General features: G+C 72.9%; 56 protein-coding genes and 1 tRNA gene (1 of these 57 running past the window's edge). 34 read left to right on the top strand and 23 right to left on the bottom strand.

The features are described 5' to 3' along the window. The 6 genes in view from ACZ3IG_RS29345 to ACZ3IG_RS29320 are tightly spaced (at most 11 nt apart) and all read left to right on the top strand, a layout consistent with a single transcriptional unit that may run on beyond the window. Positions 1 to 802: the 3' portion of an MFS transporter gene (locus ACZ3IG_RS29345; RefSeq protein ID WP_467435822.1), read on the top strand. 566 nt of this gene lie to the left of the window's left edge; the window shows 802 of its 1,368 coding nt (coding positions 567-1,368); its start codon lies off the left edge, out of view; the stop codon is at positions 800 to 802. After that, complete coding sequence (locus ACZ3IG_RS29340) at positions 799 to 2,532, top strand: dihydroxyacetone kinase family protein (protein ID WP_467435821.1); 1,734 nt, start codon at positions 799 to 801, stop codon at positions 2,530 to 2,532. Before ACZ3IG_RS29345 ends, ACZ3IG_RS29340 begins: the two co-directional genes overlap by 4 nt. 11 nt (positions 2,533 to 2,543) lie before the next feature. After that, the gene (locus tag ACZ3IG_RS29335; RefSeq protein ID WP_467435819.1) at positions 2,544 to 3,020 is read left to right on the top strand and encodes a ribose-5-phosphate isomerase; all 477 of its coding nucleotides are present in this window, start codon (positions 2,544 to 2,546) and stop codon (positions 3,018 to 3,020) included. After that, positions 3,020 to 3,793, top strand: coding sequence for a triose-phosphate isomerase (locus ACZ3IG_RS29330; RefSeq protein WP_467435818.1), 774 nt, complete (start codon positions 3,020 to 3,022; stop codon positions 3,791 to 3,793). The genes ACZ3IG_RS29335 and ACZ3IG_RS29330 overlap by 1 nt, the downstream gene beginning before the upstream one ends. Then, on the top strand, positions 3,793 to 4,599 hold the full coding sequence (locus tag ACZ3IG_RS29325) for a sugar phosphate isomerase/epimerase family protein (RefSeq protein ID WP_467435816.1): 807 nt from the start codon (positions 3,793 to 3,795) through the stop codon (positions 4,597 to 4,599). Before ACZ3IG_RS29330 ends, ACZ3IG_RS29325 begins: the two co-directional genes overlap by 1 nt. Next, on the top strand, positions 4,599 to 5,468 hold the full coding sequence (locus ACZ3IG_RS29320; protein WP_467435815.1) for a phosphogluconate dehydrogenase C-terminal domain-containing protein: 870 nt from the start codon (positions 4,599 to 4,601) through the stop codon (positions 5,466 to 5,468). Before ACZ3IG_RS29325 ends, ACZ3IG_RS29320 begins: the two co-directional genes overlap by 1 nt. 90 nt (positions 5,469 to 5,558) lie before the next feature. On the opposite strand, the gene ACZ3IG_RS29315 is transcribed toward ACZ3IG_RS29320, so the two are convergent. From ACZ3IG_RS29315 to ACZ3IG_RS29275, 9 genes are all read right to left on the bottom strand, one after another. After that, positions 5,559 to 6,629 (bottom strand): acyltransferase family protein, encoded by a 1,071-nt coding sequence (locus ACZ3IG_RS29315; protein ID WP_467435947.1) that lies wholly within the window; start codon positions 6,627 to 6,629, stop codon positions 5,559 to 5,561. 164 nt (positions 6,630 to 6,793) lie between these two features. Continuing rightward, positions 6,794 to 7,450, bottom strand: coding sequence for a family 43 glycosylhydrolase (locus ACZ3IG_RS29310; RefSeq protein ID WP_467435946.1), 657 nt, complete (start codon positions 7,448 to 7,450; stop codon positions 6,794 to 6,796). Next, on the bottom strand, positions 7,384 to 8,835 hold the full coding sequence (locus ACZ3IG_RS29305; protein WP_467435814.1) for a sulfatase-like hydrolase/transferase: 1,452 nt from the start codon (positions 8,833 to 8,835) through the stop codon (positions 7,384 to 7,386). The genes ACZ3IG_RS29310 and ACZ3IG_RS29305 overlap by 67 nt, the downstream gene beginning before the upstream one ends. Then, positions 8,832 to 9,812, bottom strand: a complete 981-nt coding sequence (locus ACZ3IG_RS29300) for an aliphatic sulfonate ABC transporter substrate-binding protein (protein ID WP_467435812.1) — start codon at positions 9,810 to 9,812, stop codon at positions 8,832 to 8,834. The genes ACZ3IG_RS29305 and ACZ3IG_RS29300 overlap by 4 nt, the downstream gene beginning before the upstream one ends. Before the next feature lie 50 nt (positions 9,813 to 9,862). Then, entirely contained in the window at positions 9,863 to 10,666 is an 804-nt protein-coding gene (locus ACZ3IG_RS29295; RefSeq protein ID WP_467435811.1) for an ABC transporter ATP-binding protein, read from the bottom strand. Then, entirely contained in the window at positions 10,663 to 11,469 is an 807-nt protein-coding gene (locus ACZ3IG_RS29290) for an ABC transporter permease (RefSeq protein WP_467435810.1), read from the bottom strand. Before ACZ3IG_RS29290 ends, ACZ3IG_RS29295 begins: the two co-directional genes overlap by 4 nt. A gap of 46 nt (positions 11,470 to 11,515) precedes the next feature. Beyond that, positions 11,516 to 12,736 carry an ROK family protein gene (locus tag ACZ3IG_RS29285; protein WP_467435808.1) on the bottom strand — a complete coding sequence of 407 codons (1,221 nt, stop codon included), beginning with the start codon at positions 12,734 to 12,736 and terminating at the stop codon, positions 11,516 to 11,518. 158 nt (positions 12,737 to 12,894) lie between these two features. After that, entirely contained in the window at positions 12,895 to 13,734 is an 840-nt protein-coding gene (locus ACZ3IG_RS29280; RefSeq protein WP_467435945.1) for a formylglycine-generating enzyme family protein, read from the bottom strand. A gap of 255 nt (positions 13,735 to 13,989) precedes the next feature. Next, positions 13,990 to 14,430 carry a hypothetical protein gene (locus ACZ3IG_RS29275; RefSeq protein WP_467435807.1) on the bottom strand — a complete coding sequence of 147 codons (441 nt, stop codon included), beginning with the start codon at positions 14,428 to 14,430 and terminating at the stop codon, positions 13,990 to 13,992. Between the two features lie 104 nt (positions 14,431 to 14,534). Here ACZ3IG_RS29275 and nsrR point away from each other — a divergent pair, with 104 nt between their 5' ends. Together nsrR and ACZ3IG_RS29265 are read left to right on the top strand one after the other, a co-directional pair. After that, positions 14,535 to 14,981, top strand: a complete 447-nt coding sequence (gene nsrR / locus ACZ3IG_RS29270) for a nitric oxide-sensing transcriptional repressor NsrR (RefSeq protein ID WP_467435806.1) — start codon at positions 14,535 to 14,537, stop codon at positions 14,979 to 14,981. Between the two features lie 76 nt (positions 14,982 to 15,057). After that, positions 15,058 to 16,275 (top strand): globin domain-containing protein, encoded by a 1,218-nt coding sequence (locus ACZ3IG_RS29265; protein ID WP_467435805.1) that lies wholly within the window; start codon positions 15,058 to 15,060, stop codon positions 16,273 to 16,275. Between the two features lie 121 nt (positions 16,276 to 16,396). Here the strand turns inward: ACZ3IG_RS29265 and ACZ3IG_RS29260 are convergent, their stop codons facing one another. Continuing rightward, a complete protein-coding gene (locus ACZ3IG_RS29260; protein WP_467435804.1) occupies positions 16,397 to 17,248 on the bottom strand; it encodes an ABC transporter ATP-binding protein in 852 nt (283 codons plus the stop codon). 173 nt (positions 17,249 to 17,421) lie between these two features. Between ACZ3IG_RS29260 and ACZ3IG_RS29255 the strand changes: the two genes are divergently transcribed. The 3 genes from ACZ3IG_RS29255 (at position 17,422) to ACZ3IG_RS29245 (ending at position 20,673) form a co-directional block, all read left to right on the top strand. Then, positions 17,422 to 18,459 (top strand): hypothetical protein, encoded by a 1,038-nt coding sequence (locus ACZ3IG_RS29255; protein ID WP_467435803.1) that lies wholly within the window; start codon positions 17,422 to 17,424, stop codon positions 18,457 to 18,459. A gap of 217 nt (positions 18,460 to 18,676) precedes the next feature. Continuing rightward, entirely contained in the window at positions 18,677 to 19,750 is a 1,074-nt protein-coding gene (ku, locus tag ACZ3IG_RS29250) for a non-homologous end joining protein Ku (protein WP_467435801.1), read from the top strand. Between the two features lie 206 nt (positions 19,751 to 19,956). Then, positions 19,957 to 20,673 carry an adenosylcobinamide amidohydrolase gene (locus tag ACZ3IG_RS29245; protein WP_467435800.1) on the top strand — a complete coding sequence of 239 codons (717 nt, stop codon included), beginning with the start codon at positions 19,957 to 19,959 and terminating at the stop codon, positions 20,671 to 20,673. 18 nt (positions 20,674 to 20,691) lie between these two features. Here ACZ3IG_RS29245 and ACZ3IG_RS29240 read toward each other — a convergent pair whose 3' ends face one another. Together ACZ3IG_RS29240 and ACZ3IG_RS29235 are read right to left on the bottom strand one after the other, a co-directional pair. Next, positions 20,692 to 21,753, bottom strand: coding sequence for a DUF6745 domain-containing protein (locus tag ACZ3IG_RS29240; protein WP_467435798.1), 1,062 nt, complete (start codon positions 21,751 to 21,753; stop codon positions 20,692 to 20,694). A gap of 156 nt (positions 21,754 to 21,909) precedes the next feature. Continuing rightward, positions 21,910 to 22,236 (bottom strand): hypothetical protein, encoded by a 327-nt coding sequence (locus tag ACZ3IG_RS29235; protein WP_467435796.1) that lies wholly within the window; start codon positions 22,234 to 22,236, stop codon positions 21,910 to 21,912. 172 nt (positions 22,237 to 22,408) lie between these two features. On the opposite strand from ACZ3IG_RS29235, the gene ACZ3IG_RS29230 reads away from it, so the two are divergent. The 6 genes from ACZ3IG_RS29230 (at position 22,409) to ACZ3IG_RS29205 (ending at position 28,878) form a co-directional block, all read left to right on the top strand. Further along, the gene (locus ACZ3IG_RS29230; protein WP_467435794.1) at positions 22,409 to 23,365 is read left to right on the top strand and encodes an STM4015 family protein; all 957 of its coding nucleotides are present in this window, start codon (positions 22,409 to 22,411) and stop codon (positions 23,363 to 23,365) included. A 6-nt stretch (positions 23,366 to 23,371) separates the two neighbouring features. Beyond that, the gene (locus ACZ3IG_RS29225; RefSeq protein WP_467435792.1) at positions 23,372 to 24,325 is read left to right on the top strand and encodes an STM4015 family protein; all 954 of its coding nucleotides are present in this window, start codon (positions 23,372 to 23,374) and stop codon (positions 24,323 to 24,325) included. Further along, the gene (locus ACZ3IG_RS29220; RefSeq protein WP_467435791.1) at positions 24,306 to 25,475 is read left to right on the top strand and encodes an STM4014 family protein; all 1,170 of its coding nucleotides are present in this window, start codon (positions 24,306 to 24,308) and stop codon (positions 25,473 to 25,475) included. The genes ACZ3IG_RS29225 and ACZ3IG_RS29220 overlap by 20 nt, the downstream gene beginning before the upstream one ends. Before the next feature lie 118 nt (positions 25,476 to 25,593). Beyond that, positions 25,594 to 26,466 carry an STM4013/SEN3800 family hydrolase gene (locus ACZ3IG_RS29215; RefSeq protein WP_467435944.1) on the top strand — a complete coding sequence of 291 codons (873 nt, stop codon included), beginning with the start codon at positions 25,594 to 25,596 and terminating at the stop codon, positions 26,464 to 26,466. Next, a complete protein-coding gene (locus ACZ3IG_RS29210) occupies positions 26,463 to 27,908 on the top strand; it encodes an STM4012 family radical SAM protein (protein WP_467435790.1) in 1,446 nt (481 codons plus the stop codon). The genes ACZ3IG_RS29215 and ACZ3IG_RS29210 overlap by 4 nt, the downstream gene beginning before the upstream one ends. 10 nt (positions 27,909 to 27,918) lie before the next feature. Next, entirely contained in the window at positions 27,919 to 28,878 is a 960-nt protein-coding gene (locus tag ACZ3IG_RS29205) for an STM4011 family radical SAM protein (protein ID WP_467435789.1), read from the top strand. Here the strand turns inward: ACZ3IG_RS29205 and ACZ3IG_RS29200 are convergent. Continuing rightward, positions 28,808 to 29,371, bottom strand: a complete 564-nt coding sequence (locus ACZ3IG_RS29200) for a hypothetical protein (protein WP_467435788.1) — start codon at positions 29,369 to 29,371, stop codon at positions 28,808 to 28,810. The genes ACZ3IG_RS29205 and ACZ3IG_RS29200 overlap by 71 nt on opposite strands. A gap of 287 nt (positions 29,372 to 29,658) precedes the next feature. On the opposite strand from ACZ3IG_RS29200, the gene ACZ3IG_RS29195 reads away from it, so the two are divergent. The 3 genes from ACZ3IG_RS29195 (at position 29,659) to ACZ3IG_RS29185 (ending at position 32,917) form a co-directional block, all read left to right on the top strand. Next, positions 29,659 to 30,156 (top strand): hypothetical protein, encoded by a 498-nt coding sequence (locus tag ACZ3IG_RS29195; RefSeq protein ID WP_467435787.1) that lies wholly within the window; start codon positions 29,659 to 29,661, stop codon positions 30,154 to 30,156. Between the two features lie 433 nt (positions 30,157 to 30,589). Next, a complete protein-coding gene (gene pgm / locus ACZ3IG_RS29190; protein ID WP_467435785.1) occupies positions 30,590 to 32,230 on the top strand; it encodes a phosphoglucomutase (alpha-D-glucose-1,6-bisphosphate-dependent) in 1,641 nt (546 codons plus the stop codon). Positions 32,231 to 32,644: 414 nt separating this feature from the next. Continuing rightward, positions 32,645 to 32,917: an alpha-L-rhamnosidase C-terminal domain-containing protein gene (locus ACZ3IG_RS29185; protein WP_467435784.1), complete on the top strand. Its 273-nt coding sequence runs from the start codon at positions 32,645 to 32,647 to the stop codon at positions 32,915 to 32,917. Between the two features lie 123 nt (positions 32,918 to 33,040). Here ACZ3IG_RS29185 and ACZ3IG_RS29180 read toward each other — a convergent pair whose 3' ends face one another. After that, the gene (locus ACZ3IG_RS29180) at positions 33,041 to 34,444 is read right to left on the bottom strand and encodes an FAD-binding oxidoreductase (protein WP_467435782.1); all 1,404 of its coding nucleotides are present in this window, start codon (positions 34,442 to 34,444) and stop codon (positions 33,041 to 33,043) included. Positions 34,445 to 34,550: 106 nt separating this feature from the next. On the opposite strand from ACZ3IG_RS29180, the gene ACZ3IG_RS29175 reads away from it, so the two are divergent. Further along, a tRNA-Gly gene (locus ACZ3IG_RS29175) sits at positions 34,551 to 34,621 on the top strand. Between the two features lie 10 nt (positions 34,622 to 34,631). On the opposite strand, the gene ACZ3IG_RS29170 is transcribed toward ACZ3IG_RS29175, so the two are convergent. Further along, positions 34,632 to 35,837 carry a cytochrome P450 gene (locus ACZ3IG_RS29170; protein WP_467435781.1) on the bottom strand — a complete coding sequence of 402 codons (1,206 nt, stop codon included), beginning with the start codon at positions 35,835 to 35,837 and terminating at the stop codon, positions 34,632 to 34,634. A gap of 164 nt (positions 35,838 to 36,001) precedes the next feature. Between ACZ3IG_RS29170 and ACZ3IG_RS29165 the strand changes: the two genes are divergently transcribed. Then, the gene (locus ACZ3IG_RS29165; RefSeq protein WP_467435780.1) at positions 36,002 to 37,327 is read left to right on the top strand and encodes an MFS transporter; all 1,326 of its coding nucleotides are present in this window, start codon (positions 36,002 to 36,004) and stop codon (positions 37,325 to 37,327) included. Between the two features lie 7 nt (positions 37,328 to 37,334). On the opposite strand, the gene ACZ3IG_RS29160 is transcribed toward ACZ3IG_RS29165, so the two are convergent. Then, positions 37,335 to 37,931 (bottom strand): TetR/AcrR family transcriptional regulator, encoded by a 597-nt coding sequence (locus ACZ3IG_RS29160; protein WP_467435778.1) that lies wholly within the window; start codon positions 37,929 to 37,931, stop codon positions 37,335 to 37,337. 84 nt (positions 37,932 to 38,015) lie between these two features. Here ACZ3IG_RS29160 and ACZ3IG_RS29155 point away from each other — a divergent pair, with 84 nt between their 5' ends. From ACZ3IG_RS29155 to ACZ3IG_RS29145, 3 genes are read left to right on the top strand one after another with little or no spacing between them, the layout of a single operon-like run. Next, entirely contained in the window at positions 38,016 to 39,572 is a 1,557-nt protein-coding gene (locus ACZ3IG_RS29155; RefSeq protein WP_467435777.1) for a class I adenylate-forming enzyme family protein, read from the top strand. A 30-nt stretch (positions 39,573 to 39,602) separates the two neighbouring features. Continuing rightward, entirely contained in the window at positions 39,603 to 40,778 is a 1,176-nt protein-coding gene (locus tag ACZ3IG_RS29150) for an acyl-CoA dehydrogenase family protein (RefSeq protein ID WP_467435776.1), read from the top strand. Positions 40,779 to 40,794: 16 nt separating this feature from the next. Continuing rightward, complete coding sequence (locus ACZ3IG_RS29145; RefSeq protein ID WP_467435775.1) at positions 40,795 to 42,642, top strand: alkyl/aryl-sulfatase; 1,848 nt, start codon at positions 40,795 to 40,797, stop codon at positions 42,640 to 42,642. 24 nt (positions 42,643 to 42,666) lie between these two features. Here ACZ3IG_RS29145 and ACZ3IG_RS29140 read toward each other — a convergent pair whose 3' ends face one another. Then, positions 42,667 to 43,431 carry a sulfite exporter TauE/SafE family protein gene (locus ACZ3IG_RS29140; RefSeq protein ID WP_467435774.1) on the bottom strand — a complete coding sequence of 255 codons (765 nt, stop codon included), beginning with the start codon at positions 43,429 to 43,431 and terminating at the stop codon, positions 42,667 to 42,669. A gap of 96 nt (positions 43,432 to 43,527) precedes the next feature. Then, a complete protein-coding gene (locus tag ACZ3IG_RS29135) occupies positions 43,528 to 44,064 on the bottom strand; it encodes a cysteine hydrolase family protein (RefSeq protein ID WP_215174353.1) in 537 nt (178 codons plus the stop codon). Between the two features lie 127 nt (positions 44,065 to 44,191). Here ACZ3IG_RS29135 and ACZ3IG_RS29130 point away from each other — a divergent pair, with 127 nt between their 5' ends. Then, positions 44,192 to 44,548 carry a transglycosylase family protein gene (locus ACZ3IG_RS29130; RefSeq protein ID WP_467435772.1) on the top strand — a complete coding sequence of 119 codons (357 nt, stop codon included), beginning with the start codon at positions 44,192 to 44,194 and terminating at the stop codon, positions 44,546 to 44,548. A 90-nt stretch (positions 44,549 to 44,638) separates the two neighbouring features. Continuing rightward, a complete protein-coding gene (locus ACZ3IG_RS29125; protein WP_467435771.1) occupies positions 44,639 to 45,436 on the top strand; it encodes a PepSY domain-containing protein in 798 nt (265 codons plus the stop codon). Between the two features lie 59 nt (positions 45,437 to 45,495). On the opposite strand, the gene ACZ3IG_RS29120 is transcribed toward ACZ3IG_RS29125, so the two are convergent. Then, complete coding sequence (locus ACZ3IG_RS29120; RefSeq protein WP_467435770.1) at positions 45,496 to 46,110, bottom strand: TetR/AcrR family transcriptional regulator; 615 nt, start codon at positions 46,108 to 46,110, stop codon at positions 45,496 to 45,498. A gap of 108 nt (positions 46,111 to 46,218) precedes the next feature. Here ACZ3IG_RS29120 and ACZ3IG_RS29115 point away from each other — a divergent pair, with 108 nt between their 5' ends. After that, on the top strand, positions 46,219 to 46,647 hold the full coding sequence (locus ACZ3IG_RS29115) for a nuclear transport factor 2 family protein (protein ID WP_467435769.1): 429 nt from the start codon (positions 46,219 to 46,221) through the stop codon (positions 46,645 to 46,647). Further along, a complete protein-coding gene (locus ACZ3IG_RS29110; protein WP_467435767.1) occupies positions 46,644 to 47,495 on the top strand; it encodes an NAD(P)H-binding protein in 852 nt (283 codons plus the stop codon). Before ACZ3IG_RS29115 ends, ACZ3IG_RS29110 begins: the two co-directional genes overlap by 4 nt. A 24-nt stretch (positions 47,496 to 47,519) precedes the next feature. Here the strand turns inward: ACZ3IG_RS29110 and ACZ3IG_RS29105 are convergent, their stop codons facing one another. Beyond that, on the bottom strand, positions 47,520 to 48,203 hold the full coding sequence (locus ACZ3IG_RS29105; RefSeq protein WP_467435766.1) for a FadR/GntR family transcriptional regulator: 684 nt from the start codon (positions 48,201 to 48,203) through the stop codon (positions 47,520 to 47,522). Positions 48,204 to 48,312: 109 nt separating this feature from the next. Between ACZ3IG_RS29105 and ACZ3IG_RS29100 the strand changes: the two genes are divergently transcribed. Both ACZ3IG_RS29100 and ACZ3IG_RS29095 read left to right on the top strand, forming a co-directional pair. After that, the gene (locus ACZ3IG_RS29100) at positions 48,313 to 49,242 is read left to right on the top strand and encodes a dihydrodipicolinate synthase family protein (protein WP_467435765.1); all 930 of its coding nucleotides are present in this window, start codon (positions 48,313 to 48,315) and stop codon (positions 49,240 to 49,242) included. Between the two features lie 23 nt (positions 49,243 to 49,265). Beyond that, the gene (locus tag ACZ3IG_RS29095; protein WP_467435764.1) at positions 49,266 to 50,744 is read left to right on the top strand and encodes a sialate:H+ symport family MFS transporter; all 1,479 of its coding nucleotides are present in this window, start codon (positions 49,266 to 49,268) and stop codon (positions 50,742 to 50,744) included. 125 nt (positions 50,745 to 50,869) lie between these two features. On the opposite strand, the gene ACZ3IG_RS29090 is transcribed toward ACZ3IG_RS29095, so the two are convergent. Next, positions 50,870 to 51,052: a hypothetical protein gene (locus tag ACZ3IG_RS29090; protein ID WP_467435763.1), complete on the bottom strand. Its 183-nt coding sequence runs from the start codon at positions 51,050 to 51,052 to the stop codon at positions 50,870 to 50,872. Between the two features lie 140 nt (positions 51,053 to 51,192). Here ACZ3IG_RS29090 and ACZ3IG_RS29085 point away from each other — a divergent pair, with 140 nt between their 5' ends. After that, positions 51,193 to 51,453, top strand: coding sequence for a nuclear transport factor 2 family protein (locus ACZ3IG_RS29085; RefSeq protein ID WP_467435761.1), 261 nt, complete (start codon positions 51,193 to 51,195; stop codon positions 51,451 to 51,453). After that, positions 51,450 to 51,617 carry a nuclear transport factor 2-like protein gene (locus tag ACZ3IG_RS29080; RefSeq protein WP_467435760.1) on the top strand — a complete coding sequence of 56 codons (168 nt, stop codon included), beginning with the start codon at positions 51,450 to 51,452 and terminating at the stop codon, positions 51,615 to 51,617. Before ACZ3IG_RS29085 ends, ACZ3IG_RS29080 begins: the two co-directional genes overlap by 4 nt. 20 nt (positions 51,618 to 51,637) lie before the next feature. Here ACZ3IG_RS29080 and ACZ3IG_RS29075 read toward each other — a convergent pair whose 3' ends face one another. Beyond that, positions 51,638 to 52,516: an SDR family oxidoreductase gene (locus tag ACZ3IG_RS29075; RefSeq protein ID WP_467435759.1), complete on the bottom strand. Its 879-nt coding sequence runs from the start codon at positions 52,514 to 52,516 to the stop codon at positions 51,638 to 51,640. 563 nt (positions 52,517 to 53,079) lie between these two features. Between ACZ3IG_RS29075 and ACZ3IG_RS29070 the strand changes: the two genes are divergently transcribed. Next, positions 53,080 to 53,604 carry an ATP-binding protein gene (locus tag ACZ3IG_RS29070; RefSeq protein ID WP_467435757.1) on the top strand — a complete coding sequence of 175 codons (525 nt, stop codon included), beginning with the start codon at positions 53,080 to 53,082 and terminating at the stop codon, positions 53,602 to 53,604. Positions 53,605 to 53,682: 78 nt separating this feature from the next. Here ACZ3IG_RS29070 and ACZ3IG_RS29065 read toward each other — a convergent pair whose 3' ends face one another. After that, a complete protein-coding gene (locus ACZ3IG_RS29065) occupies positions 53,683 to 54,435 on the bottom strand; it encodes a YqjF family protein (RefSeq protein ID WP_467435756.1) in 753 nt (250 codons plus the stop codon). Positions 54,436 to 54,626 lie beyond the last annotated feature (191 nt).

Below are 54,626 nucleotides of genomic sequence, written 5' to 3'. Positions count from 1 at the left end.
GGTCCCCGCCATCCTGCTGGGCGTCATCGCCTGGTTCTACCTGATCGACAAGCCCGCCGACGCCAAGTGGCTGACGCCGGCCGAGAAGGACTGGCTGACCCGGGAACTCGCCGCGGAGAACGCCCAGAAGACCGGCCACGAGGGCAGCCACGCCAAGGGCGATCTCAAGCGCGCCTTCACCAGCGGCCGCGTCTGGACCCTGGCCGTCGTCTACTTCGGCTTCGTCTACGGCCTGTACGCCCTCGCCTTCTTCCTGCCGACGATCATCAATGGCTTCCAGGAGCAGTACGACACCACGTTCAGCGTGATGGACAAGGCATGGATCACCGCGATCCCCTATCTGCCGGCCGCGATCGTGCTGTTCTTCTGGACCCGGCACGCCACCAAGCACGGCACCCGCACCTGGCACGTGGCCGGCCCCGCGGTCGTCGGCGGTCTCTCCATCCCCGTCGCCCTCTACATGGGCTCACCCACCGCCACGGTCGCCGTGATCACCGTGACCGCGTGCGCCATCTTCGCCGCCCTGCCCGTCTTCTGGTCGGTGCCCTCCCGGTTCCTCACCGGGGCCGCCGCCGCGGCCGGCATCGCCCTGATCAACACGGCCGGCAACATCGCCGGGTTCGCCTCCAGCTACATCACCGGCTGGCTCAAGGACTGGACCGGCGCCTACTACGTACCGCTCTACCTGGTCGGCTTCTTCATGCTGCTGTCCGCCGCCTTGATGATCTGGCTCTCCAGCCGCCACCGCACCGACGAACCGGCCCCCGACCCCGAGCACCAGAGCATGGAGGCCCTTCGATGACCCGCCTGTTCAACGACCCCGCCGCCTTCGCCGACGAGGCCCTGGAGGGCTTCGCCGCCGCCCACCGGCGCTGGGTACGGCCCGTCACCGGCGGCGTCGTCCGCGCCGGGGGCACCCCCGAGGGCCAGGTCGCCGTGGTCATCGGCGGCGGCTCGGGCCACTACCCCGCCTTCTCCGGCCTGGTCGGCCGGGGCCTGGCGCACGGCGCCGCGGTCGGCAACGTCTTCGCCTCGCCCTCCGCCGCCCAGATCCGCTCGGTCGCCCGCGCCGCGCACGGCGGCGCCGGTGTGCTGCTGATGTACGGCAACTACGCCGGAGACGTCCTGCACTTCGGCCAGGCCGCCGAACGGCTGACCGCCGACGGCATCGAGACGTACACCTTCGCCGTCACCGACGACGTGGCCAGCGCCGGCCCCGGCGAGGCGGACAAGCGCCGCGGCATCGCCGGTGACCTGCCCGTCTTCAAGGCGGCGGCGGTCGCGGCCGAGCGGGGCCTGCCGCTGAAGGAGGTGCTCGACGTCGCCGCACACGCCGGTGCCCGCACCCGCTCCTTCGGCATCGCCTTCTCCGGCTGCACCCTCCCCGGCGCCGACCACCCCCTGTTCACCGTTGCCGAGGCCAGGATGGCCGTCGGCCTCGGCATCCACGGCGAGCCCGGCATCGGCGAGGAGAAGCTGCCCACCGCCGACGAGGCGGCCCAGCTCCTGGTCTCCACCCTGCTCAAGGAACTCCCCGAGGACGTCGCCGGGCCCTCCGGACAGCGCGCCGCGGTGATCCTCAACGGCCTCGGCTCCGTCAAGTACGAGGAACTGTTCGTCGTCTACCGCAAGGCCGCCGCCCTCCTGGCGGAAGCCGGCGTCGAGACGATCGACCCCGAGGTCGGTGAACTCGTCACCAGCTTCGACATGGCCGGTGTCTCCCTCACCCTCACCTGGCTGGACGACCTCCTCGAAGACCTGTGGCGGGCCCCCGCCGACACCCCCGCCTACCGCAAGGGCGCCCTCGACGCGCCCGAGGCGCCCGCCGCCCGGGCCGTGACCGCCGCCGAGACCGACGACCAGAGCATCCCCGCCGCCTCCGACGCCTCCCGCGACGCCGCCGCCACCGTCCTGGCCGCCCTGGAGGCGGTGGCCGCCACCGTCGACACCCACGTCGACGAACTCGGCCGGATCGACGCGGTGGCCGGCGACGGCGACCACGGCATCGGCATGCGGCGCGGCTCCACCGCCGCCCGCGAGGCCGCCCGCGCCGCCCACGAGCTGGGCGCCGGCGCCGCCACCGTCCTCACCCACGCCGCCGACGCCTGGGCCGACAAGGCGGGCGGCACCTCCGGCGCCCTGTGGGGCACCATCCTGCGCTCCGTCGCCACCGCTCTCGGCGACCAGGAGGCCCCGACCGCCGCCCGGGTCGCCGAAGGCGTCGCGGAAGCCTCCGCCGCCGTACAGCGGCTCGGCGGCGCCGAGGTCGGGGACAAGACCATGGTCGACGTGCTCGTGCCCTTCGCCGGCACCCTCACCGAGGCCGTGGCCGCGGGCGGCGCGCTCACCGCGTCCTGGGACCGGGCCGCCACCGCCGCCGCCCGGGCCGCCGCCGCCACCGCGGACCTGCTGCCCCGCAAGGGCCGGGCCCGCCCGCACGCCGAGAAGTCCCTCGGCACCCCGGACGCCGGGGCCCACTCCCTCGCCCTCATCACCCGCGCCGTGCACGGCGTGCTGATCGACCACCACTGAGGAAGACGGTCATGACTGACAAGCTCCGTATCGTCGTCGGCTGCGACGACGCCGGTTACCAGTACAAGGAAGCCCTCAAGCGGGACCTGGCCAACAGCGACCTGGTCGCCTCCGTCACCGACGTCGGTGTCGACGCCGACGGGCACACCGCCTACCCCAAGGTCGCCATAGCCGCCGCCGAGCTGGTCGCCCGCGGCGAGGCGGACCGCGCGCTGCTGGTGTGCGGCACCGGCCTGGGCGTCGCCATCGCCGCCAACAAGGTCAAGGGCATCCGCGCCGTCACCGCCCACGACTCCTTCTCCGTGGAGCGCGCGATCCTCTCCAACAACGCCCAGGTGCTGACCTTCGGCCAGCGCGTCGTCGGCCTGGAACTGGCCCGCCGCCTGGCCAAGGAGTGGCTCACCTACCGCTTCGACGAGACCTCGGCCTCCGCGGCGAAGGTCCAGCTGATGTGCGACTACGAAGACGGCGCCGAGGCGGCCGCCTGATGTCCGGCCCCGCACAGCCCCCCGTCCTGCTGGGGGTGAGCCTGAAGATGTACTTCGGCCACCACCAGACCCTCAACTGGGCGCGCAAGGTCGCCGATCTGGCCCAGCGGCACCCCGCGGTCACCTCCGGCGCCGCCCGCCTGTTCGTCCTCCCGGCCTTCCCGGCCATCGTCCCGGCCGCCGGCATCCTCACGCCCTACGGCATCGAGGTGGGCGCCCAGGACCTGGCCACCGAGGACTCGGGCCCGTACACCGGCGAGGTCGGCGGCCCCTTCCTGAAGGAGATCGGCTGCCGCTACGCCGAGGTCGGCCACGCCGAGCGCCGCCGCCTGTACGGCGAGGGCGACACGGTCGTCGCCGCCAAGACGGCCGCCGCCCTGCGCAACGGCCTCACCCCGGTGCTGTGCGTCGGCGAACGCGACCAGGTCTCCCCGGCCGAGGCCGCGCGGCGCACGGTCGCCGAGGCCGAGCGCCTGCTGCACGGCCTCGACGGCGCCGTGGTCCTCGCCTACGAGCCCCAGTGGGCCATCGGCGCCCCCGAGCCCGCCGCCACGGAGCACATCGCCGTCGTCTGCACCGCACTGCGTCAGTGGCTCGACAGCCACCCCCAGCACGCCGGTTCGACGGTCGTCTACGGCGGCAGCGCCGGCCCCGGCCTGCTCACCCGCCTGTCCGGCACCGCCGAGGGCCTCTTCCTCGGCCGCTTCGCGCACGACCCGGCAGGCGTCGAGGCGGTCCTAGACGAGATCCGCACCCCGGTGGGGGTGGCCTGATGGCCCACGGCATCAGCACCTACGCCTACTTCTGGCGGATCTCCGCCCGCGCGCCGCGGCCGATGACCCTCACCGAGCTGCTCACCGACACCGCGCGCCTCGGCGGCCGGGTCTTCCAGATCTGCGACTACGCGCCGATCGAGTCCTACGACGCCGCCCAGCTCGCCGACGTCCGCGCCACCGCCCGTGACCTGGGCCTGGAACTGGAACTCGGCACCCGCGGCGTCGGCCCGGACCAGCTGCGCAGGTACCTCGACATGGCCGCCGAACTGGATGTCACGTTCGTCCGCTCCATGCTCAACACCGTCGACCACCGGCCCACGCCGGACGAGGCCGTCGCCCTCCTGAAGGAGACCGTGCCCGCCTACGCCGACGCCGGGGTGACCCTGGGCCTGGAGACCTACGAGCAGGTCTCCACCGGCGACCTGGTGTCCGTCGTCCGCGGCGTCGGCAGCGACCACCTCGGTGTCGTCCTCGACCCGGGCAACAGCGTCGCCCGGCTGGAACGCCCCGTCGACGTGGTGGCCGCCGCCGCGCCGTACACGGTCAACATCCACGTCAAGGACTTCGCCTTCACCCGCCGCGACGGCTGGGTCGGCTTCACCTACGCCGGCTGCCCGCTCGGCGAGGGCCTCCTCGACTACGACGGCATGATCGCCGCCGTCCGGGAAGCCCGCGGCGAGCGCCCCGTCAACCAGATCGTGGAGCACTGGCTCCCGTGGCAGGACGAGGGCTTCGACGCCACCGCCCGGCTCGAACACCAGTGGACGCAGCACAGCATCGACACCCTTCTGAGGAGCGAGTAATGGCCACCGAGATCCAGACCGATGTGACGACCGTCGCCGTCATCGGGGCCGCCGGCAAGATGGGCCAGCGTGTCTCCGACAACCTGGTCGAGAGCGACTTCCGGGTGCTCTTCAGCGAGGCGTCCCCCAAGGGCCAGGAGCTGATCCGCGGCCTCGGCCGCGAGCTGACCGAGTCCGCCGACGCCGCGGCCCAGGCCGACGTCGTCATCCTCGCCGTGCCGGACGTCGTCCTCGGCAAGGTCTCCGAGGAACTGGTGCCGCTGATGAAGCCCGGCACCGTCGTCCTCACCCTCGACCCGGCCGCCGCCTACGCGGGCCTGCTCTTCGAGCGCGACGGCATCCACTACGCCTGCGCCCACCCCTGCCACCCGTCGGTGTTCCTGGAGCGCACCACCAAGGAGGAGTGGCAGGACACCTTCGGCGGCATCGCCGCCCCGCAGGAGGTCGTCGCCGCGTACGAGGGCGGCGACGAGGCCAAGCAGAAGCTGGCCGACTCCGTCATCCGCGTGATGTACGCGCCCGTGGTCGACGTCCACTGGGTCACCGTCAAGCAGCTCGCGGTGCTGGAGCCGACCCTGGTGGAGACCATCGCCTGCATGATCGGCGCCCTGCTGACCGAGGCCCTGCACGAGACCGTGCACACCGTCGGCGTCCCGGAGAAGGCCGCCCGCGCGATGCTCCTCGGCCACACCCAGGTCGCCCTCGCCAACACCCTCAAGGGCTCCAACCCGTTCTCCGACGCCTGCCTGATCGCCATGGACTACGGCCGTGAGTCCATCGTGCGCGAGGACTGGAAGAAGGTCTTCGACGACGAGGAGCTGGACAAGGTGATCACGCGCATGCTGAAGATCAAGGAGATCAAGCGCTGACCCCTCGCCGGGCGTGGACACGGCCCGGCCCCGCCGCCCACGGGGGACGGCGGGGCCGGGCCGTTGCCGTACCGGACACCGGGACCGGGGTCAGGCCGTGCGCCGCTCGCGGAACGCCCAGTCCATCCCCGGTTCCATCACACACCGGAAGACCCGCCGCACCGGCGCGGTGCACAGCAGGGTGACGACCACCGCGGCCACCACCGTGACGACGATCTCCCCGACGGGCTCACCCGTCCAGGAGACGTGGCTCCAGTGCCAGTGGTTGGCGGCCTGGATGACGAAACCGTGCAGCAGATAGCCGTACAGTGTGCCCGAACCCAGCGCCGTGAACCAGGTCCGGCGGCCCGGCACCCAGGCCAGGAAGCAGGCGACCAGGGTCAGCGAGCAGCCGAAGATCGCCAGCGTCATCAGCGGCCCGTACCAGGCCGGTACGTCCATCTGCTCGGCACTGGCCCGGTGGAAGAACCACCCGTAGTCGAACCGGGGCACCAGCCAGTACGCCAGCGCGACGGCACAGGCGAAGACCGGCACGGCCGCGACGCGCGCCGCCCGGCGGCGGACCATCCGGAAGTGCTCCGGCTTCAGACACAGGCCCAGCACGAAGTACGGCAGGAACTGCAGCGCCCGTTGCAGATCGAGGTCGTCCCCGATGTCCGGCGAGAGGCTCGCGAGCATCGCGACGGCCAGCGCGATCGGCAGCGGCCACCGCACGCCGCGCCAGAACGGCGTGGTCAGCCGCCAGATGAACAGTGCCGCCAGGAACCAGGTCAGGTAGAGCGGGTCCAGCAGACTGACCGCCCGGTCCGGTTCGCCGTCGCTCCACCGGGTGAAGAAGGTGTACGCCGTCTCGAAGACGACGTACGGCACGACGACCCCGGTGAACAGCCGCTTGATCCGCCCGGGGCTCGCGTCGAAGTTCCGGGAGAAGTACCCGGAGATGACGATGAACGCCGGCATGTGGAAGGCGTAGACGACTGTGTACAGGGCGGTGACGGCGCGGCTGCCGTCGCGCAGCGGCTCCCACGCGTGCCCCACCGCCACCAGCACGATCGCCAGGTACTTGGCGTTGTCGAAGAACGCGTCCCGCTGTCCGGCGGGCCCGGCCGGCGTGCTCGCGGCGGGGCGCGGTGCGGCTTCGGCGACCTGCGCGGTCGATATGGCCTCCGTCACACCGCCCCCACCGCGTCACACGAGCAACGCGAACCGGCGGCGACGCGTCTTACCAGGGTTACGGGAGGGGCGAAGGCGATAGACATTCCGCGCGCCTTTCCACTTCCCGCGAACCCAAACCCCCTGGGCGGCGTACTTTTTTCGCCTCGGGTTCAGCCTCCGTAGGTACGGACGTAATCGAAGTGTGCGACGGCGCCGGCGGTGTTCAGGGAGACCAGGCCGATGTGCAGCGCCTGTCCGGCGGGGAGCGTCCAGACCCCGGTCCCCGTCCAGTGCGCACCGTCGGTGCTGGTCGCCGCACGGACCTCGGGTTCGTCCCCGGCGGTGTCGGCGTGACAAGCCAGCCGCCTCCACGGCGTCCCGGCCGCGGGGCCGCCGAAGCCGCCTGTCGGGGGCGGGGCGGTGGCCACCCCGACGGTGTCCTCGTCGGGCACGGAGGAAGAGAGGCCGTAGTGCCCGTCCGTGGAGCGGATGCCGGGCGCCCACAGCCGCGAACCATCGTGCCAGGACGGCTGGTCGGCGGGGGTGAACACCTCTCCGGCGTACTCCCAGTGCGCCATGTCGGCGGACTTCAGGAACGGCAGCATCCGCTCACCGGTCTCGCCCCGGGTCTGGAAGACGGGGTTCTGGGTGCCGTAGGCGTACCAGTGAACCGGTCGACGGCGGGGCGGCGGGGAGCAGGGCCGTGAGGACCGCGGCCGTACGGCCGGTTCTTCGGCTCGTGATGTCCACCGGGGCCTTCCTACTCGAAGGAACTCAGCGTGGGGTCGTAGTCCGGGGCACCGATGTCGTACATCGGCGTCATCCAGTGGTAGAAGTTGTCGCCGCGCTCGCGCAGCAGGTCGTACAGGCGGCGCATCATGCGGCGCCGGACACCGGCCAGCTCGGGGTGCTCGTAGCGGTTGGACAGTTCGTGCGGATCGGCGTGCAAGTCGTACAGCTCGTTGACCGACTCGGGGTTGACGACCAGCTTGTAGCGGTCCTCGCGCAGCATCCGCTGCGGGTAGGGGAAGTGATGGCCGTGGAACTCGGCCAGCAACTCGCCCGGCCAGTCAGGGTGTTCACCGCGCACCAGCGGCAGCAGGCTGCGGCTGTCGGTGGCGGGGGCGGGGTCGGCGCCGGCCAGCTCCAGGATGGTGGCGGTGCAGTCGGTGAGCGACACGAACTCCTCCCGGACCTGCGGCTGCTGACCGGGGACGCGGATGATCCCGGGGATGCGGTAGATGTCCTCGTACATCGCCGGGCCCTTGTCGTGCAGCCGGTGGGCGCCGGTGAACTCGCCGTGGTCGGCGGTGAAGAACACGGAGGTGTCGTCGGTGAGGCCGAGTTCGTCGAGGCGGGTGAGGACGCGGCCGATCTGTTCGTCGATGAGGGTGACGTAACCCCAGTAGACGGCGATGAGTTCGCGGGTGACCTCGATCGGCATGGTGTCGAAGGTCCAGTGCGCGCTGTAGTTGCGCTGCACGGGGGGTTTGCCCTCGAAGGTCTCGGCGATGGACGGCGGCAGTTCCACCAGCTCCGGGTCGTACATGTCGTAGTACGCGTCGGGAAGGAGGTAGGGCAGGTGCGGGCCGAAGAAGTGGGTGGCCAGGTAGAAGGGGCGGCCGTCGGCGGCGTACTTGTCGAGTTGCTCGATGGCGCGGGTGGCGAGGTAGTGCTCGAAGGTGGCTTCGACCGGTTGCCGGAGGCGGGCGGCGAGCAGGTTGCCCGGGTTGCCGTTGGGTGTGGTGCCGCGGACGAGATCGGTGATGCGGTACGGCGGCAGCCCCCGCTCCTCCAGGTAGGCGAGGTAGTCCGGGTGGTCGACGGGGTTGTGCCAGCCCGGCAGGTCGGGTCCGTCGAAGCCGTAGGAGGCGGCGTTGCGATGGGTGCCGCCGTGCCATTTCCCGACCAGGCCCAGCTGGTAGTCGCGTGCGGCGAGCGCGGCCGGGAAGGTGAAGGCGTCCTCGCGCAGGTCCTCCAGGTAACCGACGTTGCGTTCGTAGTTGGCGAGGAGGCGGTGGCGGAACGGGGCCTGGCCGGTGAGGAGGCTGGCGCGGGCCGGGGTGCAGATGGCGGTGGGGGTGTAGAAGCGGTCGAAACGGGTGCCGGTGGCCGCCAGCCGGTCCAGGTTCGGGGTGGCGACGTGCGGATTGCCGTAGCAGCCCAGGGTGTCGACCCGGTGCTGGTCGGTCATCAGGAACAGGAGGTTCACGCGCCCGCCTTCGTGTAGAGGCCGGCGGTGTAGAAGGAGTCGGCGGCCGGGGCCTTCTTCAACTGGCCGGTGCTGACGAAGAAGTCACTCATGCCGTCGAGCCACTCGCCGACAGTGCCGTCCTTCGTCTTGGCGACCAGGTCGGCGGTGGTCATGGTCCGCACGTTGGCGGCGTCCTCCTCGACCTTGTCCTCGGAGACCTTGAGCAGCTTCGCGGCCAGCTTGATCGACTCCTCCTTGTGCGCGGCCCGCCAGTCGTTGGCCTCCTGGAGGACCTTGACGACCTTCTCGTTGGTGGCGTCCTCCACCTTGTCGCCCGCGACGAACGCGGTCGGGAAGCTGCCGCCGGTCCTCTCGGTACTGGCCACCTCCCCCAGGTCCGGCACCTTCTCCTTGATGGTCGGGATGAGCGGGTACCAGATGCCGGCCCCGTCGATCTGCCCGGACGCGAACGCGGTGACGATGGTCGTCGCGTCCATCACCACCTTGTCGATGTCGTCCATGGACATACCTGCCTGCCGCAACGCCAGGTTGAGCACCATCTCGCCGGAGGTCCCCTCGGGCACCCCGACCTTCTTGCCCTTGAGGCCGGTGATCGAGGTGATGCCGGGCTGGGCGATGACCCGGTCGGCGTAGGTGAGCGTGTTGATGGCGACGATCTTCGACTTGCCGGACGCGGGCAGCCACATGGCGCCGGGGCCGATGTAGCCGTAGTCGAGGTTGCCGGTGCCGAGGGCCTGGATCTGGATCGGGCCGTTGACGAAGACCTTGTACGAGGCGGAGACGCCGTGCTTCTTCCAGAGGCCCTGGTCGTCGGCGATGGCCAGCAGGCTCGCCCCGTTGTAGTCGGCGATGTAGCCGAACCGTACGGAGGAGCCGTCGCCGCCGGCACCGTCGGAGGAGCCGCACGAGGACACGGAGAGGGACAGCCCCGTTGCGGAGAGTGCTGATATGAAGCCACGTCGAGACATGCTCATGACAGGAGATTCCTCAAGGGTGCGGGTCTTGTTTCCGGGGTGGGGGAAGGTCAGGCGGCCGGGGCCTGGTGGGAGACCGAGTGCCAGACGTCGTTGCGGACGCGGGCGAACTCCGGTGACAGCCGCAGTTCCTCGGTGCGCGGGTACGGCAGGCCGACGTCGATGATCCGGTGGATACGGCCCGGCCGGGCCGCCATGACGATCACCCGGCGGGCCAGGTAGACGGCTTCGTCGACATCGTGCGTGACGAACATGACGGTGCGCTTGTCCCGGGTCCAGGTCTCCAGCAGCTGGTCCTGGAGCTGCACCCGGGCCAGCGCGTCGAGCGCGCCGAACGGCTCGTCCATCAGCAGCACCTCGGGGTCGACGGCGTAGGCCCGGGCGATCGCGCAGCGCTGCTTCATGCCGCCGGACAGCGTCTTGGGCAGCGCGTCCGCGAAGTCGGAGAGCCCGACCAGTTCGATCGCCCGCTCGGCCCGCCGCCGGCGCTCGTCCGCGGGCAGTGAGGCGAGCTTCAGCCCGAACTCGACGTTGCCGCGCACGGTGAGCCAGGGGAAGAGCGCGTACTGCTGGAAGATCACGCCGCGTTCCGGACCGGGCCCGGTGACGTGCGCGCCGTCGACCAGCACCTCGCCCGCCGACGGTTCCACCAGCCCCGCGGCCAGGTTGAGCAGCGTCGACTTGCCGCAGCCCGAGGGGCCGACGACGGTGACGAACTCCTGGTCGCCGATGTCCAGCGACACCCCGTCCAGGGCGGTGAAGTCGCCGCCCTTCATCGGGAACCTGCTCACCACGTCCCGGAAGGAGATCTTCGCGGCGGTCTTCGCCGAAGAGGTGTCCAGGGAGGCGTTCATCGTCGCTCCTGCCATCCGGTCAGTCGTCGTTCGGCGAGCAGCAGCAGCCGGTCCATGAGGAGTCCGATCCCCCCGATGGTGATCAGCCCCACGAAGATGGTCGGGATGTCGTAGTAGGTCTGGGCGTGCATCATCTCGTAGCCCAGACCCTTGTCGGCGGCGATGAGTTCGGCGGCCACCACGGTCCCCCAGGCGGCGCCGAGCCCGATCCGCATGCCGACCAGCAGGAAGGGCGTGGCGGCCGGGATCACCACCTTGAGGAACACCACCCGGTCCGGGGCGCCGAGCACCCGCGCCGCGTTGATGAGCGTCCGGTCCACGCCGATCACACCCTGGAAGGCGGCCACCACACTGGACAGGAAGGCCGCCAGGAAGATGACGAAGACCTTCGGGGTCTCGCCGATGCCCATCAGCACGATGGCCAGCGGGATGATCGCGAGCGGCGGCACGGTCCGGAAGAACTGGACGTACGGCTCCAGCAGGCCGCGCGCCAGCGGGTACCAGCCCATCACGAACCCGACCGGCACGGCGAGCAGGGTGCCGAGGGCGAATCCCAGGAACACGCGGCGCAGACTGGCCAGCGCGTCCGTCGGCAGGGTGCCGTCCTGGACGAGTTCCACGGCCCGGGAGCCCACCGAGAGCGGGCCCGGTACGTCCACCAGCCGGGCCGCGGCGACGACCGCCCACACGGCGACGCCGGCCAGCAGCGCGACGAGGTTGAGCAGCAGCGGGGGCGGGGTGCGCCGGCCCCGGCGGGTGGCGGGTGCGGCGGGTTTCTTGTCGGGTGCGGTGATCACGGCCATGACGGCCTCTGCGGGTACGGCCTCGGCGGGTACGGAGGGTTCACGGTCACTCCAGGGAGTCCGGCGCGGGATAGTGGGTGAGCAGGGGCGATTCGTGCAGGACGAGGGCGATGGCGCCGAGCGCGCCGCCCGCCTCGCCGAGGGTCGCGGCCCGCAGGTCGGCTCTGGGCCGCGAGATCGGCATGAGGTGGGCGAGCAGGGCGCGTTCGACGGAACGGAAGAGGACGGGACCGGCCTCGGCCAGTTCACCGCCGAGCACCGTCACATCGGGGCCGACCGCGTTGCACACCGCGGCGAGCACGGTGCCGACCCGGGTGCCGGCCGTCTCCAGTACGCGGACGGCCGCCGGGTCGTCGGGCAGCGCGGCCAGGAAGGCGGGCAGGTCCGGTGCCGCGCCGTGGGCTTCGAGCACGGCGCCGATGGACGCGACCGTCTCCAGACACCCGTCCTTGCCGCACGAACACCGGCGCCCGTCCGGCTCGGCCGTGATGTGCCCGAACTCGCCGGACAGCCCGTGCGCCCCGCGGTGCAGGGTCCCGCCGGTCACCAGCCCGCCGCCGACCCCGTGCGACAGCCGCAGGTACAGCACGTCCCGCACCCCGGCCGCCGCTCCCCAGGTCGCCTCGGCCAGCGCGGCCAGGCGGGTGTTGTTGTCGACGAGCACGGGAACGCCGAAGCGTTCGCGCAGGAGCACGGGGAGGTCGGCACGGGTGGGGGCGGACGGCCGCTTCCCCTTTCCGGGGGGCGCCGACGGGGCCGCTGACGGGTCGTCCGCGGAGCCTTCTGACAGGTCGTCCACCGGGCCGACCACCCCGACGCCCACGCCGCTGAGCACGCCGAGCCGCAGTGACCCGCCGGCCAGCCGGGCGACCAGGCGCTCGGCCAGGTCGGCCCGCGCCTCCCAGTCCAGGTCGGCGGAGTGCGCCTCGCTCGCCGAACCGATCACTTCGTGCGCCACGTTGACCGCGGCCACGTGCACCGCGCGCCGGGCGAAGTCGACCCCGATCACCTGACCGGCCTCGGGATGCAGGCTCAGCGTCTCGACCGGGCGGCCCCGGCGCCGCTCGGCGGGCGCGGGTGCCGTGGCCACCACGGCACCTCCGTCCATCAGCGCGACGACGATGTCGTACAGCGTCGTACGGGACAGGCCGCTGAGCTTGCCCAACTCGGCGCGGCTGAGCGGGCCGTGCGTGCGCAACAGCCTGAGGACGAGTTCCTCGTGCCCGCGCCGCAGCCGTGCGAGGGGGCCCTGGTGGTCGGATGCCATGCCGTCAGGATGGGGACGCCCCGCTTTAACGTCAACAGCCCGGAAAAAATCCGTGGGGATACTTCACGCGGTCGCAACGGGCCGCAATGTGCCGCAATGATCGGGGGTGCCCCCAAGGTCGGTCCTTGGCCGTTCCCGGGTCGGTGTGCTGGGCCGGTTCAGGCCTCCCGTACGCAGCGGAAGCCGAGGTTGCCGGTGGTGCTGTCGGGGGTGTTGGCGGTGCGGGCCGCGACACGGTAGCGGTTGCAGTACGAGCGGTGGCACAGGTACGAACCGCCGCGCATGACCCGTGAGGTGCCCCGGGCCGGGCCCTTGGGGTTGGTGCGCGGGCGGCTGCCGTGATCGGTGGCCCAGTGGTCCGCGCACCACTCCCAGACATTGCCGGCCACGTTGTACAGCCCGAAGCCGTTGGGCGGATAGGCGTCCACGGGCGCGGTGCCGCGGAAGCCGTCCTCCGCCGTGTTCTTGGTGGGGAAGCGGCCCTGCCAGATGTTGCAGCGGTGTTCCCCGTCCGGCGTCAGTTCGTCGCCCCACGGGTAGCGGGCCTGTTCCAGCCCGCCCCGGGCGGCGTACTCCCATTCGGCCTCGGTGGGCAGCCGGAGGCCGGACCACCGGGCGAAGGCGACCGCGTCGTTCCAGGAGACGTGCACCACGGGATGGGCGGCCCGGTCGTCGGCCGAACTCCCCGGTCCTTCGGGCGCGCGCCAGTGGGCGCCCTCGACACCGCACCACCAAGGGGTCTGCGGCGGCCGGGCCGCGCCGCGGCGCAGGGCCGCGGGGAGGAACCCGGCGAACACGTAGGACCAGCCGAACCGTTCGGCCTCGGTGACATGGCCGGTCGCGTCGACGAAACGGGCGAAGCGCTCGTTGGTCACCGCGTGCGCGTCGATCCAGAACGGCGACACGGTCACCTCGCGGACGGGCCCCTCCCCGTCCGCCGGGAACCCGTCCTTGTCGTCGGTCCCCATGAGGAAGGAACCACCGTCGAGGCGGACCATGCCCTCGGGCGTGGTGCCGGCGTCGACGGCGGGACCGGGGGACGAGTCTGCGGCGTGCGGGGCGGACACCTCGGTGTGCGGGGTGGAGGTCGCGGTGTGCGGGGTGGAGTCCGCGGTGCGCGGGGTGGAGGTCGCGGTGCCCGGCGCCGGCAGCGCGGTGCGCGGACCTCCCGACGGTGGTGCGCAGCAGTTGCCCGGCTCGGCCTCGGACCCCGTCACATGACCTCCCGCCTCGGACCGGTGCATGTGCCGAGGCTACGCCACGGGGGGAGGCGCTCCAGTGGTCCGGGGCGTGGGCCGCAGCCGCTCCGCCTCGTCCGCGGACTGGATCCGCATGCCCGGTCGGCGACGGTGCGCGGTCAGGTACGTCATCCCCTGCGCGCCCGCCTCGACGCCGCGCGTCGCACCGTGCGGCAGCCAGGTCAGGGCACCCGCGCGCAACGGGCGCGGGCCGTCCGCGCACACCAGGGTGCCGTCGCCGCCCAGCACCAGGAGCAGCACGTCGAGATCCGGCTCGGTGTGCGGGGCGACGCGGGCGGCCGGAGGCAGGCGGACCACATTGGCGTCGAGCTGCCGGCCGCTCTCCGTGAGCTTCCACAACGCGCCGGCCGGTGCGTCGTCCAGGGCCGCGAGCGCGGCGGTGTCGCACAGGAACCGGGGGAGGGGCGCGCCCTCACCGTCCTCCGGGGTCGTCATCCGCAGGTCACCGCCTCTCGTCTCCCGGGTCTCGCCCACCGCACATGACTGAAGGCGACCCCTGAAAGCAGAACCTAACATGCGTATTTGATAGCCTCCGCAACGTGCGGCTGACCAAGTTCACCGACCTTGCCCTGCGCTCCGTGATGCGCCTGGCGGTGGTGAGAGACGGAGACGATCCGCTGACCACGCGCGAGGTGGCGGACGTCATGGGCGTGCCCTACACGCACGCGGCCAAAGCCGTCACCCGGCTCCAGCACCTCGGCGTGGTGGAGGCCCGGCGTGGCCGCGGCGGCGGGTTGGCGCTGACCGGCCTCGGGCGCCGGTCCTCCGTGGGGTGGCTGGTCAGGGAGCTGGAAGGGAAGGGCGAGGTCGTCGAGTGCGAGGGTGACGTGCCGTGCCCGCTGCGGGCCGCCTGCCGGCTGCGCGGGGCGCTGCGTGCCGCGCAGGAAGCCTTCTACGCCACCCTCGACCCGCTGACCGTCGCCGACCTGGTGGCCTCGCCGACCGGTCCGGCCCTGATCGCGCTGACGGACCGCCCCTCCGCTTGAGCCGTTCCCGGCAGCGCTGACCGTCACGCTCCACATAATAAAACACGAAGATCATTTACCAATTAAAGGAGTCGCTGTGCTCTCCGAACAGTCCGTCCCCGTGATCCGGGCCACCCTCCCGGCGGTCGGCGCAGCCATCGACGACATCACCCGGCTCTTCTACCGCAAGCTGTTCGCCGCCCATCCGGAACTGCTGAAGGACCTCTTCAACCGGGGCAACCAGGCCAACGGCGACCAGCAGCGGGCCCTCGCCGGATCCATCGCCGCGTTCGCCGGGATGCTCCTGGAACGCCCCGACGACCGCCCGGACGCGCTGCTCTCCAGGATCGCGCACAAACACGCCTCCCTCGGCATCACCCCCGATCAGTACAAGATCGTCCACCGCCATCTGTTCGAGGCGATCGTGGAGGTGCTCGGCGACGCCGTCAGCCCCGAGGCCGGCGCGGCGTGGGACGAGGTCTACTGGCTGATGGCCAACGCGCTGATCGCCGTCGAGGCGCGGCTCTACCAGGAGGCCGAGGTGCCCGAGGGCGATGTCCGGCGGCCCATGGAGATCGTGGCGCGCCGTGAGGAGACCCCCGACGCCGTCTCCTTCCTGCTGCGCCCCGCCGACGGCGGTCCGCTGCGTCCGTTCCGTCCGGGGCAGTACGTCAGCGTTCAGGCCGAACTCCCGGACGGCGCCCGGCAGATACGCCAGTACAGCCTCTCCTCGGCGCCCGGCCGGCCCGAGTGGCGCATCACCGTCAAGCGGGTCCGGGGCGGCGCGGGGCCGGACGGTGAGGTCTCCTCCTGGCTCCACGCCCACGCCCGTGCGGGCGACGTCCTGTCGGTGTCCGCGCCCTTCGGCGACCTGGCGCTGGAGCAGGGCGACGGCCCGCTGCTGCTGGCCTCCGCGGGCATCGGCGTCACGCCCATGGTGGGCATGCTGGACCACCTCGTCACCACCGGCTCGACCCGCCCGCTGACCGTCCTGCACGCCGACCGCACCCCGGCCGACCACGCCCACCGCGACGAACAGCTCTCCCTCGTCCGCGCCCTCCCGGACGCCCGGCTCCACCTTTTCTACGAGGAGCTCGGCGCCCCGGCGCCACAGTCCGCGACGGCCGGCCGGGCCGACCTCGCCGCCGTCGAACTGCCCCCGGGCCTCACCGCCTACCTGTGCGGACCGGTCCCCTTCATGCGGGCCGTCCGCGGTGACCTGCTGCGCCGCGGGGTGCCCGCCGAGGCGATCCACTACGAGGTCTTCGGCCCCGACCTGTGGCTGGGGCGGCAGGAGGAGCCGGCGGTGGCGTAGCGGCCGGGCGGCGGTGTGCCTGACCGGCGGTCAGCGCGGGCCGGTCGGTGGTCGGTATGGGCCGGTCGGTAGGGGCCGGCCGGTGACGTTGTGGTCGGTGACGTTGTGGTCGGTGGCGCGGTCAGGTCGACTCCGGACGGGCGTTTCCGGACCGGCCGGACCAGGCCGCCCAGCGGCCGTCGCGCCGGGCCACCGTGATGGGCCGGCCGAAGCAGGCGGTGAGCCGGTCGTCGGTCAGCACCTCCGCCACCGGCCCCCGGGCCAGGATCCGGCCCTCTCGCAGCAGAAGGGCGTGGCCGACGACCGGGGACAGCTCCTCCAGGTGATGCGTCACCGTCACGGTGGCCAGCCGCGGGCGCCCCTCCGCCAACTGGTGCAGGGCCTCGATGAGGTCCTCCCGGGAGGGCAGGTCCAGGGCGTTGAACGGCTCGTCCAGGAGCAGCAGGGCGGGGTCGGCCATCAGCGCGCGGGCGATCAGGATCCGGGCCCGCTGGCCGCCGGAACACACCCCGTACGGACGGTCCGCCAGTTCCTTGATGCCCATCTCGGCCAGCAGTTCGTGGGCCCGCTGCCGTACCTCGTCGTCGTACATCCGCCACAGCGGCTGCACGGTGCCGGTGTGGCCGGTCAGGACGACCGCGTGCGCCCCGAGATTCTCCGGCACGCGCTGCGCGGAGGAGACGTGGCCGATACGGGCGCGCAGTTCACGGACGTCCACCCGGCCCAGCCGGGCACCCAGGACCTCGACGCTCCCGGTCGTGGGGTGCATCAGCGCGCCCAGCAGCCGCAGCAGGGTCGTCTTGCCGGCGCCGTTGGCGCCCAGCAGCGCCCAGTGCTCCCCAGGTCGCACGGACCAGTCGATGCCGTCCAGGATCACCTGGGCGGTCGTGAAACGGCGGACACTGACGTCCTGGAGGAGGACGACGGCCCTGCCCCGGCCGTCCACCGTGTGCTCCGCTGTCTCCCCGGTCATGCGCGAACTCCTCTCGGCTGCGGACTGCGCCGTCCGTCGGACCACGGTAGGTGTAAACGGCATGTTGTCGCCGGGGTGTCCGAGTCCTGGACGGTCCTGACACGGCCGGTCACGGGGTACCGATCGTGGCCGACGGCGTGCGCCGTCGCGTGGTCCGGTGGAGCCTGGGGAACGTGCAACGCAGGAACGCGCGCCGCGCCGACGGCGCGGACCATGACTCGGGTGCGGGTGCGGGTGCGGGTGCGGGTGCGGGCCCGCGCTCGGGCTCGGGCTCGGATAAGGAGACGGCGCTCGACGCGCTGTACACCACACCGCCGCCCGACTTCGTGGCCCGCCGCGAGGAACTGGCCGCCGAGGCCAGGAAGGCCGGCCGCGCCGAGGACGCCCGTCTGATCAAGGCCGCCCGCCGCCCCACGCTGGCGGCCTGGGCGGCCAACCTCCTGCTGCGCTCCCGACCCCAGGAGTGCGAGCGGCTGCTGGAACTGGGACGCGCCCTGCGCGAGGCCTACCGCACCCTGGACGCCGCCGAGCTGAAGTCGCTGACCGCGCAGCGACGCGTGGTCTCCGCGCTCACCCGGCAGGCCGCCGACCTGGCCGATGCCGCCGGTCACCGGCTGTCCGTCGCGGTCCGACAGGAGGTCGAGTCGACCCTCGGTGCGGTACTGGCCGACCAGGGGGCCGCCGACCGATGGGCCACCGGCCGCCTGCACACCGCCCTCACCCCACCGTCGGTGTTCCCCGCCGACGGACCCGCCGCGCTGGCCCCGGAACGACCGCCGAGGCCACCGGCGACCGAGCGGAAGCGGCGTACGAACACCAAGGACCAACCGGCCGCACGGCGTCGGAGGGAGGCCGCGAGCGAGGTCGTGGACGAACTGGCCGAACGGCGAAGGGTTCGGCGGGAGCGGCTCGCTCGCGCCCGGGAGACGGCCGAGGCGGCGGCCCGGCTCCTGTCCTCCGCGCGCACCGAGGAGGCGGAGGCGGACACCGGCCTCGGACAGGCCCGTGAGCGGCGGGAGGAGGCCCGGCAGCGGGTGTCCGAGGCGGAACAGCGGCTGACCGAGGCCCGCGCCGAGGCCCGGCGGGCCGACCGGGAGCAACGGCAGGCCGAGGAACGGCACCGCACGGCGGCACACGCGCTGACCACGGCCGAACGAGAGGCACGCGAGGCCGAGCGGGCCTTGCGCCGACTGGACCCGAGCGGCGGTTAGGCCACCGTCGCGGTCGATGGTCGCAGGACAGGCCCCGTACTCCACCTGCCCGTGCCCGGCGCGCGTTCCGGCCGCCGGGGTGCCAGCGTGGTCGGCGACGGCGACGGCGACGGCGGCGGCGGCGACGGCGGCGACGGCGGCGGCGGTCCGCCGGGCGGCCGGGCGGCACGGCGGCGCGCGGGGCAGGACGGACACAGGTTCGGAGGAGCGGACGGCCATGGCACGCGCGATCTGGACCGGCGTGATCAGCTTCGGACTGGTCAGCGTGCCGGTCGGCCTGTTCACCGCGACCGAGGACCACACGGTCCACTTCCACCAGCTGCAACGGGGCACCGCCGACCGCATCCGCAACCGGCGCGTCAACGAACGCACCGGCGAGGAGGTGACCTCCAAGGACATCGTCAAGGCCTACGAACTGGCCGAGGGCGAGTACGTCGTCGTCGAGCCCGACGAACTCGACTCGATCGCACCGGGCCGCTCCCAGAGCGTCGACATCACCGACTTCGTCGACCTGGCCGGCATCGAGCCGGTCTACTTCGACCGCACCTATTACGTCGCTCCCCGGGGCAAGGAGTACGAGAAGGTGTACGAACTGCTCCGCGCGGCGCTCGCGGACACGGGCAAGGCCGGCATCGCCACCGTCGTGATGCGAGGCAAGCAGTACCTCACCGCGCTGCGGGCCGAGGCGGAACTGCTGGTCCTGCAGACGCTGCACTGGGCGGACGAGGTGCGCGACCCCCGCAGCGAACTGCCCGGCCTGCCCGAGCGGCGGGCCGGGCGCGGCAAGGAACTGGACATGGCGGTGCGGCTGATCGACGCCATGAGCGGACCGTGGGAGCCGGAGCGGTACCACGACACCTACCAGGACCGGGTCCGCGAGCTGGTACGGGACAAGGCGGCCGGCCGGGAGATCACGGCGGCGGAGGAACCGCCGCAGGCCACCGACGTCGTCGACCTGATGGCAGTCCTGGAGGGAAGCCTCGACCGGGCCCGCGGCGCCGGCCGGAAGCCGAAGGGCGGCTCCGCCGACTCCTCCGGACCCGAGTCCGCCGCGCCCGCCAAGTCCGCCAAGCGCGCCGCGCCCGCCCAGCGCGGTTCAGGCAAGCCGCGTCAGGAGGCGGGCCGGAGCGGGAGCACGGGCAAGCACGAACTGCGTCGGTTGAGCAAGGCGGAGCTGTACCGGAGGGCCACCGAGCAGAACGTCTCCGGCCGCTCCCGCATGAGCCGCGAAGAGCTGATCGACGCGCTGGCCGGCCCTGGACGCCACCGCCGGTCGAAGAGCGCCGCCTGAGCCCTCTGGGCGAGCCAGGGTGTCCGCGGGCCCGGCCGGCGGGCCGCGTACGATCGTTCGGTCCGTCCGGCCCCTCTGTCGTCCTACTTGCCCTCTCCCGGGGCCCCGCCCCCCTCCCGCCCACCCCTCCCCCTGGCCCCCATGCCCGCCCCTTCCGCGCCTCCCCTGCCCGTATCCACCCCTTGACCTCCCAAGGAGCCACCCCGGTGCCCGCCGTCCTGCCGTCGCCTCGAACCGGCCCCCGCCTGCTGGAGTGGGAGCGCCTGGTCCGCATGGAGGACGGCGAACGCCTGCACGCGCTGCTCTGGCGGGCCGGTCCGGGCTGGCGGATGGTCGCCAGCGCCGTGCTGGGCGGCGGGATCGCCGAGCGGACGTGGGTGCTCAACGCCCAGGTGGCCCACGGCTACCGTCGCACCGACCCCGCGCGGCACCTGACCGGCCTGGCCCGTGAGGCCGGCGTCGTGGGACCGGGCGTCGGCCTGATGACCGCCGCCGAGGTGGCCGACCCGGGGTACGCGCGCGACGGCGGAGTGGAAGCCGTGGCGACCGCGGGCGTCTCGGTGCGCGGCTGGGCGGCGTCCCCGGTGGAGGGGGCCGACGGGGCCGGCCCACCGGGAACGATCAACGTCGTCGTCGCCGTCCCGGTCCCGTTGACCGACGCGGCCCTGGTCAACGCGGTGATGACGGCCACCGAGGCCAAGGTGCAGGCGCTGCTGGACGCCGGGTACGACTGTTCCGGCACTCCGACCGACGCCGTGTGCGTAGCGGCCCGCGCGCCGCACGCCGACGTCCCGGCCCATGCCTTCGCGGGGCCCCGCTCCGAGTGGGGCGCCCGGCTGGCCCGGGCCGTCCACCACGCGGTCCTGGCCGCTCTGCGAGAGCGCCCCGAGCCGTCACCCACTACGGTCTCGCGTCTGCCCTGAGACCTGAGGACCCGAGTCTCACGTCTCCCGCACGGGCGCGTACACCTCCGGCCGCAGTCCGAACGTCCATGCCACCCCCTCCCTGGCCGTCCGGGTCGTCGGCGGAACCCGCAGCCAGTACGTGCGCCGGGTGCCGTCCGGTTCCGGTGTGGAGTTGAGGACCTCCACCATCACCACCGGCTCGTCGTCGTCCAGGTCGATCCGCCACAGGACGCCGGTCTCGTCCCGGTCCAACGGGCGCGCACCGGAGTCGGCCAGGTAACGGTCGTAGCCGTAGTGCTCCAGCATGACCCGGCGCAGTTCCGCGTTCTCCTCGGTGCGGATGCGTTCCGGTGTCAACGTCGGCAGTTCGGCCAGGAAATCGGCCGGTACGGGCATGCCCCGCCAGGCGTACAGGGCGAAGCCGTCGGGGAAGGCCAGCGCGGGCCCGTCCCCGCGGTCGAGGCGCCCGGCCTCGTCACGGTGCAGTGCGACGGGGCGCTCACAGACCACCGCCACCTTCGCGAACGGCCACCACCAGCCGGCGTTGCGGGCGACCAGGGCCAGCCCGTCGAGGGGGGCACGGTCCGTGCGGAACGCGGCGAGCCAGGGCGCGTCGTGCTGGCCCAGCACGGCGTCCAGCAGGATCAGACGGATCTCCGCCGCGGCTTCGGTGTCCTCGCCGGCGAGGTCCTCCAGCACGCCGCGGTGTATCCGGTCGACGAGCGACCGTACCGGGTCCCACAGCCGTGCACCCGTCGCGGACCACTGTTCCGACCAGCCGATGGCGCCCAACTCGGCGTGGACCCGGTCGCGTTCCTGCGCCCAGGGCGCGGTGCGCACCGCCTCGCGGACGCTCGGACCGGCGTCCGTCAGGTCCCGCACCAGCCGCACCGCCTCACGGGGCGAGCGCGCCCACAACACGCGCTCGGGGCCGGTCAGTCCGGCCCGCAGGTAGGCCAGCCGTACGCCCTCCTCGGCCGCCGCGCGGTCGGCGGGCACCGTCGCCAGGGCCCGCAGGCGCCAGCGTTCCACATCGTCATCGTCGGCCCGGACGACCGGCTCGACCGGCTCCTCCCCGCCACCGGTCTCCCTCCTCATGACTGCCGGCGTAGTCGTCCCCGGCGCCACGGTCGTCCGCGTCACGCTTCCCCCCGTCCTCATGCCCTGCCCCTCGATCGCTCCGGTCGTCACGGTCGCTCCGGTCGCCTCGGTCGCCCCGGTCGTCACGGTTCCCTCCTCCGCCGTCCCCACCGGTCAGTCCGCGACGATCCGCACCGACCCGGGCACGTACTCCCGTTGCCGAATCACCCGGTACCACCCCTTGGGCAGGGCGATCGTGGCATGCTCCTCGTGGACCACCCGGCCGCCCTCGGGCAGCCGCAGCAGGAACGGGCCGAACGGGCCGGGCTCCCGCACCAGTTCCCCCGGACCGACCACGGCGTGAGCGTGTCCGGTGACCTCGCCGAGGGCCAGGACGAGCCGGCCCTTCGCGTCCCGCGGCTCCTTCGGCGCCCGCCGCACGTGCGGTGGCACCTCCTCGTCCGCGACGGGCACGATCAGCACATCTCCCTGCCGGTACACAGGTGTCCCCTCTCCAGCCGGCGCACGGCGCACCGGCCATGGGAAAAACCGTACGGGCGACCACTGACAACGGGCCGCGGCCGAGACCGCACCCGGCCGATGTCAGTGCCAGTTGGTAGAACTGCTGGCACATCGCCGTACCGCGTCCGATCTCACGTCAGGATCCGTCCGCATGGTCTTCAGTGACACGCTGAACGAGCTGTACCACCTGCCCGTCGTCGACTTCCCCGGTGTGGGAGAGGAGGCCGGACCGCCGGCCACCGAGGCAGTGGCCTGGCGGGTCTCCGCCGGAGGGCCGTACGAAGAGGTGAAGTGGCCGGACGCCTTCGCGCGGTTCTGCTCCGCGGTGGACGCCGACCGCGTTCGCGCCCTGGTCGTCGGCCCCTGGGACTCCCCGACACGCTGCGGGCCCGACGAGGTCATCGACGCGCTGCTGGCCGCCCGGGACCGGCTGCCCGCCCTGCGCGCGCTCTTCCTCGGTGACATGGACCTCATGACCAGCGAGCTGTCCTGGATCAAGCAGACCGACGTCACCCCGTTGCTGAACGGCTTCCCCGAACTGGAGGAGTTCGGGGTCCGCGGCTCGGACGGCTTGGAGTGGCACGTGGCACGGCACGACCGGCTGCGCCGCCTGGTCGTGGAGTCCGGAGGACTGCCGGCCACCGTGGTCCGGGGCATCGCAGCGAGCGAACTGCCCGCCCTGGAACACCTCGACGTGTGGCTGGGCACCTCCTGGTACGGCGCCGACTCCCAACCGGCGGACGTCGCGCCGATCCTGGAGGGCAGCCGCCTGCCCCGGCTGCGGCACCTGGCGCTGCGCGACAGCGAGATCCAGGACGCCATCGCGGTGGCCGCCGCCTCCGCGCCCGTCGTCGCCCAGTTGGAGGTGCTCGACCTGAGCATGGGCACCCTGGGCGACGAGGGCGCCGCCGCCCTGCTCGCCGGCCGGCCGCTCACCCACCTGAAGAAGCTCGACCTGCACCACCATTACATCGGTGAGGAACTGCAAGAACGCATACGCCGCACCATCGCCGCCGAGGGTGTCGACGTCGACCTGAGCGAGGACCGCACCGAGGACGACAAGAACGAGGACGGCACGGTCGCCCGTTTCGTCGCAGCCGGGGAGTGACCAGGAATGTCGTACTACTACCCCTCCCACCTCACCGTCTTCCACGGCCTGCCCGTCCATGACTTCCCGACCGAGCCGGACAAGGCCGCTCGCAAGCCACCGCCCGCACCCGGCTCGGTGGCCTGGCGGATCGACTGCGCCTTCGGAGAGGACCTCTTCCACACGGTGTGGGGCCGGTTCCGCGACGAGGTGCGCACCGAGGAGGTCACCGCGCTCGTCATCGGCCCCTGGTGGATCGACTACGACGAGGAGGGCATCGGCCCGGTCCTGGACCTGATCACCGCCGACGCCCACCGGTTCCCCGCGTTGCGGGCCGTGTTCCTCGCGGACGTGGAGTCAGAGGAGTCCGAGATCTCCTGGATCAAGCAGAGCGAGGTGACCCGGCTGCTGCGCGCCTTCCCGCGACTGACCGAGCTGGGGCTGCGCGGCGCGGAGGACCTGGTGGTGGAGCCGCTGCTCCACGACGGCCTGCGCACCCTGCGCGTCGAGTCCGGCGGCCTGTCCCGGGAGTGCGTGCGGGGACTGAGCGCCTGCGCGTTCCCGAACCTGGAACGGATGGACCTCTGGCTGGGCACCAGCTGGTACGGCGGTGACTGCCGCCGCGAGGACATCGACGCGCTCCTGGCCGGACTGGCCCACTCTCCCGGACTGCGCCACCTGGGTCTGCAGAACAGTGACATCCAGAACGACGTCGCGGCGGCGGTGGCCGCCGCACCCGTCGTCGCACGCCTGGACTCGCTCGACCTGAGCATGGGTGCCCTGGACGACGAAGGGGGCGAAGCCCTGCTCTCCGGCCAGCCCCTCACTCACCTGGGCGCGCTGAACCTCAACCACCACTTCTTGAGCGAGCCAGTGGTCCGGCGGCTGCGTCAGTCCCTGGAGCCGCACGACGTGTGCCTCACCCTCAAACCCGCCTCCCACCAGGACGGACGGGAACGCTATGTCGCGGTCTCGGAGTGACACCCGCCCCCGCCTCGCGGTCGTGGGCAACCCCGAGAACCGGCGGGTGACGCTGTTCGCCGCGGCGGCGACCGCGGCCGGCCTGCCCGCACCGCGCGTCGTGCCCTGGACGGAGGTACTGCGCACGGGCGGAGCGGTCTTCGCCCCGGACGAGACCGTCCGGATCGACTCGCCCGGCGAGCACCCGGGCGTCGACCGCGAACTGCGCGGCGTCCACGACCCCACCCGGGTCGAGGGCTCGGCCCGCTGGTACACGCGCTTCCTGACGGCCGTGCGCGGCCTGGAGGGCGGGCTGCGCCTCGACGATCAGGACGAACTGGCCGTCCTGTTCGACAAACGCCGCTGCCACGCGGTCCTCGACGCGGCGGGTGTCCCGGTGCCGTTCTCACCGACCTCAGCGGCGCCCACCTCGCCGACTCCAGCGGTCCACGGCTGGGACGACGTACGACGGCTGATGGGTGAACACCGGATGCCGCGGCTGTTCGTGAAGCTCGCGCACGGCTCGTCGGCGTCCGGCGTGCTCGCCGTGGAGGCCTCGCCGAGAGGCCGCGTCCGGGCCACCACCTCGGTCGAACTCTCCCCGGACGGCAAGCTGTTCAACTCCCTCGCCGTGCGGCGTTACGAGCGCGAGTCCGACGTGGCCGCCATCGTCGACACCCTGGCTCCCGACGGGCTGCACCTGGAACGGTGGGTGCCGAAGGCGTCGCAGGGCGGCCGGGCGGCCGATCTGCGGGTCGTCGTGGTCGCCGGGCGAGCCACGCACGCGGTGGTCCGCACCAGTACCTCGCCGATGACCAACCTGCACCTCGGCGGCGCCCGTGGCGATCTCGACGCGGCCCGGGACGCGGTGGAGACGGCGGGCGCGTCCTGGGCCGAGGCGCTCGCGGTGTGCGAACGGGCCGCGGCCTGTTTCCCCCGTACTCTCTGCGTCGGCGTCGACCTGCTGCCGGTCACCGGATGGCGGCGGTTCGTGGTCTGCGAGGTCAACGCCTTCGGTGACCTGCTGCCCGGTCTGACGGGCCTGCCCGGAAGCGGCGCCGAGGGCCTCGACACCTACGCCGCCCAGGTCGCCGCAGTCCTGCGGACGGCCGCCCCAGGCCACCAGTACCCGTACCCGTACAGAACGGAACAGCACCATGTCAGGCCCTGACCGGCGTCGAGTCCACCCCGAGCCGACCGTCGAACCCGGCGGTACGACCGGCCCCGGTACGACCAGACCCGGTACGACCGGAACCGGTACGGCCGAGCCCAGTACGACCGCACCCGACATGAACGAGATCGTCGGCAGTCACGACCTGCTCCTCGTCACCCTCGACACCCTGCGCCACGATGTCGCCGCCGAGCTCGCCGCGGCGGGCCGTATCCCGCACCTCGCCCGGCATCTGCCCGGCGGACGCTGGGAGAAGCGGCATGCCCCAGGGAGCTTCACCTACGCCTCCCACCAGGCGATCTTCGCCGGGTTCCTGCCCACTCCGGCGGCCCCCGGACCCCATCCACGCCTGTTCGCGGCGAGCTTCGCCGGCAGTGAGACCACCGCCGACCGCACCTGGGTCTACGACACCCCTGACCTCGTCTCCGGCCTCGCCGGGGCCGGGTACCACACGGTGTGCGTCGGGGGAGTGGGCTTCTTCAACAAGCGGGGCCCGCTGGGCTCGGTGCTGCCGGGCATGTTCCACGAGTCCCACTGGGAGCCGGAGTTCGGTGTCACCTCACCCACCTCCTTCGAGCACCAGATCACGCGCGCCGAGCAGGTGGTGCGCGAACTCCCGCCCGACAAGAGGCTGTTCCTCTTCGTCAACGTCTCCGCCCTGCACCAGCCCAACTGGTTCCACCTGCCCGGCGCCACCCGTGACGCCGGAGACACCCGCGAGACACACGCCGCCGCCCTGGAGTACGTGGACCGGCACATGGGCCGCCTGTTCGCCGCCGCGAGCAGCAGGCGCCCGTGTTTCGCGATCGTCTGCTCCGACCACGGCACGGCCTACGGCGACGACGGCTACACCGGCCACCGCCTCGGCCACGAGTCGGTGTGGACCGTGCCCTACGCCCACTTCGTCCTGGAACCCGATACGCAAGAGACTCCCGAATCCCCGGGAAACCCCGAACCCCCCGAGCACGCCCCCGCCGGAGCCCTCCGATGACCACCGCCCCCGTCCCCGCCGCCACCGCAACCACCCCTGCCCCTGCCCCTGCCTCAGCCCCTGCCCCTGCCCCTGCCCCAGCCCCTGCCCCAGCCCTCCGGCCCGCCGACCAGGACTCGAGCCCTTACCAGCACTACGTCTACGCCTACCCCCACAAGACCGCCTACCGGCGCCTGGCCGGCCGCCCGGCGCTGCGTTCCCTGTGGGCGGCCGAACCCAAGGACGCCCTCTCCCTCTACCTGCACATCCCGTTCTGCGAGATCCGCTGCGGCTTCTGTAACCTCTTCACCCGTATCGGTGCCCCGGACGGCCTGACGACCGCCTACCTGGACGCCCTGGAACGGCAGGCCACCGCGGTACGGGACGCGCTCGGCGACACCGCCCCGGTCCGGTTCGCCACCGCTGCCTTCGGCGGCGGCACCCCCACCTTCCTCACCGCCGCCGAACTCCAGCGCCTGTGCGACATAGCCGAACACCGCATGGGCGCCGACCTCACCGCCGTACCCCTGTCGGTCGAGGCGTCGCCCGCCACCGCCACCGCCGACCGGCTCGAAGTCCTCGCCCAACGCGGCACCACCCGGCTGAGCCTGGGTGTGCAGAGCTTCGACGACACCGAGGCCCGGGCCGCCGTACGCCCCCAGCGCCGCGCGGACGTCGAGGCGGCCCTCGGCCGCGTCCGCGACGCCCGCATACCGGTCCTCAACATCGACCTCATCTACGGCATCGACGGCCAGACCGAGACGACCTGGCTGCGCTCGCTGGACGCGGCCCTGGCCTGGCGGCCCGAGGAGCTGTACCTCTACCCCCTCTACGTCCGCCCCCTGACCGGCCTCGGCCGGCGTGCCGGCGACCCCGACCCCGCCTGGGACGCCCAGCGCCTGCGCCTGTACCGCGCCGGACGCGACCATCTCCTCGCGCACGGCTACGAGCAGCGGTCCATGCGCATGTTCCGCCGCGCGGACGCCGCACCGCAGGGCGCCGACGACTACGCCTGCCAGACCGACGGCATGATCGGCCTGGGCTGCGGAGCCCGCTCGTACACCGCCGGGCTGCACTACTCCTTCGACTACGCCGTCGGCATGCACGAGATCCGCGCGATCATCGACGACTACGTCTCCCGTCCCGCCGCGGACTTCGCGCACGCCGAGTACGGCCGCCGCATCGACGCGGGTGAAGCCCGCCGCCGGCATCTGCTCCAGTCGCTGCTCCAGGCCGACGGCCTCGACACCGCCGACTACCGAGCCCGCTTCGGCCGTACGCCGCGGGACGACTTCGCCGCCGAACTCGACCGGTTCGCCGACCGCGGCTGGCTGGCCGGCGACAGCACCCCGGGCACGGTCCTGCGGCTGACCCCGGAGGGCCTGGCCCACTCCGACGCGATCGGACCCGAGCTGTTCTCCCCGGCGGTACGGGCCGCCATGGCCGCCTACGAACGGAAGTGACCGACGCGCCATGGACCTGACCGTGCTCTACCGCGGCCCCCTCGCCTCCTGCGACTACGACTGCCCGTACTGCCCCTTCGCCAAGCGGCGCGACAGCCGCGAGCAGCTCCGCGCCGACCGGGCGGCCCTGGAGCGGTTCGCCGGGTGGGCGGCGGACAGCACCGACGACCGGCTGTCGGTGCTGTTCACCCCCTGGGGCGAGGGCCTGACGCGCTCCTGGTACCGGCGTACCCTGACCGAGCTGTCGCACCTGCCGCACATCCGCCGGGTGGCGATCCAGACCAACCTCAGCTGCCGCACCGACTGGCTCGCCGACGCCGACCCCGGCACCCTCGCCCTGTGGTGCACGTACCACCCCGGGCAGACCCCGTACGACCGCTTCCTGGCCAAGTGCCGGGACCTGGCCGCCCGCGAGGTGCGGTTCAGCGTCGGTGTCGTCGGACTCCCCGAGCACCTCGACGCGGCCCGCCGGCTCCGCGCCGACCTGCCCGGCCACGTCTACCTGTGGATCAACGCCGCCGAGGGCCACACCTACGACGACGCCCAGGCGGCGACCTGGACCGCCCTGGACCCGCTCTTCCCCTACAGCCGCCACCCCCACACCAGCGCGGGCCTGCCCTGCCGCACGGGCGAGTCGGTCATCTCGGTCGACGGCGACGGCACGGTGCGCCGCTGCCACTTCGTCCGCGCCGAACTGGGCAACCTGTACGACGGTTCCTACCGGGCGGCCCTGCGCCCGCGCCCCTGCCCGCTCGCCGTCTGCGACTGCCACATCGGCTACGTGCACCTGGAGACGCTGCCCCTGTACGACGTCTTCGCCGGCGGCGTCCTGGAACGGGTGCCCGCCGCGCCCCGCCCCCGGGCCCTGTCGCCCCAGGCCCTCGATGTCACGTCAGGTGTCACGTCAGGTCGATCAGCCGGTCCAGGGACGTGCCGTCCGCCCAGCGACGCAGCAGCGCACCGTCCATGAGGCGGATGCCGGTCCGGTGCCGGGCCCAGCGCGCGTCCCGGGCGCTGAAGGTGCCGCGGTGCACGATCAGCAGGACCGGCGGTCCGGCGTCCGCGCGGCGGGACAGGGAGACGGGCGGGTCCTCGTCGGGCAGCGGCTCGGCGACGGGACGGAACGCCACCTCCAGCCGGTGGCCCCGGGGATGGCGCGCCCGCACCCGGGGCCGCACCCGCTCACCGGAAGGCGGCCGGACCGACCAGCCGTCCCGGCGCAGCATGCGGGTGACGGCGAGCGCGAGGCCCTCCGTGTCCAGGCCGGCGATCTCCTCCGCCGTGTAGCGGCCGCGGCGGCGCCGGGCCGGCGGACGCAGCCGCCCGGCGACGACCGGTACGACGACCGCCACGAGTGCCAGGAACGCGAGCGGCACCACGACGCCCAGGGAGCGGTAGCCCGCAGCGAGCCCCGCGACCCCGGCGCACAGCACCAGGACCAGCCCGGTCAGCGCTGGGAGCACTTCCCGGAACTCCGGCCCGTGCCGCCCCTGTGCCCGCAACAGCCGTACCGTTTCCCGGTGTCGGTCCCGGCGGGACCCGCGTCGACCGGTCGTGCCGCGCCACATTGCCACCGGAGCCGCCCCCCGCCCCTGCCCCCGCCCGCGCTCCCTGCCCGTGCGGGCACACGAGCCAGGCATACCCTTCCGGGGCCGACGGTCCCCGGTGCGGCGCGGTTTCGGTCAGGTTTCGGCCGAAACAGTCGTGGGGGCGGGCGTTTGCGCGCGGAGCGAGGGGCAAACCGGAGTCCATGACTGAACCGAACAACGACACGAACCAGAAGCCGGACGCCCAGCCCGGCGGCCAGTCCGACACCAAGCCCGACACCCAGCCCGGAACCAAGTCCGACGCCACGAAGGCGAAGGCGACCGCAGCGGCCAAGGCCCGGCAGGGCGCCGACAAGGCGACGGCTCCCGCCGCACGGACCGCCAAGGACGCCGCGAGCAAGGCCGGTGATGTCGCGTCAGCGGCCGGCTCCGGCGCGGAACGCGCGGCCAGTGTGGCGACGGGCGCCGCCCAGAGCGCGGCCAAGAGCGTCGAGGCGGGCCGCCAGGCCGTCATCGCGACCACGGGTCAGGTCGCCGGCGCCGCCCGGACGGCCTGGACGGTCATCGCCCACCGCAAGTTCGTCGCCGCCGGTGTGGGCGCGGGCCTGACCGCGCTGACCGCCGCCTCCTACGCGGTCGGCCGCCGCTCGGCCCAGCACACCCACGGCCCCGTCACCCGCCTCACGGGCGGACGGATCTGACCTGACCTGACCTCCGGACCGGTACGGCCACGCACGACGGCGGACGACGGCGGACGACTGCACACGACGGCGGACGAACTGCGACGAAGCGACGCCCGTGCGCCCGTCACACCGCTCGCCGCAGGCACGCAGGCACGCAGGCACGCAGGCACGCAGGTTCGGGGTGATGTCCCTGGGCAGGCGTCCCGCGGCATGATCGTCACCGAGGCGTCGCGATCGGCGGGACGCCCGGCCGGCCGGCGCGCGGGCGACACCAGCAACTGCCGCACCTCCACCTCGACAGAGACCACGGGCTCACCGCGAAGCCGTCCCGGTCCGGAGCCCGGACGCGGCTCGAAGGGCAGGTCCCGGCCGCTTCGGAGGAAGGAGGGAAGATGGGTCCGCGAGCGAATGTCCGATTCGATCGCCCGATTCGATGCGGAGGAGTGGGCGCATGCAGCATGATCGAGCCGGTCAGCCGGCCGGACCCGAGGACCTGATCGACGTAGCCCGGCTGGTGACGGCGTACTACGCGCTGCACCCCGACCCGGCCGAGCCGGGACAGCGCGTGGCGTTCGGTACGTCCGGACACCGAGGATCGTCCCTCAACGCGGCGTTCAACGAGGACCACATCGCCGCGACCAGCCAGGCCATCTGCGAATACCGCGCGGAACAGGGCACCACCGGCCCGCTCTTCCTCGGCGCCGACACTCACGCCCTGTCCGAGCCGGCCCGGGTGACCGCCCTGGAGGTGTTCGCCGCCAACGACGTCACCGTGCTGATCGACGAGGCGGACGGTTACACCCCCACCCCGGCGGTCTCGCACGCGATCCTCACCCACAACCGGGGCCGCACCTCCCACCTGGCCGACGGCGTGGTGGTGACCCCGTCGCACAACCCGCCCGCCGACGGCGGCTTCAAGTACAACCCGCCCAGCGGCGGCCCCGCCGGCTCGGACGCGACCTCCTGGATCCAGGACCGCGCCAACGAGATCATCGCGGCAGGCCTGAAGGACGTACGCCGTCTGCCGTACGCCAAGGCGCTCGCCGCGCCCGGCACGGGCCGCTACGACTTCCTGGGCACCTACGTCGCCGACCTGCCGGCCGTCCTTGACCTGGACGCCGTCCGGTCCGCCGGTGTGCGTGTCGGCGCCGACCCGCTGGGCGGGGCGTCGGTCGCCTACTGGGGCCGGATCGCCGAGCAGCACCGCCTGGACCTGACCGTGGTCAATCCGCTGACGGACCCGACCTGGCGGTTCATGACACTGGACTGGGACGGGAAGATCCGCATGGACTGCTCGTCGCCGCACGCGATGGCCTCGCTGATCGCGGGGCGCGACCGGTTCGACATCGCCACCGGCAACGACGCCGACGCGGACCGGCACGGCATCGTCACCCCGGACGCCGGCCTGATGAACCCCAACCACTACCTCGCCACCGCCATCTCCTATCTCTACGCGCACCGCGCCCAGTGGCCCGCCGCCGCGGGCGTCGGCAAGACGCTGGTCTCCTCCGGCATGATCGACCGGGTCGCCGCCGACCTCGGCCGGCGCCTGGTCGAGGTCCCGGTCGGCTTCAAGTGGTTCGTGGACGGACTGGTCGACGGCTCGCTCGGCTTCGGCGGCGAGGAGTCGGCGGGGGCGTCGTTCCTGCGGCGCGACGGCTCGGTGTGGACCACCGACAAGGACGGGATCATCCTGGCGCTGCTCGCCTCCGAGATCACCGCGGTCACCGGGAAGACGCCGTCCCAGCACTACGCGGCGCTCACCGAGCGGTTCGGCGAGCCCGCCTACGCTCGGATCGACGCCCCGGCGAGCCGTGAGGAGAAGGCCCGGCTGGCGAAGCTGTCCCCGGCGCAGGTCACGGCGGACACCCTGGCCGGGGAGCCGGTGACGTCCGTGCTCACGGAGGCGCCCGGCAACGGCGCGTCCATCGGCGGCATCAAGGTGACCACCGAGAACGCCTGGTTCGCGGCCCGTCCGTCCGGCACCGAGGACGTCTACAAGATCTACGCGGAGTCCTTCCGCGGTCCGGACCACCTGAAGCAGGTCCAGGACGAGGCCAAGGACGTCGTCCTCGCCGCCCTGGGCGGCTGACGCCGCGCCGGCAGCGCCGCCGACCCCGTGACGGTCGGCGGCGCTTTTTCAATCCCGTTCATTGAACGATTCAATCGGCCTCGGCGATCTTCTTTTGTGTGAAGTATTGACCTCTCCTGTGCCTCAGCTCAGCGTCTCCGGCGACGAACTTAAACGTTTCAAACGTTGCGCTGTCCGTCCGAAGGAGGACGGCACGTTGTCCGCACGCCGCGCGTTCCCGAGACCGTCCCGCCGCGGCGTCATCGCCGCGTCCGCCGCCCCCCGCGCTCGCCCCCGCCCCCGCGCTCGCGCCCGCGTGCGGCTCCTCGGCCCAGGCCCCCGACACCCCCGCCGAACCCGCGGAAAAGAGCCCGGCCCTCGCCCCCCTTCGCCCTCTCCGAGGTCCGCCTCCCCGGCAGCCCGTTCCTCGCCAACGTGCGACGCAACCCGGCCGTGGAGGGCGACCTGACCTCGGCCTCCGGCTCCTACCGGACGCCGTACGGCACCGCCCGCACCTCCTGGGAGCGGCAGGACGGGCACTTCCGGCTGAGCGTCGACGTCCCGGCGGGCAGCACGGCCGAGGTACACGTCCCGACGGACGGCACCCGGCCCGTCGCCCCGAAGGGGGCACGGCTGCTGCGGGCCCAGGGCGCGGAGGCGGTGTACGAGGTCGGCTCCGGGCACTGGACGTTCCGCTCCGCCATCTGACGGAGTCGTCCGGGAAGAGGGGTGTGCCCGGGCGCGCGGTGGGCACCCGCATCCCGCGGGAAGGTGCAGGGGTGTGGCGGCGCGGCAAGGGACGGCCGCGCCGCCACCTGCGCGCCGCGCCCCTCAGGTGGCGTAGGCGACGACCTTGCCGGGGTTGAACAGGTGGTGCGGGTCCAGCGCGTCCTTGACGGCCCGGTTCAGGGCCAGCACCTCCGGTCCCAGTTCGGCACTCAGCCCGTCCCGCTTGAGCAGCCCCACACCGTGTTCGCCGGTGACCGTGCCGCCCAGTTCCAGGGCCTGCGCGATGATCTCGTGGAAGGCGGCCTGGGCACGCGCCCGGGCCGCCTCGTCGCCGGGCGGGGTGATCAGCAGGGGGTGCAGATTGCCGTCGCCGGCGTGGGCGATGTTGGCGATCAGCGTGTCGTGCCGCTCACCGATGGCGTGGATGCGGCCCAGCATCTCGGGCACCGCGGCCTTGGGCACGCAGATGTCCTCGGTGAGCACCGGCCCGAGCCGCTCCAGCGCCGGGTAGGCCAGCCGCCGGGCGTCGAACAGGGCGTCCGCCTCGGTCTGGTCGGTGGAGCGGACCGCGTAGGTCGCCCCGCCCTGCTCGAAGCAGCGCCGCATCTCCTCGGCCTCCCGCTCACCGGCGGGGCCCGGGGCGTCGGTACGGCCCAGCAGCACGACCTCGGCCTCCGTGGACAGCCCCATGTGCTTCCAGGCGTCGACCGCCGCCAGGCAGTGCCGGTCGACCAGTTCCAGGGCGGACGGGGTCAGTCCCGCGGCGGCCACGGCGGCGACGGCCCGCCCGGCGTCCACGATCGAGGAGAAGTAACCGGCGACGGTGTGCTCGGGCTCCCGTCGCGGACGCAGCCGCACGGTCACCTCGGTGATCACCCCGAGGGTGCCCTCGGAGCCCACCATCAGGCTCGTCAGGTCGTACCCGGCGACGCCCTTGGCGGTGCGGCGGCCGACCCGGACCAGGTCGCCGCCGGCCGTGACGAACTGCAGCCCGAGCACGTAGTCACGGGTCACCCCGTACTTCACACAGCACAGGCCGCCCGCGTTGGTGGCGACGTTGCCGCCGATGGTCGACCAGGGGGCGCTGGCCGGGTCCGGCGGGTACCACAGGCCCTGCTCGGCGCAGGTCGCGCGCAGGGTCTCGTTGACGACGCCGGGCTCGACCACGGCGAGCCGCTCGACGGGGTCGAGTTCCTTGATGGCGGTCATCGCCTCGGTGGTCAGCACCACACACCCGTCCACCGCGTTGGCGCCGCCCGACAGGCCGGTGCCCGCGCCGCGGGTCACCACCGGCACCCCGTGGTCCCGGCAGATCCGGACCGCCTGCCGCACCTCCTCGGCGGTGTGCGGGCGGACCACCGCCAGCGGCTTGCCGTGCGGCGCCCATTCGGCCTCGTCGTGGGCGTACCGGGCGGTGGCGTCCGGGTCGGTCAGGACGCGGCCGGCCGGCAGCTCGCGCAGCAGTCGGCCGGCCGCCGGGTCCTCGGGGATCGTTTCGTTGTGCATGGGTTCACGCTAGAGAGGCGCCGGTGGCCGCGGAAGTGCGGGACCTCGTGAGCCGGGTTAGTGTCGTTTCCGGACAGGACGCCGCACCACCGGGTGTCCGCTCCGCGCGTTGGTGGTCCAAGGCCAAGACGCCCCGCTCCCCGCGGGGAGATGCAGGTGCGAGCCCTGCCCGACGCTCCGAGGACGGTCATCGGTCCACCGCGACCGTCAGCCCGCGGATCTCGTACCCGCCGATCGCTTCCCGGAGGACGACCCGCGGCGGCGTGGCCATCCGGATGCCGTCGACCGCGGTCAGACGGCTGAGGAAGACGTCCGTCTCCAGCACCGCGATGTGCGCGCCCGGACAGCGGTGCGGTCCGTCGCCGAAGGACAGCCCCGCCCGCCCCGGGCCGAAGTCCCCCGCCCGGTCCAGCCGCACGAGCAGCGGGTCGGCGCCCACCGCGCACGGGTCGGTGTTGGTGTCGTCCAGGAACAGTTCCACGTACTCCCCGGCCTGTACGGTGGCGGCCGGTCCGTGCGGTGTGCGCAGGTCGAGGGCGCGGGTGGCCCGGCGGCGCAGCCGTGCCACCACCGGTTCCAGCCGCAGCAGTTCCTCCAGGATGGCCAGGCGCCCGGCCTCGTCCGCCGCGCGGTAGCGGTCCATCAGCGCGTCGTCGGTGAACAGGTGCCAGGCGGCCAGGCAGATGAATTCCCGGGTGGTGACCATCCCGGCCGCCGCGAAGGTCAGGCACTCGCCGAGGATCTCCGCGTCCGAGCAGCCCTCGTCGATCAGATGGGAGATCAGGTCGTCGTGCCGGCGGCGCCGGTGGGCGCGGATGGCGGGGCGGACGTCGGCGAGGTGGACGCGCAGCCAGTTGACGTTCTGCCGTACCAGCCAGTAGAGGCCGTGCGGGCTGGTCAGGCCGGGCTGCCCGAACTCCGCGGGGAAGAACCGCTCCAGCCTCCGGCGCGTCCCGGGCCGCCCGTACCGCAGCCCGATCACCTCGCTGACCACCCCGATGGACAGCTCGAACGCGAGGTCGCCCAGCGGGGCCTCGCCGTCCGCGCGGACCTTGGCCACCTGCTCCTCGGCGATCCGCGCCATCAGGTCCCGGTAGTGCTCGTCCACCCGGCGCGGGGTGAAGAACCGCGCGGTCTGCCGGCGGTGCTCGCGGTGCTCGGGACCGTCCCGGTAGAGCACGGGCCGGCGCACGCGGGGCGGCAGCTTCTCCACCGTCTCGATACCGAGACCGGCCTGCACGGTGCCCGGACCGCGCAGCAGCGCCCGCGCCACCTCGTAGTCGTGCACCTGCCACGTGCCGTCGGCCGCCCTGCTGACCGGGCACCCCGGCCGCTCCCGTCCCCGGTCGACCTTCCGCGCGGACCGTTTCGCGGTCTCCTCGCCGTCGCCCACCGGCACCTCCCCGTGCCTCGTCGCGTGTCCCCAGCATCCGGCACGGCCGGGCGGGACCACCAGACCCTGTCACGACCGTTGACCCCGGCCACGACCGGAACTACGTTGCCGGACTAGTAGCAAGTTAATGAACAAGAAGTTCGGAAACTCGCCGTGGAGTCGCCGTGGTCGTCCGCCCAGTTCCCTCCCGCACGTCCGCCGGCCCGGGGCCGGCGGACGATCCCCCCTTCGACCGCCGCCGCTCCTGGCTGGTCCTCGGCATGGTCGTCGTCTTCATGATGATCAACTACGCCGACAAGTCCGTCCTGGGCCTGGCCGCCGTGCCGCTCATGGACGAACTCGGCATCGGCAAGAGCACCTACGGGCTGGTCTCCAGCGCGTTCTACGTCCTGTTCAGCGTGACCGGCCTGGTCGTCGGACTGTTGTCGGCCAGGTGGTCGACGCGAACCCTGCTGCTCGTCATGGCGGCCCTGTGGGCGGTGGCCCAACTGCCCGCGCTGCTGGCCTCGGTACCGGCGCTGATCGCGGGCCGGCTGCTGCTCGGCGCCGCCGAGGGGCCCGCCGCCTCCATGTCGATGCACGCCCTGTACGCGTGGTTCCCGCCGGGCCGGCGCGGGATGCCCTCGGCCCTTCAGATCGGCGGCGCGGCCCTCGGCACGGCCGTCTCGGCACCCATCCTGACCTGGCTCATCGTGGACTTCGGCTGGCGCTCGGCGTTCGTCGCCCTGACGGTCACCAGTGCCGCGTGGTGCGCCCTGTGGTACCTGGTGGGCCGGGACGGACCCTACGGCGGCCTGGACGCGCGGGCGCCCGTGGCGGCCGGAAAACCCGGTGCCTCCGTGCCGCCGCCGTCGCTGTCACGCCTGCTGCGCGGCCGTACGGTCGTCGGCGGCGTCCTGAGCGCCTTCGGCTCGCACTGGGCGCTCGCCCTCTCCAGCGCCTGGCTGCCCGTCTATCTCCACACCGAACTGGACATGACCGCGCAACGGGCGTCCGCCATGGTCAGCGCCGTCTCCGCGCTCAGCCTGGTGCTGTTGCTGACCGTTCCCGCGCTGATGGACCGGCGCAGGCGGCGGGGCCGCTCCGGACCGGCCGCCGACGGACTGGCCCAGGGCGGGGCGGTCCTGGTGTCGGCCGCGGCGCTCGCCCTGCTGCCGTTCGCGCCCGCCGGGCCGCTCCGACTGGTCCTGGTGGCGCTGGCGTTCGCCTGCCACTCGGTCGCCCTGCCGCTGCACTACGTCACCACGGCCGCCGTCGTCCCCGCCGTGCGGCGCGGGGCCGTCTTCGGTGTCGTCGCGGCGACCGGCACCCTGCCGGGCATGTTCGTGCCCTATCTCACCGGACGGCTGGTGGACGGCGCCTCCTCCGAGGCCGCCGGGTACTCGGCGGCCTTCCTGGTCTCCGCGCTGGTGCTCGCCGTGTGCGGTACGGTCGCGGCGGTCACCGTCCGGCCCGGCCGCGACGCGCGGGCGCTGGGCGGGGAGGGCTGAGACGCCGTCAGGCCGGCCGGTCGAAGCCGGTGGCCCAGTAACGGCCGCGCAGCGCGAGGTCGAGCAGCATCCGCACGACCTCCTCGGCGGGCATGGGCGCCACCTCGTGCTCGACCCACCACTGGAGCACCGCCACCTGCTCACCGACCCAGGCCCGGGCCAGCAGCCCGGCGTCGATCCGCGGCTCCACCGCGTTGCGTTCGGAGCGCTCCCGGAACTCCTCGGCGGCGACCCGGGCGCACGCCTCGGTGAACATCCGCAGCGGCTTGCCGTCCCCCTCGCCGCGCAGCACGATCCGGTACAGGTCCCGCTCCTCACGGGCGTGCTCCAGCATCCGCAGCACCGGCTCGCCGGTGAAGCCGACGGCGCTCCTGGCCACCGCGGGACGCAGTCGCTCGTCGAGTTCGTCCAGCAGGTCGCGGGTGACCCGGGCGAACAGTTCGTCCTTGTCGCGGAAGTGGCTGTAGAAGGTCGCGCGCGCCACGTCCGCGCGCTGGGTGATGTCCTCGACGCTCAGCGCCGTGAACCCCCGCTCCCGTACCAGTTCCACCAGGGCGCCGCGCAGTGCCCGACGGGTCTTGCGGATGCGTCTGTCCTCGGCCATCCGGTCAGTGTACGAAAGCCTTGACAGTCCATGCGTTACCGAACAGTCTGTCTGGAAACAATCAACCTATTCAGGAGCGGCTCGGTGAACCTCGGTATCTACCTCACGCGCAGCGCCCGCCACTGGCCCGACCGCCCCGCCCTGGTGTGCGGCGACCGGACGTGGAGCTACGCCCGGCTGGAGGAGCGTGCCAACCGGCTCGCCTCCGCGCTGGTCCGCCGCGGCATCGGCCCCGACGACGCCGTCGCGTCCCTCGCCTGGAACCGGGGCGAGCTGGTCGAGGCCGAGTTCGCGCTCTACAAGGCCGGCGTGGTCCGCGTCCCGGTCAACGCCCGGCTCGGCCGCGGCGAGATCGAGCACATCCTGCGGGACGCGCCGGTACGCGCCCTGATCTTCGACGAGGCGCACCGCGAGGACGCCCTGGCGGCCATCGCGGCGGCCGGCGCCGACTGCCTGCCGGTCGCCCTGGACGCCGTGTCCGAAGAGGCCCTCGCCTACGACGAGCTGCTCGCCGAGGGGGACACCGCACCCGTCACCGTGGACATCCACGAGGACGCGCCCGCCGTCCTCAACTTCACCTCCGGATCGACGGGTTCGCTGAAGGCCGCCGTGCAGACGGTCGGCAACCGGCTCGCCAACATGCGCAAGACGCTGATGAACGACGAGTCCCGTCCCGGTCCCGACACCCGCTACCTGGCCTGCGGCCCCATCACCCACGCCACCGGCATGGTCCTGCTGGCCGGCGTCTTCGGCGGCTCCACCACCCATGTGCTGCCCGCCTGGAGCGCCGAGGCGTTCCTGGACACCGTGGAGCGCGAGCGGATCACCGCCACCTTCCTCGTTCCGGCCATGCTCAACGCGGTCCTCGCCCACCCCGGCGCCGCCGACCGCGACCTGTCCAGCCTGCGCAGCGTCCGGATCGGCGGCGCCCCCGTCTCCCCGCAGCGGCTGCGCGACGCCGTGGCCCTCTTCGGCCCGGTGGTCGCCCAGGGCTACGGACTGGCCGAGACGACCAGCGTGGTGGCCGGCCTCTCCAGCGCCGACATCGCCCGCGCCGTCACCGAGGACCCCGAACTCCTCCAGTCCTGCGGCCGGGCCGCCTACGACACCGAGGTCCGGGTCGTGGACGAGCGGGGCCGCACCCTCCCGCCCCGCGAGGTCGGCGAGATCATCGTGCGCGGTCCGGACTGCGTCAGCCGCTACTGGAAGGCCCCCGAACTGTCCGCGCAGACCTTCCGCGACGGCTGGGTGCACACCGGGGACCTCGCCTGGATGCGCGAGGACGGCTACCTGTTCCTCGTCGACCGCAAGAAGGACATGATCATCTCGGGTGGCTTCAACATCTACAGCACCGAGGTGGAGACCGTCCTGTACGAGCACCCCGCCGTGCGGGAGGTGTGCGTCATCGGCGTACCGGACGAGAAGTGGGGCGAGGCGGTCAAGGCGGTGGTGGTGACCCGGCCGGACACCGTCGCCACCGCCGAGGAGATCACCGACTTCTGCGCCGCGCGCCTGGACCGCTTCAAGAAGCCCCGCTCGGTCGACTTCGTCGACGCACTGCCGCACAACCGCAACGGCAAGCTCGACCGCAGGGCGGTGCGCGAACCCTACTGGGCGCACACCGCCCACCGTGTGCACTGATCCCCCTCGGACGACCCGGAGCCTCGCACCATGACCTTCTCCTTCCGCCCCGTCCCCGACGACCCGCACCTCGCCGCCCTCGTCGAACGCCTCCGCGGCTACCTGGACGGCGAACTCGCCGACTACGAACGTGACAACGGCATCACCCACACCTCCCGCCTCACCCGCGCCGACCTGGAACCGGTCTGGAAGCGCAGCCGCGAGCTGGGCTTCTACGGCATCCACCTCCCCGAGGAGTACGGCGGCCAGGGCCTGACCCACACCCGGCTCGCGACGCTCAAGGAAGAGGTCGGGGCGAGCGGCCGGGTCCTCGGCCACAGCGTGCTCGGCGACATGGGCGGCCCGCTGCGGGCCGGCGACATCCTCCGCCACGCCACCCCCCACCAGCGGGACACCTATCTGCTGCCGCTGGTGCGCGGGGAGCGAGCCTGCTGCTTCTCCCTCACCGAGACCGACGCGGGCTCCGACGTGCGCGCCATGCGAACCACCGCCGTACGGGACGGCGACTCCTACCGGCTCACCGGGCACAAGGTGTTCAGCTCCGCCGGTCCCTTCGCGGACTTCGCCATCGTGGTCGCCCGCATGGCGGACACCGAGGACACCTACTCCGCCTTCTTCGTCGACCTGGACAGCCCCGGCTGCCGCGTCACCGACGGCGCCACGCCCATGTCGGGCGAGCACATCGAGAGCGACATCGTCCTTCAGGACTGCCGCGTCCCGGCCGCCAACCTGCTCGGCGAGGAGGGCCGGGGCCTGCGCATCGCGCTCGGCCGGGTCACCGTCAACCGCCTCCTGCACTGCCCGAGCGCCATCGGCGCCGCCCGCCGCGCGCTGCGGCTGAGCCGCGACCGCGCCCTCAGCCGGACCGTCGGCGGGCAGCCCCTGATGGCGCTGCAGGCCATCCAGCACAAGCTGGCCGACATGGCCGCCGACCTGTACGCCGCCCGCTCCATGACCTACGCCGCGCTGGCCGCCCTGGACCGGGGCGAGGACGTGCGCACGGAAGCCTTCCTGTGCAAGCTGTTCGTCGCCGAGGCCGTCTTCCGCATCCTCGACCAGGCCGTGCAGATCCACGGCAAGGAGGGTCTGACGCAGGGTCACGAGATCGAGTACCTGTTCCGCAAGACGCGCATGTTCCGCGTCCTGACCGGCACCTCCGAGATCCAGCGCAACGGCATCGCCCGCGGGCTGGCCACTCTGACCTGACCACCGAGGACCCGCCATGCACGGCACCACCCCGACCTTCCCCGAAGACGCCGACCGGGGCTTCATCGCCCGCCTGACGCCCGGTGTCGTACGCGACGCGGACGGCCGTACCGTCTGGGACGCGGACGCCTACGCCTTCCTGGACGCCGACTGTCCGCCCACCGCCCACCCCGCGCTGTGGCGGCAGAGCCGGCTCACCGCGCGGCAGGGCCTGTACGAGGTGGTGCCCGGCGTGTACCAGGTCCGCGGCCTGGACCTGTCCAACGTCACCTTCGTCGAGGGCGACCGGGGCGTGCTCGTCATCGACCCGCTGATCAGTGCCGAGGTCGCCGCGGCCGCCCTCGCCCTGTACCGCGCGCACCGCGGCGACCGCCCGGTCACCGGCGTCCTCTACACCCATTCGCACGTCGACCACTTCGGCGGCGTCCGCGGTGTCGCAGACCCGGCCGACGCCGCCGCCGGCCGCCTCCCGGTGCTCGCGCCGGCCGACTTCCTGGAGCACGCGGCCGGCGAGAACGTCATCACCGGCCCCGCGATGACCCGCCGCTCCGGCTACATGTACGGCACCGCGCTGCCCGCCGGCCCGGCCGGACAGATCGGCTGCGGCCTCGGCCAGACCACCTCCCGGGGCAGCGTCGGCCTCATCGCGCCCACCGTCGACATCCGCGCGACCGGCCAGAGCGAGACCGTCGACGGCATCCGGATGGTCTTCCAGCTCACACCCGGCACCGAGGCCCCGGCGGAGATGAACATCCACTTCCCCGCCCTGCGCCTGCTCTGCGTGGCCGAGAACGCCTGCCACACCCTGCACAACGTGCTCACCCTGCGCGGCGCCCTGGTCCGCGACCCCAGCGCCTGGGCCCGCTACCTCACCGAGACCCTCCGTCTGTTCGCCGACGGCACCGACACCGTCTTCGCCTCGCACCACTGGCCCACCTGGGGCCAGGACCGCGCCGTACGGTTCCTGGAGGAACAGCGCGACGCCTACGCCTACCTGCACGACCAGTGCGTACGGCTGATCAACGCCGGGTACACCGGCGCGGAGATCGCCGAGGAACTGCGCTTCCCGCCCGCCCTGGAGAACGCCGCCCACATCGGCGGGTACTACGGCTCCCTCAGCCACAACGCCAAGGCCGTCTACCAGCGGTACATGGGCTGGTTCGACGGCAACCCGGCCCACCTGTGGCAGCATCCGCCGCGCGAAGCGGCCCTGCGCTACGTCGAGTTCATGGGCGGCGCGGACGCCGTGGTCGCCAAGGCGCGCAAATCGTACGAGGACGGCGACCTGCGCTGGGTCGCGGAGGTGCTGAACCACGTCCTGTTCGCCGACCCGGACCACGCCGGGGCCCGTGCCCTCCAGGCGGACACCTTCGAGCGGCTCGGTCACGGCAGCGAGTGCGGCCCTTGGCGCAACTTCTACCTGACCGGTGCCGCCGAACTGCGCGACGGCGTCCGGGGCGGGGCGGGCCGGGGCGCCCCGGATCTCGTCACCGCGCTGACCGTCGAGCAGATCTTCCAGTCGATGGCCGTACGGCTGCACGGTCCCCGCGCCGCCGAGGCCGGCCGGCTCCTGCTGCGCTGGGAGATCACCCGGCGGGCGGGGGAGCGGCCGGAGACCTGGACGCTGCTGCTGTCCAACGGCGCGCTCACTCCCATGCCCGGCGACGCGCCCCGCGGCGAGGCCCCGGACGTCACCCTGCGCCTGGAGCGGCCCGTGCTGGACGAGGTGGTCGGCCGTCGTACCACCTTCGCCGACGCGATCGGGGCGGGGCGGATCGCCGTGACGGGCGACGTGGGCGTGCTGGTCACGTTCGGCGGGCTCATGGAGCGGCCCGATCCGCGGTTCGCGATCGTGACCCCGTGACCGCGTCCCGCCCGGTCCGGCGGGTCAGCGCAGCAGCAGATGGGCCAGGGCGACGGTGCCCCAGACCAGGATGACGGCGCGCAGGACGCCGGGGCTCAGCCGGTGCCCCACCCCCGCGCCGAACCGCCCGCCGAACGCCGAGCCCAGCGCGACCAGCCCGACCGCCGTCCAGTCGAACTCCGCGGCGAAGAGGAAGAACAGCGCGGCAACCGTGTTGACGCCGGCCACCAGCACGTTCTTGAAGGCGTTGAGACGCTGCAGCCGCTCGTCGAGGCACAGGCCCATCAGCGACAGGTAGAGGGTGCCCTGCGCGGCGGAGAAGTAGCCGCCGTAGACGCTGGTCAGCGCGAGACCGCCGTACAGCGCGGGCCCGCCGTCGCGGCGGGCGGCACCGCCGTCCCGGACGCGCCCGCGCACCCACTTCCCGGTCAGCGGCTGCAACGCGACCAGCAGCAGCGCCAGCCCCACCAGCACCGGCACGATCGCGTCGAACGCCGACGACGGCAGGGTCAGCAGCAGCGTGGCGCCGACCAGACCGCCCGGCAGGGCGGCGGCCAGCAGCCGTACGACGCGTCCGCGCTGCCCGGTCAGCTCGCGGCGGTAGCCGACGCAGGCGCCGACCGAACCGGGGACCAGCCCCAGCGCGTTGGAGACGGTGGCGGTGACCGGCGGCAGGCCGACGGCGAGCAGGGCGGGGAAGGTGACGAGCGTGCCGGAGCCGACGACGGCGTTCAGGGCGCCCGCCAGCACCCCGGAGACGAGTACGGCGGCCATCTCCAGGGGCGTCATACGGCGGCTGCGGTGTCGTCCGGGACCATGTACATGGCGGGTACATTAACCGGCCGGTGTTTCGGCGCCCGCCGAACTGTCCCGAAAGCGCGGCCCCTACGCCCACAGCTCCCGGCTGTCGCACACCCGCGCCCCCATGTTGCGCTCCATCATGCGCAGGGCGGCGTCAGCGAGGTCCTGGTGGATGTGGGCGACGGCGTCGCGGGGGACGACGACGTCCAGGTGGCGGATGTGCGCGTCGAGGGCGGAGTAGAGGACGCACTGCTCGGTGACCTGGCCGCACAGGACCAGCTCCCCGATGCCCAGTTGCTGGACCAGGTAGGTCAGCGGCGTCTCGAAGAAGATCGAGTGCCGGGCCTTGACCACGAAGAGGGAGGCCTCGTCGGGGCGCAGCGGTTCCACGAGGTCGGCGTGCGGTCCGGCGAGGGCCTTGTCGAGGAGTTCGCCGTGGTGCGACCGCCACTCGCCGAAATTGTCATTGACGTAGATCACGGGCGCGTCCGCGGCCCGGGCCCGCCGGAGCAGACCGGTCACGACGGGCACCACCGACGCGGCCGAGGGGATCAGCTGCTCGGCGTCCTTGTGGTCATAGGTGTTGATCATGTCGATGACGACCAGCGCTGTCTTGCTCATACGCATCAGGGTTCCCCCGAGTCGGCGTTCCAGCGACCCGGCCGGCGTACGCCCGCAGAGCGTCGTCCCGCACTCGGCGGTCACATCATGTAACAGTCCGTCCATGATGTTGTCACGAAACGATGAGATGACATACGGTCCCGTCGCCCTGCGCGGTGTCCGGTGCGTTCTGGTCACGCTGACGACGGCCGCCGCGCTGGCCGCCCCGACGGCCGCCGCGACGGCCGTGACCGGCTCCCTCGACTCCCGCGGCACCGACTGGGACGCCATCGCGGCGTGCGAGTCCAGCGGCAACTGGAAGGCCAACACCGGCAACGGCCACTACGGCGGGCTCCAGTTCAAGCAGTCCAGCTGGGCGGCGGCCGGCGGGCTCAAGTACGCGCCCCGCGCCGACCTCGCCAGCCGGTCCGAGCAGATCGCCGTGGCGGAGCGGCTGGCCGACATCCAGGGGAAGTCCGCCTGGGCCTGCTCCTGGGCCGGGTAGGAGTCCCGGGGGAGGGGTGTCGTCCGCCATTGAGGTGGTTTCCGGTGTCCTTCGGCGTGACGGGACGCCCCCGGTGATACCGAAAATCACATGAGTTCTGTGCGACGTCTTCTCTCCCCCCGTACGGCGGCCGCGTTCTGTGCCCTGGGAACGTCCGCCCTGTTGCTGACCGCCTGCGCCGGCGCGGAAACGACGCGTGCCGACGTGGCCGCCGCGGCCCCGACCAGCCCGTCCGTCGGCACCGGCAGCCCCGGTGTCACGACCTCGCCGTCGGTTTCCCCGACCGGCACCGCCACGTCGTCCCTCACCGAGGACCAGGCCGAACGCAAGGCGCTGGTGCCTCAGGTCGAGGTGGCCTGGGACCAGGCGGCCGACACCGCCGTCAAGGAGGTCTCCGGCGGCAAGCTCACCGAGATCGAACTGGACAGCGCCTCGGGCGAGAGCCCGTCGGCCACCTCCGCCTCGCCCGGTGCGACGGCCACCTCCCCCTCGCCCGGCGCGACCGCCAGCCCCGCCCCCGCTCCTTCGAAGGGCGCCCCGGTCTGGGTCGCCAAGGTGGCCGCGTCCGACGGCACCGTCCGCGAGGTCGGCATCGACGCCGTCACCGGCAAGGTGTTCCGCTCCGAGGCCGACGCCGACCAGAGCGCGGACGACAAGAGCGAGATCGCCGACCGGCTGAGCCAGGCCGACCAGACCGCGGAGCAGGCGGCGAAGGCGGCCACCGACAAGAACGACGGCACGGTCACCGCCGTCAAGCTCGACGAGAACGACGATCAGAAGCTGATCTGGTCCGTCGACGTCGTCACCACCGACAACTGGAACAAGACGACCTACGAGGTCGACGCGAGCAACGGGGAGATCCTGCGCGAGCACGTCGACCGCGACTGAACACCGGTCCGACAGGCCTGTCCGCCCCGCCGTCCGGCGGGACGGACGGGCCTGTCGGTTCACCGCGCCGCCCCGCCCCGGCCGCCCGCCGGGGCGGGGGAGCCGAGGACGCGCGCGACGTACCGCGCCAGTTGCGCGCGCAGCTCCTCGCGGGGGGCCTCCCCGCCGTCCGCGAGGTGTTCCACGAGGTCCGCGCGGACGGCGGCGAGCAGCGCGTGGGCGGCGAAATCGCCGCCGTCGAAGCCGGGCACCCGGTCCAGCGCGCTCTTCAGCAGGCCGTGCCAGTACGCGTAGTGCTCCGCCCGGTAGGGGCTGTCGCCGCCGTCGCCCTCCAGGGCCAGGGCGAGACGGCGGTGGTCGAGCTTGAAGCACAGCAGCGCGTCCAGCAGGGCGGGGACGCGCAGCCGCGGGTCGGTGGCGGGGCCCAGCGGCGGCGGGCCCTCCTCGACGGCCCGCGCGACGGGTTCGAGCCGTGCCGCGTACAGGGCGCGGATCAGTCCCGTCCGGTCGCCGTAGGCGCGGAAGAGAGTGCCCTTGCCGACCCCGGCCGCCGCCGCGACGTCGGCCATGGTGACGTCCTCCGGGCGGGCGCAGCGGGCGAACAGCTCGTCGGCGGCGGCCAGGACGGCGGCACGGTTGCGTTCCGCGTCCTTGCGGGGTTTGCGCTCTGCCACGCGACTCCTCCCTTGAAAAGCGGACCCGGGGTCCGTATATTCAAAGCGGACCTCGGGTCCGCATTCTTATCCTACGGGACGGAGCAGGGCACACCCATGCAGGCAACCATGTCAGCACCCATGTCACCCGCCGACCTCTACCGTCACAGCCTGCGGCTGCTGCTGGACAAGGACATCGCCGGCTGGACCGGCCTGTGGGCCGAGGACGGCGTCCTGGAGTTCCCGTTCGCGCCCGAGGGCTGGCCCCGCCGGCTGGAGGGAAAGGCGGCCGTCGCCGGCTACATGCGCCACTACCCCGACCACATCGACCTGCACGACTTCCCCGATGTGCGCGTCCACCGGACCGCCGAACCGGACACGATCGTGGTCGAGATGCGCGGGGTGGGCCGCCTGGTGCGGACCGGCGCCCCGTTCGAGATGACGTACATCGCCGTCGTGACGGTCCGCGACGGGCGGATCGTCATGTACCGCGACTACTGGAACCCGCTCGCCGTCCAGGAGCAGCCGGGCTTCGACTTCGTCGGGGCCGCCCGGTGAACGCCGCCGGCACCACGCTCGTCATCGGTGCCACCGGCACCACCGGAAGCCGCGTCGCCGCACGGCTCGTCGCCGACGGGCACCGGGTGCGAGCCGGGAGCCGCCGTGCCGCCCCGGTGCCGGGCGCGGACCCGGTCCGCTTCGACTGGTACGACGCCGCCACCCATGACGCGGCGGTCACGGGCACCGACCGGGTCTACCTCGTGCCGCCGGTGGGCGACCCGGACCCGGCCGCGGTCATGCTGCCGTTCCTGGAGCGGGCCCGCGCCGCCGGTGTGCGCCGCGCGGTGCTGCTCAGTTCCTCGGCCGTCGAGGCGGGCGGCCCCGCGGTGGGGCAGGTGCACCGGGCGCTGCCCGGGCTGATCGGGCAGTGGGCGGTGCTGCGGCCCTCCTGGTTCATGCAGAACTTCACCGGGGACCACGCCCACGCCGCCAGTGTCCGCGCCGACGGCACCATCCTGACCGCCACCGGATCGGGCCGCGTCGGTTTCGTCGACGCCGACGACATCGCCGCCGTGGCCGTGCGCGCCCTGACCGACGAGCGCGTCCCCGGCACCGACCTGGTGCTCACCGGCCCGCGGGCGCTCAGCCACGACGAGGTCGCCGCCGTCCTCACCGAGGTCACCGGGCGCCCCGTGACCCACCGCCGGCTGACCTACGAGGAGCAGCGGGACCGCCTCACGCCGCTCACCACACCGGAGTTCGCCGCACTGCTGGCCGGCATGGACCTGGCGATCGCCGAGGGCGCCGAGGACCGCGTCACGGACACCGTCCGCCGCGTCACCGGCCGGCCTCCGCACGACCTGCGGACGGTCGTGGAACGGGAACTGGCCCTGGCGGCGGGGTGACGCGCGGGGCGGGTGGGGTGCCGCTCAGCGGGGCGACAGCCGGCGGCGGATGTCGTCGAAATGGCGGTGCACGGCCCGCTCCGCGGCCTCCGCGTCGCCCGCCCGGACGGCGTCGACGATCCGGGCGTGCATCCGGGCCGGTTCGACGCCGTCGGCGGCCGTGCCCAGGCCCTGGGCGCGCACCTGGTGGAAGGCGCTCCAGAACGCGTCGAGCAGTTCGCTGAGCAGCTCGTTGCCGAGGCAGCGGTGCAGTACGCGGTGGAAGGCGCGGTCGGTGCGGGCCGCGATCTCCCCGGCGTCGCGCACCTCCGTGTGCATCGTCGCCACCAGCGCGTCCAGCTCGGCGAGATCCGCCTCGGGCACCCGGCCCGCGAGCCGGTACATGAGCCCGGCCTCCAGGGCCTCGCGCAGTTGCAGCAGTTCGAGGAGGCTGCCCCGGCCGCGCCGGTGCCCCACCACCGTGCGGAACGCCAGCGCCTCGATCAGCGGGTCCAGCGACATGGGCCCGACGTAGGTGCCGAAGCCGCGCCGGATCTCGACGATGTGCATCGCCTGGAGGGACTTGAGCGCCTCGCGCAGGGAGTTGCGGCTGATGCCGAACCGCTCCATCAGCTCGGGCTCGGTGGGCAGCGGATCGCCCGGGCCGAGGCCCCGCTCCACGATCAGCTCCTTGATCTTCTCCTGGGCGTTGGCGGCGACCGACGGCATCCGCCGCCCCCTCTCCACGCTTGACACCGCTGCTGGACCGTGTCTGACTCTACAGGACGTAGGACGTCCTACGTCCCCTTCGCGGGGATATGTACGACCTGGAGCAGCCATGCCTCTTCCCGCGCCCCTGCGAGGCGTCATACCCCCGGTCCTCACCCCGCTGACCCCGACGGGGGAGGTGGACACCGCCTCGCTGCGCCGGCTCATCGGTCACCTGATCGGGGCCGGGGCGCACGGCGTGTTCCTGCTCGGTTCCAGCGGCGAGGCCGCCTGCCTCACCGACGCCCAGCGGCGCACCGTCCTGGAGACGGGCGTGGACGCCGTGGCGGGACGTGTCCCCGTGCTGGCCGGGGTCATCGAGACGACCACGCCCCGGGTGCTGGAGCGGGCCGCCGACGCCGTCCGGGCGGGCGCCGACGCGCTGGTCGCCACGGCTCCCTTCTACGCCCGCACCCACCCCGCCGAGATCGCCGGCCACTTCCGGCGCGTCCGCGCCGCCGCCGGCCGGCCGCTGTTCGCCTACGACATCCCGGTCGCCGTCCACACCAAGCTGCCCCGCGAGGTGGTGCTCGGCCTGGCCGCCGACGGCACCCTCGCCGGGCTCAAGGACTCCAGCGGCGACGAGGGCTCCCTGCGCCGGCTGCTGCTCGACCCGCGCCGCCGCACGTCCGGCTTCTCCGTGCTCACCGGCTCGGAACTCACCGCGGACGGCGCCCTGCTGGCGGGCGCGGACGGTGTCGTGCCGGGCCTCGGCAACGTGGACGTCCGCGGCTACGTACGCCTGCACGAGGCCGCCACCGCCGGGGACTGGGACCGTGCCCGGGCCGCACAGGACCGGCTGGCCGCCCTGTTCGCGCTCACCGAGGCGGGCGACCCGGCCCGGATGGGCGCCGGCTCGTCCGCGCTCGGCGGCTTCAAGGCCGCGGCGCACCTGCTCGGCCTCATCGACTGCCCCGCCACCGCCGCGCCGCAGGTCCCGCTCGACGAGCCGGCCGTGGACCGCGTCCGCGCCTGCCTCGCCGCCGCCGGTCTCCTGTGACGCCGACCCGCATCGGAGCCGCCATGAAGTCCGCGCCTGCCCCCGCCGCTTCCGCTCCCTGGTACCGGGAGATCACCCGGCAGAAGTGGAAGTCCTTCTTCGCCGCCTGGATCGGATACCTCCTGGACGGCTTCGACTTCATCCTGATCACCCTGGTCCTGACCGAGATCGCCGACGACTTCGGCCTGAGCGCCGTGGAGTCGGCGAGCCTGGTCTCCGGCGCCTTCATCACCCGCTGGCTCGGCGGCGCGGTGCTCGGCGCCCTCGGTGACCGGTTCGGCCGCAAGAGCGCCATGGTGGCCAGCATCCTGCTGTACTCCGTCGGCACCTTCGCGTGCGGCTTCGCCTGGGACTACACCAGTCTGTTCACCGCCCGGCTGCTGATCGGCATGGGCATGGCGGGGGAGTACAGCGCCAGCGCCACCTACGTCCTGGAGAGCTGGCCGGCCCGGCTGCGCAACCGGGCCTCGGGCTTCCTGATCTCCGGTTTCTCGCTGGGCGGTGTCCTGGCCGCCGAGGTCTACGAGCACGTGGTGCCCGCCCACGGCTGGCGCTGGCTGTTCTACATCGGCCTGCTGCCCGTGGCCGTCGCCCTGTGGGTGCGCCGGGCCCTGCCCGAGGCCGACGACTGGGAGGAGCGGGTGGGGGCCGCCGCCGAGCGGCCGAACCCCTTCCGGCCGCTGTTCGCCGGGCGGCGCCGCGCCGTGGTCAACACCGTCCTGGCGGCCGTCGCCACGGGATCGCTCTTCGCGGTGTTCACCCCGGTCGGGGCGGGCATGGTGCCCGTACTGTCGGTCGTCGCCGCGGGCTGTCTGACGGCGTTCGCCGTGCAACTGGGCGGACGGCGGCGGTGGCTGCTGTTCGTCGCACTGTGCGTCACCGTGTTCTGCGCGTTCCTCTACAGCTGGCCGGTGCAGGCCCTGCTGCCGACCTACCTCAAGACCGAACTCGGCTTCACCCCGCAACAGGTCAGCGACGCGCTCTACTTCGCCGGGTTCGGCACCATGGCCGGCTGTATCGCCGCCGGCTTCCTCGGCGACCGGTTCGGCACCCGCAGGACGTACGGCTGGACCCTGCTGGCCGGGACGGCGTTCGTGTTCCCCGTCTTCGCCGTCCGGGACAGCCCGGTCGTCCTGGGACTGCTGCTCTTCCTGATGCTCGCCTGTATGCAGGGCATCTCCGGGCTGCTGCCCAAATACATCGCCGGGCACTTCCCGACCGAGACACGCGCCGCGTCCCTGGGGTTCACCTACAACGTGGGCGCGCTGGGCGGCGCGGTGGCCCCGGTGCTGGGCGCCCGGCTCGCCTCCGGGATGCCCCTGGGCCAGGCGCTCTCGGTGCTCACCTGCGGACTGACCCTGGTGGTGATCCTGCTGATCGGCTTCGACGTCCCCGGCCGGCTCAACCGGCTGATCGACCCCGAAGCCGTACCGGACCACCTCGTCACCGAGGCGGGCCCGCGGCCGGGGGAGGAGGGGACCCGGACCGGCGTGCGACAGTGACGTTCTCGGGACCGGTGTCCCCGGCGGAAGCGCGCCCGCGCCGCTCCGCCACGGACGGGCCCGGCCGCGTGCGTACCACCGGCGTGCCCGGAGCGGCGCGGGCGTCAGCCGTCAGCCGTCAGTCGTCAGTCGTCCGAGCCTTGCCTGCCCGACTTCGTCCCACCCGAGAGCCGCACCAGCTCACCCGCCGCCAGGGTCACCGAGGCCACCGCCCGCGCCCACCGCGGACCGCCCCGCGCGGCCCACACGACACAGGCGCAGCCCGCGACGACGAGCACGAGTATCCCCGACAGAACCAGTACGGCCACGGCCGTCCCCCTTGCCTCGATGTGATCGCCGCCATCATGCCAGGCGACGGCCCACCGGAGGGCGGGCGTCCTGTTGACCGGGGCGCGGGGCCGACCTATCGTCGCGAACCCATGCTCGCCGAGCCGGTGGAGTGGTCACCTTGTCAGATCCGACGCCGCGGTCCGTCCGTACCCCTCGCGAGGTGCTGGCCGACTACCACCAGGCCATACGGGACAAGTCGCCGGACGACCTGGCCGATCTGTACGCCGTCGACGCGGTGCACGAGTTCCCCTTCACCAGCCCCGGCTTCCCGCCGCGTTTCGAGGGCCGGGAAGCGGTGCGCGAGGGCTACCGGGCCGCCTGGGGCGCGTGGAGGACATCACGGACGTCACCGTCCACGAGACCGTCACCCCGGGCGTGATCGTCGCGGAACATGTCGTGGTGGTCTCACCGCCCTCCGGCGGCGCCGCCTTCACCGTCCCGGGCCTGCTGGTCCTGCGCGTCGAGGACGGACTCCTCACCCATGTCCGCGACTACATGGACGGGCTCGGCGTGGCACAGCTCCAGGGGCGGGCGTCCGCCTGACCAACGCGCGCCGACCCCGGTCACGGCAGTGGCGTGCCGCCCGTCGCGTTCACGATCTCGGCGGTGATGTACGACGCTTCCGGCGAGGCCAGGAAGACGTACGCGGGCGCCATCTCGGCCGGCTGGGCCGGCCTGCCGATGGGGGCCTGCTTGCCGAACTCGGCGGTGTCCGGCAGCGTCGCGGGGATCAGCGGGGTCCACACTGGTCCCGGGGCGACGGCGTTGACCCGCACACCCCGGTCGATCACCATCTGGGCCAGCCCCTGGGTGAAGGTGACGATGGCCCCCTTCGTCATGGCGTAGTCGAGCAGATGAGGACTGGGCTTGTACGCCTGCACGGACGCGGAGTTGATGATGCTGCCGCCCGCGGGGATGTGCGGCAGCGCGAACTTCGACAGCCAGAACATGCCGTAGAGGTTGGTGCGCATCACCCGGTCGAACTGCTCCGTCGGGATCGTCTCGATGCCCTCGGGCCGTGCCATCTGGTACGCCGCGTTGTTCACCAGGATGTCGATGCGGCCGAACGCGTCGACGGCACGGTCCACGACGGACCGGCACTCGGCCTCCTCACGGATGTCGCAGGAGACGGGGATAGCGCGGCGCCCGGCGTCCTCCACCCACCGGGCGGTCTCCGCGGCGTCGTCCTTCTCCTCGTCCAGGTGGGTGAAGAGCACGTCGGCTCCCTCGCGGGCGAAGGCCAGCGCCACCGCCCGGCCGATCCCCGAGTCCCCTCCGGTGATCACGGCCTTGCGGCCGTCGAGCCGCCCGCTGCCCCGGTAGGACTCCTCGCCGTGGTCCGGCGGCGGGTCCATGGGCCCGGTCCAGCCGGGATGGGGCTGGTCCTGGGCCGGGAACTCGGGCTGCGGATGCCGGCGGGCGGGGTGCTGCGGCTGGTTCACGGTACGGCTCCTTCCTCGTGGAGGGGCTCGGGTTCCCGCGCCGGACCAGGGGAAACGAGCCGGTGTGGAGAGGGGGGCGGTGCCGCGGCGGCGTCGTGACCGGCATGTGACCGGCCGCGCCTTGCCGTACCAGCAGTAACAAGATCATCATTCGCGGTGAGCGCCTCAGGCAACTTCCGAGGCCGTCACCCCCTTGCCGCGGCCCCCGAGGTCCCGTCGCGTGTGGTCCGCGGTGTCTCCCCTTCTCCCAGGAGTCCCGCATGCAGTCTTTAAGCCAGCCTCTTGAGCAGGCCCGCGAGGAATACGAGTCCCATCAGCGCACCTGCCGCCAGTGCCGCGCGGACGCGGCGCCCTGCCCCGCGGCCAAACATCTCAGACGCGTCTACAACAACCTCGCCCGGGCGGCACGCCCCCGGCCGTCCGGCCGCGCGGCCTCCTGACCGGCGGGTGAGGGGCCCCGTCTCCGCACGGGGATGACCGGGGCGGCCTGGGGCTGATGGTTCCGGACTTTTCTGGGTAGACGGCTGCCGTAGCGGTCAGAGCTCAGGAAGCGGGCGGATCGGATGAACAAAGCTGCCCAGGACGAGGCTGCCCAGGACGGGGCTGCCCGGAACGACCGGCTCCAGGACGGACTGGTCTGGATGTCGGCGGCGTACGAGGGTGTGCCGGGCGACGTCGCGCGGGCGCGGGAGACGGCGCGTGCCTTCCTGGCACGGCTGGAGGAGGACCACGGGCACCGGGTGTCCGACCGTGCCGCGCAAGCGGTGCAGCTGGTGGTCAGCGAACTGCTGACCAACGCCTGCAAGCACACGTCCGGTCCGGCCCTGGTCGGCCTCGAACTGGTCGGCGGCCTGGTGGAGATCACGGTCCGGGACAGCGACCCGGGCCTGCCGGTGGCCCGGTCCGCCGACCCGGCCCGGGTCGGCCAGCACGGCCTGGAGATCGTCATGGCCGTCTCCGAGGACTTCGCGGTGTATCAGGAACCGGTGGGCAAGAGGGTGACGGCCACGGTGCGTCTCACCGGCGAACCGCGCGGCCGCGACGAGCGGATGGCGCGTGCCGCCGGTGACGGCGGCGGCGAGCGGTGACCGGCGTGCCGGCCGGGGGGAGCCGGTGTCCCGGGAGGCGGCCGTCCGCGGCCGGCCCCGGGGAACCTCCGGCGCCCTTCAGGGCGTGGGAATGCCCGCCGGCCGTGCCGGCCGGCCGAAGCGGACCGGCACGCCGGGGGAGTACAGCACACTCACCGGCGGCCCCTGGGGCGCCGGCAGGCCGCCCGCGGTCAGCAGGTTCTCCTCGCACCTGAGCAACTCGGCCCGGTACAGGGGCCAGCGGGGGTGAACGCCGGGAAGATACGCCGCCCCGCGGAAGAACGCGTTGTGCATGCCCCAGCGGGCGGTGAGGAAGTGCTCCAACTCCGTGGGCTCCGCGACGCGTTCGCCCTTCCGTACGGCGATACGGCTGAACGCGCCGCGTGGCCCCGGCCAGCGGCGCGCGCTGGTGTACGTGATGACGTCGCCGGCGGTGCGGACCCGCATCCGGGACCACAGGTACGGCAGCCGGAAGCCGGCCCGGCCCATCACCACGGGCAGCAGCCGCGCGGCGTCCATCGACCGGAAGACGACCCCGCGCCGGCCGTGGGCGTCGACCGAGTACAGCCGTACGTTCGTCTCCGGGAACGAACCCAGGTACGGCACGCCGGGCAGCCCGAGCCAGCCGACCCGGTGCATGCGGAAGGCGACGAGACCGGCGTAGGTGACCCCGCCGTGGGTGTCGGGAACCGTCCCGTGCGGCAGCAGCGGCGCCACCAGCTCCGGCTCGACGGCCCAGTGCAGAAAGCAGAGGTCGAGCCACTGCTGGGTGAGCAGCGGGAGGGGGACGGTGACGGGGGCGTCGGGAGTGATGGCGGCGGGCTTGTGCACGCTTCCAGCATGGCAGGGCGGCCGGTACCCGGACCGGGATGAGGCTTAGCACCAGGTGTAGGTGGAAACGACTACTCCCGAACAGCCGTCGCAGGGGGGAGTGCCGTCATGAGGTACGACAGCATCACGGAGGCCATCGGGAACACGCCGTTGGTGCGGATCGATCCGGCTGTGCACGGGCTGCGTCATAT

Source organism: Streptomyces sp. NPDC016677, from assembly GCF_055562815.1.
This window is presented reverse-complemented; position numbering and strand designations above follow the sequence as displayed.

Excerpts from the sequence above, each read along its gene's own strand:
- ACZ3IG_RS29340 (WP_467435821.1), top strand. The coding sequence starts at position 799 with ATGACCCGCCTGTTCAACGACCCCGCCGCCTTCGCCGACGAGGCCCTG.
- ACZ3IG_RS29335 (WP_467435819.1), top strand. The coding sequence starts at position 2,544 with ATGACTGACAAGCTCCGTATCGTCGTCGGCTGCGACGACGCCGGTTAC.
- ACZ3IG_RS29330 (WP_467435818.1), top strand. The coding sequence starts at position 3,020 with ATGTCCGGCCCCGCACAGCCCCCCGTCCTGCTGGGGGTGAGCCTGAAG.
- ACZ3IG_RS29325 (WP_467435816.1), top strand. The coding sequence starts at position 3,793 with ATGGCCCACGGCATCAGCACCTACGCCTACTTCTGGCGGATCTCCGCC.
- ACZ3IG_RS29320 (WP_467435815.1), top strand. The coding sequence starts at position 4,599 with ATGGCCACCGAGATCCAGACCGATGTGACGACCGTCGCCGTCATCGGG.
- ACZ3IG_RS29300 (WP_467435812.1), bottom strand. The coding sequence starts at position 9,812 with ATGAGCATGTCTCGACGTGGCTTCATATCAGCACTCTCCGCAACGGGG.
- ACZ3IG_RS29295 (WP_467435811.1), bottom strand. The coding sequence starts at position 10,666 with ATGAACGCCTCCCTGGACACCTCTTCGGCGAAGACCGCCGCGAAGATC.
- ACZ3IG_RS29290 (WP_467435810.1), bottom strand. The coding sequence starts at position 11,469 with ATGGCCGTGATCACCGCACCCGACAAGAAACCCGCCGCACCCGCCACC.
- ACZ3IG_RS29285 (WP_467435808.1), bottom strand. The coding sequence starts at position 12,736 with ATGGCATCCGACCACCAGGGCCCCCTCGCACGGCTGCGGCGCGGGCAC.
- ACZ3IG_RS29280 (WP_467435945.1), bottom strand. The coding sequence starts at position 13,734 with ATGGTCCGCCTCGACGGTGGTTCCTTCCTCATGGGGACCGACGACAAG.
- ACZ3IG_RS29275 (WP_467435807.1), bottom strand. The coding sequence starts at position 14,430 with ATGACGACCCCGGAGGACGGTGAGGGCGCGCCCCTCCCCCGGTTCCTG.
- ACZ3IG_RS29260 (WP_467435804.1), bottom strand. The coding sequence starts at position 17,248 with ATGACCGGGGAGACAGCGGAGCACACGGTGGACGGCCGGGGCAGGGCC.
- ku (WP_467435801.1), top strand. The coding sequence starts at position 18,677 with ATGGCACGCGCGATCTGGACCGGCGTGATCAGCTTCGGACTGGTCAGC.
- ACZ3IG_RS29240 (WP_467435798.1), bottom strand. The coding sequence starts at position 21,753 with ATGAGGAGGGAGACCGGTGGCGGGGAGGAGCCGGTCGAGCCGGTCGTC.
- ACZ3IG_RS29230 (WP_467435794.1), top strand. The coding sequence starts at position 22,409 with ATGGTCTTCAGTGACACGCTGAACGAGCTGTACCACCTGCCCGTCGTC.
- ACZ3IG_RS29225 (WP_467435792.1), top strand. The coding sequence starts at position 23,372 with ATGTCGTACTACTACCCCTCCCACCTCACCGTCTTCCACGGCCTGCCC.
- ACZ3IG_RS29220 (WP_467435791.1), top strand. The coding sequence starts at position 24,306 with ATGTCGCGGTCTCGGAGTGACACCCGCCCCCGCCTCGCGGTCGTGGGC.
- ACZ3IG_RS29215 (WP_467435944.1), top strand. The coding sequence starts at position 25,594 with ATGAACGAGATCGTCGGCAGTCACGACCTGCTCCTCGTCACCCTCGAC.
- ACZ3IG_RS29210 (WP_467435790.1), top strand. The coding sequence starts at position 26,463 with ATGACCACCGCCCCCGTCCCCGCCGCCACCGCAACCACCCCTGCCCCT.
- ACZ3IG_RS29205 (WP_467435789.1), top strand. The coding sequence starts at position 27,919 with ATGGACCTGACCGTGCTCTACCGCGGCCCCCTCGCCTCCTGCGACTAC.
- ACZ3IG_RS29195 (WP_467435787.1), top strand. The coding sequence starts at position 29,659 with ATGACTGAACCGAACAACGACACGAACCAGAAGCCGGACGCCCAGCCC.
- pgm (WP_467435785.1), top strand. The coding sequence starts at position 30,590 with ATGCAGCATGATCGAGCCGGTCAGCCGGCCGGACCCGAGGACCTGATC.
- ACZ3IG_RS29180 (WP_467435782.1), bottom strand. The coding sequence starts at position 34,444 with ATGCACAACGAAACGATCCCCGAGGACCCGGCGGCCGGCCGACTGCTG.
- ACZ3IG_RS29160 (WP_467435778.1), bottom strand. The coding sequence starts at position 37,931 with ATGGCCGAGGACAGACGCATCCGCAAGACCCGTCGGGCACTGCGCGGC.
- ACZ3IG_RS29150 (WP_467435776.1), top strand. The coding sequence starts at position 39,603 with ATGACCTTCTCCTTCCGCCCCGTCCCCGACGACCCGCACCTCGCCGCC.
- ACZ3IG_RS29145 (WP_467435775.1), top strand. The coding sequence starts at position 40,795 with ATGCACGGCACCACCCCGACCTTCCCCGAAGACGCCGACCGGGGCTTC.
- ACZ3IG_RS29140 (WP_467435774.1), bottom strand. The coding sequence starts at position 43,431 with ATGACGCCCCTGGAGATGGCCGCCGTACTCGTCTCCGGGGTGCTGGCG.
- ACZ3IG_RS29135 (WP_215174353.1), bottom strand. The coding sequence starts at position 44,064 with ATGAGCAAGACAGCGCTGGTCGTCATCGACATGATCAACACCTATGAC.
- ACZ3IG_RS29130 (WP_467435772.1), top strand. The coding sequence starts at position 44,192 with ATGACATACGGTCCCGTCGCCCTGCGCGGTGTCCGGTGCGTTCTGGTC.
- ACZ3IG_RS29125 (WP_467435771.1), top strand. The coding sequence starts at position 44,639 with ATGAGTTCTGTGCGACGTCTTCTCTCCCCCCGTACGGCGGCCGCGTTC.
- ACZ3IG_RS29115 (WP_467435769.1), top strand. The coding sequence starts at position 46,219 with ATGTCAGCACCCATGTCACCCGCCGACCTCTACCGTCACAGCCTGCGG.
- ACZ3IG_RS29105 (WP_467435766.1), bottom strand. The coding sequence starts at position 48,203 with ATGCCGTCGGTCGCCGCCAACGCCCAGGAGAAGATCAAGGAGCTGATC.
- ACZ3IG_RS29100 (WP_467435765.1), top strand. The coding sequence starts at position 48,313 with ATGCCTCTTCCCGCGCCCCTGCGAGGCGTCATACCCCCGGTCCTCACC.
- ACZ3IG_RS29095 (WP_467435764.1), top strand. The coding sequence starts at position 49,266 with ATGAAGTCCGCGCCTGCCCCCGCCGCTTCCGCTCCCTGGTACCGGGAG.
- ACZ3IG_RS29070 (WP_467435757.1), top strand. The coding sequence starts at position 53,080 with ATGAACAAAGCTGCCCAGGACGAGGCTGCCCAGGACGGGGCTGCCCGG.